This window comes from Flavobacterium sp. SH_e (assembly GCF_025717045.1).
Taxonomy (GTDB): Bacteria; Bacteroidota; Bacteroidia; order Flavobacteriales; family Flavobacteriaceae; genus Flavobacterium.
In genome coordinates this window covers 1-57,671 of record NZ_JAOVZN010000009.1, presented here as the reverse complement: position 1 = coordinate 57,671, position 57,671 = coordinate 1, and the positions used below count along the sequence as shown (strand labels likewise).

The window sequence follows — 57,671 nt, the reverse complement described above, 5'->3', positions numbered from 1 at the left end:
CATCTTCTAAGTTCGTTGTTCCTTTCCAAGATTTTAAAACTTTTAAAACTTCTTTTTCATTATTCGAAAGCGGCTTATTATCTAAACTTTCTACTAAATTTTTAGAAACCTCAACCGCAACATCCGAAGTATTATCGTAAATCATTTTACTGATCGCTTCTTTATCCCAATCTGATTTTGCGTCTAAAATTCCCGAAATTCTTTTCGCACGGTCTTCTGGCAAATAATATCCTGGATATAAATAACCATTATCAATAGCTTCTGGCTGATTATTTGCCGAATAAACATATCCCCATTCTGGATTTTCAGCCGAAGGATTTTGTTCGAAATCTAAAAACTTAGTGATATCCTCTTTTCCGCTTGAACCGTCTAAAATCAAATGGGTATTAACACCTTCATTGTGTCTGTACAATTTCCCGCTCGCCCACCAAGCCACATTTCCTTTTGCATCTCCATACATTACATTTAATCCAGGTGCAGCAATTAAAGAAACAGCCTTTTTAAAATCAGTCGTATTTTTAGCATGTGAAAGTCCATAAGCTGCATCCAAAATCTGAATTGGTTCTCTGGTGTAAGTCCACGACATTGCAATTGGATTTTTCTTTTCCAAACGTTCCATTAAATCGTTCATAATTGGACCGTGGCGTGTTATCTTAAACGTCATCACAACATCTGAAGAGTCTTTTACTTTAATCGTTTTTTTCCTAATTTCATATTTACTGAAACCCGTTGGAGTTTGATATTGAGAAGCATCGTCTGCTTTATTTTTTTCTTGGTAAAAATCGATATCATCATTTTCAAACATCGTCAATCCATAAGCATAATCTCTATTGTGCGCTAAAAGTGGAAACGGAGTACCTGCCAAATAACAGCCGTATAATTCATGTTGTGGAGTTACCAAATGTGCTTCGTACCAGGTTGCTGGTTGCGAAAATCCAATGTGAGGATCATTCGCAAAAATAACTTTCCCGGTTTTCGATTTATGTGGCCCAACAACCCAACTGTTGCTTCCAACAAATGGCGGAATCGGAGACTGATCCAACATTGCAGTTATAGATTTCGAAATCTCGGTATATTCTTGTGATTTCTCTTTTGAAATTTTAATTCTTGTGTTATTGAATTCTCCTTCAATACCTAAATCTTTCAGATATGCAGCTCCATATTTATTTTTAATATCTGTCAATAATGGATCTGTTTTCTGCGCCATTGCAAAACTGAAAGACATATATCCGAAAATATTATAAACATCTTTTATCGTAAATTTTTGTTTTTTGACACCAACCAAAGTAAACTCAATTGGCGTTACTCCTTCTTCTAAATACTGATTAATTCCGTCCAGATAAGCTTGAGTCAATTTATAGCTTTCGCTGTTTTTATCCAATTTGGCAATGGCTTTCGCCGAAGCTTCTTCAATTCCAATTCCAGCAAAAAACTTATCGTTTTTAAGTGCAACCGTACCGAAAATTTCAGACAAACGTCCTGGAGCAATTCGACGTAATAATTCCATTTGCCATAATCTTTCTTGTGCATGTACATAACCAAGTGCAGTCATGGCATCTTTTTCAGAATCTGCATAAATATGGGGAACTCCAAAATCATCAAAATAAACCGTAGTTTCTTTTTCGAGATTTTTCAGTTGAAGCGAACCTTCATATTTTGGTTTCAAATGAAAAATATAAGCGCACAAACCAATCGCAAGCACGGCAATCAAAACCAATAAAACAAGCAGGATTTTTTTAATTATTCTCATATTCTAAAAAAAAGTAAAATGGATGAAAATTCGTAATGATGTAACTTTTCAATAAAATTTTATAAGAAACAACATTTTTTTAAAGCCTAAATTTATGTATTTAAAATTAATACTATAAATGTCAATCTATAAAAAAATAGCGATTGGAGTAATTTCTCTATTTATCATTGTGATTTTGGTCAACGTTGGTTTGAATTACTGGATCAAAAAACAGCTTCCTATTATTATTCACGAGAAAAACAAAACGGCATATAATATTAATTACGAAAAAATTGAAGTCTCACTTTTTTCTCGAAATATCTACGCACAAACTTTATTGGTAAGTCCGAAAAACGAACCAAAGGATAGTAAAAATGGACTTTTTTCAAAAATCGAATCTATTACCATCAAACATTTCAATATTTGGGATTTAGCTTTTCGCGATATTATTCAAGCAGAAAGTATAATCATCAATAAACCTCGAATCATTTTATATAAAAAAGGAGAAAAATTAATTAATAATCATAAAAGCATTGAAAAAGAAATTGTCGATCCGTTTCGGAAAATTGTTGCTGTTTCGAATATTTATTTGAACGAAGGAATGATCGATGTTGTTTCTTTAGATACAGAAAAACCCATTTTCAGCATAAAAAAAATCCTTTTAAAACTGGAAGGAATTTTAATTACTGATGCTACTATAAAAGAAAAAATTCCTCTTCAATATAAAAGTTATGCTTTAGTAATTGACAGCTTGTTTTATAGACCAAATGGTTTTTATTATATCAATATTGGAAAAATAAGCACCGAAAAGAATTTTTTAAAAATCAATAATTTCTCTAATCTGCCTCAATTTGAGCGATATGAATTTGTGAAGCGTCTTGAAAAAGAAAAGGATATATACAATCTAAAGTTCGACTCGGCTCAAGTGGAAAAAATGGATTGGGGTTTTAAAAATGACCGTTTTTATTTCAAAGCAAATTCGCTGGTAATTAATCATTTTGATGCGAATATTTATCGCGGGAAAATGCTGAAAGACGATCCAAGCAAAAAATATCTTTACAATCATTTATTGCGAAATCTAAAATTCCCGCTTCAAATAGATACTTTGCAAGTTTTGAAATCGAAACTGGTTTATGAAGAAGAACTTGATTTTGCTAAAGGGCCTGGAGTGCTAACTTTCGACAAATTCAATTTACAAGCAACCAATCTGCGAAGCGGTTTTGGTTTAAAAAAAATGAATGATGTAAAAATCAAAGTCAAATGTATTTTTATGAAAAATTCTCCTTTAGATGTTGATTGGAATTTTAATGTTCTAGATAAAAGTGATGGATTTCATATTCAAGGCGTGATTTCAAATTTTGATGTTGCTGCAATGACGCGTTTCAGCAAACCTTACATTGGCACAACTTTTACTGGAACTTTTAATAAATACCGCTTCAATTTTTATGGAAATGATAATGGCTCAAAAGGAAATGCTTCTTTAGATTATGATGATCTTAAAGTGAAATTATACAAGAAAAAAAATCCTGAAAAAGAAGCCAAACTTAAAACGGCTGTTGTCAATTTATTCGTAAAAAATGATTCGAAAGACAAAGCCAAAGCCGCAGAAGTAGAAGTAGAACGACTTCAGGATAGATCATTCTACAACCTTTTGTGGAGAAGCATAGCCGAATCTTTGAAGAAGATTTTAATTTAATTTTTTTTTCCACGAATTTAATTTAAAACAATTCGTGAATTCGTGGCGGAAAAACTTTCTCAACAATTTACAAACCTGACAATTATCAGGTTTTAGGATAAAATATTTTTCTTCATTTGTCTCTATTTTAATCCGAATACAAATGACAAAAAAAAATCTGCATACTTTTCATATTCCAGTAATGGGATTGGCTTATACGATAGACAGTCCGATTCGAGTGGCGCAATATGGAATTTCATCTGTTATAGCTTTAGCCGACGATGATTTGATTGAAAAGATGCGTAATTTTTACAGCACAAAATTCAACTTCCCTTACGAAGAAATCAGTCAGAAATTTCACGATTACCGCGCAGAGCGAATTACTTCTTATTTAAATTTAGTCGATAAAATTGTCAAAGAGAAATTTGAAAATTTTAAAACTGAATTAGCCGAGAGCAAAACGGCTCTTGATAACTTTATGTCAATGTTACCAAACACTTCTGACATTAAGAAAGGATTTCAAAACTTATTAGATGACGGAATTTCCTTTAAAGAAAACATTCAAAATTACATTGAAACACATCTATTCCCTGGAGAAATCGATGTTAATATTATGACGAAATTAGATAAAGACAACTTTATCAAAAATGAACAATTGCCAATTGAATTTAACGATGCGCATGCCGCTTTAAGAGGTTTTGCAAATAGTAATTTGGAATCTTCTGTTGTGCTTTCCGCTGGAATGAACCCGAGATTATTTGGTTACTTCGAAAACTTCAAAGATTTTTTTCCAAATGAAAACAATGAACTGAAAAAGAAAATCGTCTTAAAAGTAAGTGATTTTAGATCGGCGATGATTCAAGGAAATTTCTTAGCTAAAAAAGGGCTTTGGGTGTCCGAATACCGAATCGAATCGGGATTAAACTGCGGCGGACACGCTTTTGCAACCGACGGACTCTTATTAGGCGCCATTTTAGAAGAATTTAAGCAGAAAAAAGAACAATTGGTACAATCTGCCCACGATTTAATGATTAAAGCTTTAAAGGCAAAAAATCAGCACTTTCCAGAAAATCCTTTAGAATTAAAAATTACAGTTCAAGGCGGTGTTGGAACTTCTCAAGAACATGAGTTTTTATTAGACGAATATCAAGTAGATTCTATTGGTTGGGGTTCCCCATTTTTATTAGTTCCAGAAGCAACATCTGTAGATCAAGAAACTCGCAATTTATTGATGAATGCCAAAGAAGATGATTTCTATTTAAGTAACATTTCGCCTTTGGGAGTTCCATTCAACACTTTGAAAGGAACAACTAACGAATTCTTAAAACAGAAAAGAATTCAGGAAAATAAAGCTGGAAGTTCTTGTCCAAAGAAATTTTTAGCTTTAAGCAAAGAATATAATCCGCACGGAATTTGTACGGCTTCAAAAAAATATCAAGATATAAAACTGGAAGAATTAGAAGCAAGAAAAGATTCTTTATCTGCTGATGAATTTGAAAAAAGCAAAATCAAGATTACCGAAAAATCTTGTTTATGCGTTGGTTTAGCAAATGCTTCCTATTTAGAAAACGATATTAAAATAAAAGGCCAAGCGCAAGGAGTTGTAATTTGTCCAGGACCAAACTTGGCATATTTTGATCAAGAAGTTTCTTTAAAAGAAATGATCCAGCATATTTATCAAGGAAAATCGGTTATTAGAAGTAAGCGCCCAAACTTGTTTATAAAAGAGCTTAAAATGTATGTTGAATATTTTAGAAATGAAATTCATTCTATTTCTGGAGAACTTACAACGGCTCAGCTTAAAAAATGGAATTCTTTTAAATCTAACCTGTTAGATGGAATTGAGTATTATAAAAATTTATTTGAATCGACGACAGTCTTTAAAGGTGACCTTGATCAACTCGATTCTTGTAAATCAGAATTAGTTGGTATTAAAATTCCCGTTTCAGAGTTGGTTTAAAATTGAAAACCCCAAATTAGAAAATAATTTTGGGGTTTGTTTTTTTAATGAAATGGAAAAAAATCAATTCTTACATATCAGAATTAACAACTTCCGGGTTACAAAGCAATATTTTTTTTAAAACTCGTTTTACTTTTTAAAATTCAATTTATGACAAAGATTTATGCTAAAGAACATATTTTAAAATGTTTTGTTTTGATTTTATTTTCAACTTACTCTTCCTTCTCTAACAATTTGAAACTTTCTGATTTTTGCAAAATCGAAATTGGCATAAAACGTACTGATGCAGAAAAAATCATTGGCGTATCATGCCAAAAAGTAAGATCTAGTTTTGTTTATAAATTAGACTATCAATGCAAAATGAAACTGATTTACAAAAATGACAAACTAATTCAAATGTATTTTATTGATCCTTGTGCAAAAGAATACAAATTAGATTCATCTAATAAAAACTTTAGACCTTTTAGATATCAAACTTCAGAATCAGTTATTGAAAAAATTACTATAAACGATTTTTGCAAAGTTAAATTAGGCATGAAACGTAATAAAGTATTGAATTTAATTGGTAATCAAACTGGAAATCAAGGATCTGGAATTGTTTGGGATGAATATCAATTTCCTGACAAATCTTATTTTAAATTATGGTACAATAACGAAGAAAAACTCGAGTTGCTTAAATATGTTGACTCTTGCGGAAGAGAATACCTATTAGAATCTAAATGAAAAAGCACTTAAATAAAAATGGCAGTCAAGTAAAACGACTGCCATAATTTAATATATAAATTTACTATTCTTTCTTTTTGTTTTTACTGTCAATAACAGCTCCAGTCCCAGTTCCCACTGCGGCTCCAGCTAAACCGCCAATAATTGCGCCTTCTCCTTTTTTCTTACTAACAATTGCGCCAGTTGCCGCTCCGACTCCAGCACCAATTACAGCACCTTTAGCAGTTGCGCTCCAACCTTTCTTTTTAGCTGGTGAAGCTGTTGTTGCATCTTGTTGATGTACTACAACGACTTTCTCTTTCTGAGCTTCGATCTTTTCCTCGTTTAATTTAGCCATTTCTGTCTTCATCGAATCGATAACACGCTGTTTGTTAATCTCAACTTTCATTGAATCAATGCTGGCTTGCTTGGCTTTATTTATATCTTCTTTGCTTTGTTGCTGACAAGAAGTTAAAAATATCACGGTCAATAAAATATATAAGCCTTTCATGATCTTGTAATTTTAAAATTATACACTACAAATTAAGAAATATCTGCCATAATGGTTATTACAGAATTTTTTTGAAAGTTTATAAGATTTGAAGATTAATGTCTGTTTCGCTCTGAATTTTATTCGCCAAGCTGAAAGAAATTAATCTCGCACAGGCGCGAAGACGCAAAGTTTTTTCTCATTTTTTGTCATTTCGAGGAACGAGAAATCGCACTAAAAACTCTACAAAGATTGACGACATATTTTGCGGAATAACTATTGCGATTTCTCGTTCCTCGAAATGACAAATGGTATGCTTAATTATTTCTTTTAAATTAAAAACTTCGCGCCTTTGCGAGATTATTTTTTACTTACCTAAAATTCCTTTTTTAAGAATTTGTCCAAAGTCATACATATCCTCATAAGAACAATATAACGGAACTGGCGCTAAACGAATAACATTTGGTTCACGCCAATCAGTAATGACACCATTTTTCATTAAATAGTCGAATAAAGCTCTTCCTTCTCCGTGTAGAAAAACAGACAATTGCGAAGCTCTTTCAGCAGGATTTGAAGGTGTAATAATTTCAAAAGTACTTTCTACTTCTTTATCAATTTCATGAAGAATAAATTCTAGATAAGAAGTAATATGATCACGTTTTGCGATTAGCGCCTCCATTCCAACCTCAGCAAACATTTCTACAGAAGCTAAATATGGCGCTAAAGATAGAACTGGAAGATTACTAATCTGCCATCCGTCTGCTCCGTGAACTGGATCAAAATTTGGTTCCATTTTAAAACGACGTTCTTTGTTGTGTCCCCACCATCCTGCAAATCTTGGCAAATCTGAATTATGATGCTTTTCGTGAACAAAACAACCCGAAGCATTTCCAGGTCCTGAATTCATATATTTATAACTGCACCAAGCGGCGAAATCTACATTCCAATCATGAAGTTCTAATTTGATATTTCCAGCAGCGTGAGCCAAATCCCAACCTACTTTTGCTCCAGCTTTTTGTCCTGCAGCAGTTATGGTTTTGATGTCAAAAACTTGTCCTGTATAATAATTAACTCCACCAATTAAAACTAAAGCAAGTTCATCTCCAACTTCTTCAATTTTTGCTAAGACATCCTCAAGACGAATATTATGTTCTCCTTCTCGACGTTTAATTTCTACAATCGCATCTTCAGATTTATATCCGTGAAAGTGGACTTGACTTTGAAACATATATTGATCTGATGGGAAAGCTTTTTCTTCGCAGATAATTTTATAACGTTTGCCTTTTGGCTGATAAAAAGAAACCATCAGTAAGTGAAGATTAACAGTCAAAGTATTCATAACCGTAACTTCTGATGGAAGCGCACCGACAATTTTACTTAACGGTTCTGCAAATCTTTCTTGATAATCCCACCAAGGCTTTTCAGCATAAAAATGACCTTCAACTGCCAATTCTGCCCAATCATTCATTACTTCATCAATATATGCTTTAGTACGTTTTGGCTGTAATCCTAATGAGTTTCCGGTAAAATAAATTACTCTTTTGTCGTTTACTTTAGGAAAAATGAATTGGTCTTGGTACTGTTTTAATGCGTCTTTCGAATCTAGCTCTCGTGCAAATTCGCGTGTATTTTGAAAAGTCATTGTGTTTTTTGTTTTGTCTGCTAAAATAACAATTTTTGTTTGTTTTGTTTTGTTTCAGGTTTTAAGTTTCATGTTGATATGCGTTGTGTATTTTTAAACGCAAAGTTCGCAAGGTTTTTTTTGCTCAGTTTGTGTTTGCCAAGTACAAAAGTTCGCAAAGCTTTGCGAACTTTGTGTTTAAATTTCTCAAAGAAAGTCAAACCTGAAACCTGAAACCTGAAACTTGAAACCATTAAAAAATAGAAAACCCGACAGGTCTTAAAAACTTGTCGGGTTATTTTTTATAATATCAAATCTAATTATAGAATTAACATCGCGTCTCCGTAAGAATAGAATTTGTATCCTTCTTTGATCGCTTCTTCGTATGCTTTTTTCATTAAATCATGTCCACAGAAAGCAGAAATCATCATTAATAATGTTGATTTTGGAGTGTGGAAGTTTGTGATCATACAGTTTGCAATACTGAAATCGTGAGGAGGGAAAATAAATTTATTTGTCCATCCTTCGTAAGGATTCAAAGTATTTGCAGAAGAAACAGAACTTTCAATTGCACGCATAGAAGTTGTTCCTACAGCGCAAATACGTTTTTTCTTTGCTTTACCTTCGTTTACGATATCACAAGCTTTTTGATTGATAATTAATTCCTCAGAATCCATTTTGTGTTTAGATAAATCCTCAACCTCAACTGGGTTAAAAGTTCCTAAACCAACGTGTAAAGTTACCTCAGCAAAATTAACTCCTTTGATTTCTAATTTTTTCAAAAGGTGTTTTGAGAAGTGTAAACCAGCAGTTGGTGCCGCTACAGCTCCTTCTTCTTTTGCGTAGATTGTTTGGTATCTTTCAGCATCTTCAGCAGTTACTTCTCTGTTGATGTATTTAGGAATTGGAGTTTCTCCAAGTTCTGTCAATTTGTTTCTGAATTCTTCGTAAGATCCATCGTATAAGAAACGTAAAGTTCTACCACGAGATGTTGTATTGTCGATTACCTCAGCAACTAATGAATCGTCATCACCAAAATAAAGTTTGTTACCAATACGGATTTTTCTAGCTGGATCTACTAAAACGTCCCATAAACGTTGCTCAGAATTTAATTCTCTTAATAAGAAAACCTCAATTCTAGCTCCAGTTTTTTCTTTGTTTCCATACAAACGTGCAGGGAAAACTTTTGTATTGTTAAGAATTAAAACGTCTCCGTCATCAAAATAGTTGATAACGTCTTTAAACATTTTATGCTCGATTGTGTTTTTTTTACGGTCAATTACCATTAAACGAGATTCATCTCTGTTTTCTGCTGGAAATTCAGCCAAAAGTTCTTTCGGTAAATTGAAATTGAAGTGTGATAATTTCATATTTGAAGTTAGATTTTAAAATATCAATCTTAGATTTTTTTATCTAAAATTTTAAATCGCCTGCAAATATACGATTGTGAAATAGGCGTTGTCAAGTGTTTTGGCTATTATTTTCAAAAGTCCTTGATTTTGTGAGGTTTCGGGAAGCATTAAAAATGTTTTTTTTCTAACACAAACCTGTTCAACGTACTATTGTCATTTCGACGGAGGAGAAATCGCGCTCATGAATCTACAAAGAAAATCGCCAATCCTTGTCGAGTTTCTAGTGTGATTTCTCCTCCGTCGAAATGACAAACTTTACGAATACAAACAAAACCACACATAAAAAAACCTCTGGTTGAAACCAGAGGCTATGTTTTACATACTTTGCGTTAAGCTTTTATTTAAATGAACTTATATCACTTATATGGTTCAATTTTTTTTTTACAATTCAGAAACCTGAAAATTTAAAGCTTTTAAATCATTCCAGAAATCTGGGTATGATTTTGAAACAACTTCTGCATCATCAATAATAATTGGTACATTAATCGCTAAAGGAGCAAATGCCATTGCCATACGGTGATCGTTATAAGTTGCAATATGTACATCGTGTTTTATATTGTCTGATTTAACTAAAGTTAAACTGTCGTTAGTCACCGAAATAGTAGCGCCTAATTTTGTCAACTCCGTTTTTAAAGCTTCAAGACGGTCTGTTTCTTTAATTTTTAAAGTATGAAGACCGGTTAAATGACATCCAATTCCCAGACCTAAACAAGTAACTACAATCGTTTGTGCAATATCTGGCGTATTATTCAAATCAAAATTTACATCTTGATAATTAAATCCAGCCACTTTTTCCAAAGTCATTTTATTGTTTTGGAAAGTCGTTTTCACACCCATTTTTTGATAAAGAGAAACTAATTCTGAATCTCCTTGAAGGCTATTTTCTTTATAACTGCTCAAAGTAATTTTTGCAGCATCTGATAAAGCGACAAGGCTGAAGAAATAAGAAGCAGAACTCCAATCTGATTCTACAACCATTTCTTTTGTTTCAACTGATTCTTTAGGAAAAACTTTAATTACATTTCCTTCAAAACTGGTTTTAATATCCAAATCGTTAAGCAAAGCTAAAGTCATTTTGATATATGGAATCGAAGTAATTTCTCCTTCCAAAGTCAATTCTAAACCATTATCTAATTTTGAAGCCACTAATAAAAGTGCTGAAATATACTGGCTGCTCACATTTGCTGCCAGAGTTACTTTTGAAGATGTAACTTTTTTTCCTTTAATTCTAATTGGCGGATATCCTACTTCTTTCTCGTATGAAATCTCAACACCTAATTGTGCCAAAGCTTCAACCAGAATTTTAATCGGACGTTCTTGCATTCTGCTGGATCCTGTCAAAACCACTTCTCTTCCATCGTTAACCGAAAAATAAGCAGTTAAGAAACGCATCGCAGTTCCCGCATGGTGTATATCTACAATTTCATCATTTCCTGCTAAAGCTTTTTGCATTACTTCGCTGTCGTCTGAATTTGAAGTGTTGGCTAAAGTGATATTAGGAAATAACGCTTTTAGTAACAATAAGCGGTTAGTTTCGCTTTTTGATCCTGTAATATTTAATTGCGAATCATCAATGGTGAATGGTGAATTCGTGCTTAGTTTTAAATTCATTTTTTTAATTGTAAGTTGTGAATTATGAATTATGAATGATTAGAAACATAATTCAGCCCCGCAATTTACCACTCCCCATTCATAATTCAAAATTCAAAACTCATAATTCAAAACTTATGAGTGATATTTCACAATTATTTCAATTTATCATTGTTTTTGTGACGGTCTTTATCTCGAACCGATTTCAAATCCATTTTTTTGTCAAAAGCCGCTTGTAAATCAATTCCTGTTTGATTGGCTAAACATAACACAACAAAAACAACATCTGCCAATTCTTCGCCAAGATCTTTATTTTTATCGCTTTCTTTCTCAGATTGTTCTCCATATCTACGAGCAATGATTCTTGCCACTTCTCCAACTTCTTCTGTTAGCTGCGCCATATTGGTTAATTCGTTGAAATAACGAACACCGTGCTCTTTTATCCAAGTATCAACATCTAACTGTGCGTTTTTTAAATCCATTTCTTAAGCTTTTTTTAGAACAATTTTTTCATTTTGGCTTACGATAATCTTTTGAAAAAACTCTTTAAGCATTTCGTAATCCTCAGCTGCAAAAATACTATTGTTAATTTCTTTTATGCTCACAATTTGAATTTTGTTTTCTACAACGGAAAAATTTAAAAGAAATGACATTTGCTTGTCTTCTGAAGTAATTCTCACCGGTTTTGGAACTGATTCTATAGCGTAGCCATCTGGAATTTCAATGCTAAGACTAAACTTTTCTGAATTTTTATAGCCGAAATAAACAGGCATTTGTCTTTTTTCCTGATTAAATGGATTTTTACTTTTCGTAAAAAACAATAATGGATTTACAAAAATTTTGCCTCCAATAATTTCTGTCTGCCCATTTGAAACAAAAGAAAAAGTCTCGACAATTGGCTGTTCAATATTTGATTTCTGGTTTTCAATTCTATAATTTGATATAGTCAGGCCTCCAAGTTCTTCCTCGAATTTCTCTAAATAATTATCCTCCGATTTTGCATTATTCTCTACTCTAAATCGATACGCATCATAATCTGTTCGCTGAATTCTTGCACTGCCATCCATTTTCCCTTCAGGACTAATTTTAACCATCAAATTAAAATTTTCTTTAGATGCCAAGGCTGGATCTAATTCTATTTCTTGCGAAGTTCCATCTTTTCTTACCAATCTTCCCTTCCAATTTAAGGTGTTTAATGGCAAAATATTAGGAGAGGTAAATTTATGCGTTGCATCTAGTAAAGTTAATTTTCCATCAATTTCTGCAGCGGCAACTATGTAGTTAAATCCTGCTCGTGTAGGGTAAACTGGCAATCCGTTTTCAACTGTGCTGACTAAAACTGGATTTGCAGTAATTCCTGCCATTCGAAGCATATTTATTAGAATAAAATTGATTTCGGCAACATTTCCGGTTTGATCTTGATAGGCTTTTTTGACACCCTTGTCTGTGTAACAGCCATAGGTTTCATTCCAATTCATTCGATTCTGAACATAGGTGAAAACAAGTTTTAATCGTTCATTTTGGGATTCTACATTTGCCAATAATTTTTTTAAATCTTCAGCAAAGTAAAGTGTTTCGTTTAATTGTTTCCCAAAGTCATCATCTTTAAAAATTGTTTTTGCAACACCTTCCCAGGTTACACTATAATCTTTAACGGGCTGTTCAGGAAGGCGAACTCTTTCAAGTTCTTGCTGAATACTTCCTCGGTAATTTTCTAAATTATTTACATAAGGCTCATCTTTCAGTGCAGGTACATCTTTTCCTGAATAGTAAGATTCAATCTGTTTATAGCTAAATGAATTAGTTTGGCTAAAATTGTTATCATAACTCTGTGATCCGTTTGTTAATTTTGATTCTGTCTCAAGCGGAATTCCTCCAATTAAAATAGGTTTATAAATATAGAATTCAGGAATTTGAGTTTTATAATAAAAATAATTAACTGGAATTTTAAATTGAATATCAAAATCAGGAAACTTTACCAGATTTTCAGATTTCAAAACATATTTATATTCTATAACAGAACCCACTTTTACATTTGGTAAAGTGATTGTCTTCTCTTTCCAGTATTTATTAATTTTATTTTTAAATTCTCCTTGATTTTCAAGTTTAGTTTTTACAATGTTCCCATTTTCTAAATTGTAGGTAACTGCTTCCGAGAATTCTAAACGGTCATCATTTAGATTTTCATATCCAATATAAAAACGCACTTTTTGATCGGCCCAACTCAAGCCTTCTTTTTTGTAAATTTTGATTTTTACCTCGCAAACATGATTTGCAATAAAACCCGTATTTCGGTCGTATGTAAAATATGTTCTTCCTTTTTTAAACAAGATAGCAGCTGGTGCGCTGCTATCTTTAGGATGAACATTTTCTTTAAGCTCTGCTATAGTTACTTTTCCAAGCTCATAATTTTGAGCTTGTGTGTTTGTAAAGCCCCAAAAGAAAGCTATGCAAATTAGAAATGATCTTAGAAACATATTAAATACGTTTTAAAACTATTTTTTCGGTTTCTTTCGCAACCATTCCTTTGTAGTACTCTTTCAGCATTTCATATTGTTCTGTGTTAACTATTGCCTCATTGATCTGATTGACAACCATTAATTGCAAAACATTATCATTTGCTGCAATATTAAACTTAAAACTTCCTAGATTATTCTCCATACTATAAGCAACAGCAGCAGGCAAGGTTTCGACCGCAAAACCATCTGGAATTTTGATTGTAATATTGTACTTATCCATAAACGGATACCCAAAATCTACTGGATACTCGCGTGATTCTTGTTTAAATGGATTCTTGTCCTCAGTAAAAAACAACATTGGATTAACATAAATCTTACCGCCAATAAGCTCACACAAATCATTTCCGATAAATGAATAAGTCTCAATTGTTGGCGAAAGCAATTCTTTTTCGTTTGTTCTTGAATATTCGCTTACCTCAATTTTTCCATTGTTATTTTCTAATTTTTCAAGATATTCTTCTTCTTTTAATTTTTCGAAATTTTCTCTGCTGATCATTGCATTATAATCCGTGCACTGCCTTCTTGTTTTTCCCGTAACTTTTCCTTCAGCACTAATATCATAATTCATAAAGACAACATCATTTGATGCTTTTTTAGGCATTAAATCTATTTCTTCAGAAGAACCATCTTTTCTTATTAATCTTCCAAACCAATTTAATGTTCTAAAAGGAAGAACGTTTGGAGTCGAATATTTATCAGTTGCATCTAATAAAATATATCCGTTTGGTGTTTCTACTGCGGCAATTACATAATTAAATGCATTTCTATTTGGAAACAATGCAATTCCGTTAGAACGTGTACTTACAAGAACAGGATTTGCTGTTAAACCCGAAGAACGAAGCATTGCTGTAAGCATTAAATTGATATCTGCTATATTTCCTGTTTTTTCTTTATATGCTTTTTTAACTCCGCTATCACAGCTATAACCTGTGTAGCCATTCCATTTTACACTTGCTTTTACATAATTTAAAATTGTCCAGATTCTTTCATCCTGCCCGTTTATTCCAGCCAAAACTTTTTTCAAATCTTCTTCAAAATATCCAGTTTTATTTAATTCTGGACCAAAATCATCATATTCGTAAATCGTTCTTACAACTGAATTCCAATCTGTAGAATATTCCTTTATCGGACTATTTGGAAAATGAGTCAACGATAATTCGTGCTGAATACTTGCTGTATAATTATCAATATTATTCACAAAACTTTCATCTTTTAACGCTGGAAAATCTTCTGCTACATAAGTTACTTCTGTTTCTAAATAATCAAATTTATCTGTCGAAAATTCAGTCTTAGACAAATATGTGCCACTTCTTTCTTTACTGTTTATTGTTACAGATTTCGGATTTTTTAATGTTGTAGTTTTTGGGAATAAATATCCTTTTTGTACTGGTTTAAAAACATAATATTCTGGATACGCAACTTTATATTCAGAATAATTTACAGGGATTGAGGTTTGGAAATCCCAGTCACGAATTATTCCTTCATTTGGACATTTAATGGTGTAGCGAAATTCGATTACAGATCCTTCTTTTACATTTGGCATCGTTATCTTTTTTTGCCCTCTGTATTTAGAAATGACTTCATCAAAAGATCCATCACTTTTTAATTTTGTTTTTTCTATTTTACCATTCACTAAATTATAAGTAACTGCATCTGTAAAAAAAACACGTTCTTTTAAGTTCGTGGTATTGCGATACCAAACTTGTTGATTCGCCCATTCATAGCCTTCTTTTTTATAAATTTTGATACGTGTTTCTACATCAGTCATCATGTAAAAACCATCATTTTGATCGTATTCCATTCGGGAAACTCCTTTTTTGTAAAGAACTGCTGCTACTGCTGAAGTATCTTTTGGATGGACTTTCTGTTCCAATTCTGCAACAGAAACCTTTCCTAATTTGAATTCTTGAGAAATCGCTTTGGGAGCGATTAATAGAATCATAGAGAGGCTAAATAGTTTAATAATTTTCATTGGTAATTCTTGGTTTATATTGGTTATAATTGGTTTAATTTTTTGTCAATATTATTTTGGCATTATCGTTTCTAGAGACCTGCTCCATAAACAAACGGTATTCGTCATATTCTTTATTCGAATATTTACCTTTGTTAAGGAACATCGACCTTTTATACGTTAGTTTGTTATTTTCTTTTTTTATTATTTCGGTTTTATATTCACCAAATTTTCCTTTTAACTCATAATTTGAAGGAAGAAATTCGATACTGTAACCTGCAGGAAGGTTGATCTCGATTTCATCTGTATCCAAATATCCGCGCTGGATTTGAAATGGATTTTTACGATTTCTCATTCGTTTTATATTCCCTGTATATTGATTAAATGCATCAACTACAAAAATCATTTTATTGCCAGAAAGTGTTCCGTAATTTGAAGCACTTACTTGAATATCTTCTGTAAAACGAACATTTTCTTTATCATTCGTAAAAGTTATTTTACCTAATTTTAAGTTATTGATATTATCCCAGTAATCTTTGTAATGCTCTTCTTTTTCATTTGGTTGCATGGTTTCTACTCGAGATTTAGAAGCGTATTGACTTCCTTGTGAAGCTATTTTTAGAACTCCAGAAAAATTCCCAGTTTCATCAATTGTATAAGTTCCTTTTCCGTCTTGAGTATTTCCTTTGTCATCGTAGATTTTAGTGCGGACAATTTCTCCGCCTTCAGGTTTTACAACCAAAACATCGCGATCATCTGTAAAAACACCTTGATATCCAAACGGATCATCTTGACTTGTACATTCTAACCATATATAATTATTCTGGTTTGGAACTGCTAAAATCATGTGGTTTCCTTGCATCGAAACAAAATCAGATTGAATATCTGACTTGTAGCGATCTCCATATAAAATAGTATTGTAAGACGGGACGTCTACAACCTCCAAAAGTGCTTTTGTATAATTTGATAATGCTTTACAGTCACCATAACCTAAGCGATCTACATCGCTGGCGAGCATTGGTTTCCATCCGCCAATTCCAACTGCAATATTTACATATCTGGATTTCTTTTGAACATAATCATAAATAATCTTTGCTTTCTTAACGGGATCTTTTTCATTCCCAACCAAAGCTTTGATTTTTGCTTTTGTCTCTTCTGGTAAAATGGTAGTTCCTGTTAGGATTTTTTCTCCATACCATTTACCAAATGCTTCCCATGTTGTTGCTTTTCCATCAACTCCTTCTAGGTGAAAATTCTCTAATCCCATCATGACTTTAGGAAAAAGGTCTGATGGATTAGGACTAAGATCTTCTTGTTTTTGAGCAATAAGATTGGTAGCTGAATAACTTAGTTTGGTATCTGTTTCTTCTGTCTTTTTAATATTGAAACCATTAAATCGGAACTCTTTCTTTTTAAAGCCCAATTCTTTTGGAAAAGTAACATTTAAAACACATTTTTCTACACTTAAGTAATAACCGCCTAAAAAATACCATTGTGGTATAAATGCGGTATTCGAAGTTTCAACTTCGCATGTATAAACAATAGTAAAAGGATATGAAATTGGAGTATAATCTAAATAAAGCACACGGTTATCTGAAAAAAGAGTACTGCCACTTACAGCGCTTTGATCTCTAAAATCTTTTCGCTTGATTTTTTTAATTTCGTTTCCAAATGCGTCATAAACAATCGCTTCAATATTTTTGATTGAAGTTGTTTTATCATAATGACTATAGGCGTCAATATCATTTAGTCCTTTATCATTTAAAACAGAAACTATTCTTTGCGTTTTGATATTCATGCTTCTTTGCGAAGCGATAACGATATCCATCTGGTCTAATCGAAGGACTGCATTGGCATTTTGCTTAAGACTATCGGGTATTGATAGTATAGAATAATCGCTCTTTTGAGCAGAAGAATTAACAAGAAATAAGAAAAAAAAGAATGCGCAAAAGAGTTTTTTCATTAGTAGGTATTTTCGTCAAATATATATTTTTTTGCGAAATCCTTAACAAATGTTTAATAATATTTTACTCCTTGTTTTTACTATCCATGACAATAGTTACAGGCCCATCATTTAGTAGATTTACTTTCATATCTGCACCAAAAATTCCAGTTTGCACTTTTTTACCAAATTCTTTTTCTATCGATTTTACAAAGTTTTCGTAAGTCGGAATTGCAAAATCTGGTTTTGAAGCTTTTATATAAGAAGGACGATTTCCTTTTTTTGTTGATGCATGAAGTGTAAACTGACTCACAACAATAATATCACCATCAATATCCTGAACCGAACAATTCATAACATCATTTTCATCACCAAAGATTCTCATTTTTATGATTTTTCCAGCAAGCCAATCAATGTCTTCCTGCGTATCAGCATCTTCTATTCCGACTAAAACCAGTAAACCTTTTTTAATATCTGCAACAATATTAGAATCGACAGTTACAGATGCTTCGGAAACTCTTTGAAGAACGATTTTCATTTAATGATTAATTGTAAATTATTATTTATTGATTTTTTATTTAGAAGTTATAATTATTGAACTCTTTAAGTTAATCATAATTAACCATTCACAATTCACAATTCATAATTACTTACGTGTTTCATCACTCGCGGCGCGATCTTCACCATACGTATCTGTACGATAATGTTCTTCATCACCTTCTAAGATTTTAAGATAACTATTGTAACGTGACCAAGCAATTTCGTCTTTTTCCAAAGCAGCTTTTATAGCGCAATGCGGTTCTTCTTTGTGTAAACAATTGTTAAACTTACATTGATCTTTTAATTTGAAGAATTCTGGAAAATAGCCACTAATTTCTGATGGTTCCATATCTACGATTCCGAAACCTTTAATTCCAGGTGTATCTATAATTCGGGCATCAAAAGACAAATCATACATTTCAGCAAAAGTAGTTGTGTGCTGACCTTGCTTGCTTTGTTCTGAAATTACGGAAGTTTTTAAATGAAGACTTGATTCCATTGCATTTACCAAAGTTGATTTCCCAACTCCAGAATGTCCAGAAAACATGCTTACTTTTCCAATCATCATTTCTTTCAGCTTGTCAACGCCTTTGTTTTCTGTTGATGAAATTCGAAGACATTTATATCCAATTTCAGAATAAATATGTTGCAGATAAAGCTGATCATCTAAAGTTTGATCATTTAAAGTATCGATTTTATTAAAAATCAAGATTGCTTCAATTCCATATGCTTCGGCAGTTACCAAAAAACGATCGATAAAACTTGTAGTTGTTGGTGGATTATCAATTGTAATCAACAAGAAAACTTGATCGATATTGGAAGCAATAATATGAATCTGTTTAGAAAGATTAACCGATTTACGAACGATATAGTTTTTTCGTTCATGAATATTATGAATCGTTCCCGTAACGGCATCTGAAGTTTCGTCTAATTCATAATCGACTATATCGCCTACAGCAATAGGATTGGTACTTTTTATACCTTTTATTCTGAATTTCCCTTTCATACGGCATTCCACAAAATCTCCATTTTCAGATTTTACGGTGTACCAGCTTCCTGTAGATTTATATACGGTTCCTGTCATTCAAATTTTAGATTTCTGATTTTAGATTTTAGATTGCTCTTAAAACTAAAAATTTTAAAAGACAAAATTACAGTTTTTCTAATGGAAAGTTATTCAATCTATTATTTAAAAATTTATTTACACTACAATTTAAATAATTAGACTAAAAAACTTATTAAATTTATTTAGTAAGTCAAATAGTATTTTTAAAAATATTTGCATTTAATTAACAAATATTAAACTACTTTTAATATTTTTATAACAGAATTTTCTTAAACAAAACTATCTATTAACAAAAAACGTAAAAATGAAAAAAAACAAATCAAACCCAAATCAAACCAAATTCAATCTTTATGGATTAACAAAGATTCTTTTTTTAGCAATTACTCTACTATTTTTGGCGAGTTGCAGTAATGAAAAAGAGGATGAAGAACTTAATGCCTCATCAAATTCAACAAATAAAGTTTCTAAAGAAACTATTATTTTAATTGCTCAAAATTTCTTTAAGAATACAAGTATTACAGGAAAAAATGTAATACAAAATAGAACTATCAAAAGCACAAAGGAATATGTTACATCAAAAAAAGAAAGTGCTTTTTATGTTGTAAATTACAACGAAGGCGGATTTATTATATTGGCTGCTGACAATCGAGTAAGTCCAATTTTAGCCTATTCTGATTCAGGAAATTTTGCGACTACAGATCAGCAAATTATTCCTCCTGTAGCTTATTGGATGGAAGGACAAAAAAAAGAAATTCAAGCCCAAATTGGCAGCAATCAAGTTCAAACAAAAGAAATAAAAAATGAGTGGAACGCTATTACAAATAAAGCTGCTCAAATAAAAACAACTAGTAAAACGTCTTATGTTGAGCCGGAAGACCCAACAAGCTGCCCAGATTATTCTACTTATGTTAAAGGTCCACTTTTAACAACAAATTGGGGGCAGGGAGATGGATACAATAATCTTTTAGCTTTAAACTGTTCTTATAATTATTACTTAGGATACAAAGCTCCTACCGGTTGTGTTGCAACATCAATGGCGCAAATTATGCGTTATTTTCAAAGACCTACAATTTATAATTGGAATAATATGCCAAACAACGGTCAATATTCAAATGGTACATATGATACGCAACTTTTAATGAAAGATGCTGGTACATCTGTTAATATGTCATATGGATGTAGTTCTTCAGGTGCAGTAACATCAAATGCTGCAACTGCTTTAAAAAACACATTTGGATATAAAAGTGCAACTTATGGCAATTTCAACTTAAATACTGTCGTTCAAAACCTTAATAATAATCTTCCAGTCATTTTAACGGGAGGAACTAATTCCGGAGGAAGTTATATAAATGGACACGCATGGGTTTGTGATGGCTATAGTCAAACAACAATTTATCAGAAAGATGATTATGGTGTTTGCTTAGGAGCAAGTACATATCAAGCCATATTGCACATGAACTGGGGTTGGGATGGTCAATATAACGGTTATTATAGTGTCGGGAGTTTTAATCCTGGATCAAATACCTTTAATTATCAAAATGGCATGTTATACAATATTGGTATTTAATTTGTTTCATTTGAAAGTTCTACTTTTTATTTTATTAATCGTAATGGGAATATCAGAAAATAACTTACGCTCCAAAGATCAATCTGCTGTCTTGGGAACAAGTTTATCTATTGAAATTAAAAACAAAATAGGTGAAAACTTATTGGGAACTGACAAATTTCCAATTGCTGAAATTTTTGTAAAGTATAATCGTGATGATTTACAAACTACACAAACAACTAAGAATACTGTGTTGTTAGATAATCCTAATAATATTTTATTCGTAGATGAAAAGCAATCTAAATATGTTAAGATCTTTTTAAATCATTCAAAATCTGAAAATTTCCCTATGACTTATATTCACTGGAATAAAACTGATATAGATACTATTAAGGCAAAATATAAGAAAAATGAAAATTCTATAGTACTTGAGAAGTTGTGGATTTTCAAAAACAATTCGTGGGAAGAGATAAAATCAAAACCGCTGGTTCTAATTAAGTAAATCTTAAAGGCTAAATTCTATTACTTTTTACAGAATTTAGCCTTTTTAATTTTAATCATTTTTTTGCAAAAGAAAAAAATCCCCAAATCTTTTTTCAAAGTGTTGAGGATTCTTAAAAAACAATCTATTTTTAATTAATGCTATAAGAAAATTTAGAGATTCGTTTTACTCCAATTTAAATTAACTTATATCACTTATGTCTTTTGAAAAAATTATGCGTTGAAAATTTTCTCTTGGTGACCAATACTTTCTTGATGAATTGCTTTGAACATTCTCAAAACGAACTCTTCTGTAAGACCTTTTTTCTCACCTTCAAGAATCATTTTTCCTAAAATTTCGTTCCAACGATTGTTTTGAAGAATTGCAACGTTTGCATCTTTTTTCACTTGACCAATTTCGTCAGCCACTTTCATACGTTTCCCTAAAAGCTCTAATAAGTTAGCATCCAAAACGTCGATGTTAGCTCTTAGTTTAGTCATTTTTTGGCTGTACTCGTCTGTAGTATCATCCGTTTTTCTGATAGTCAAATCTTTAATGATTTGTTTCAAAGCGTCTGGAGTTACTTGTTGAGCTGCATCAGACCAAGCGTTATCTGGGTCAAAGTGTGTTTCGATGATCATACCATCGTAGTTCAAGTCTAAAGCTTCTTGAGTTACTTCGAAAATCATTTTACGATCTCCAGTAATGTGAGATGGATCAATAATTAATGGTAAATCAGGGAATTTATTTTGCAATTCGATAGCAATTTGCCATTCTGGAATGTTTCTGTATTTTGTTTTTTCGTAAGTAGAGAAACCTCTATGGATAACTCCTAATTTCTCGATACCTGCCATGTGTAAACGTTCAACACCACCTAACCATAAAGCTAAATCTGGGTTTACAGGGTTTTTTACCAAAACAATTTTATCAGTTCCTTTTAAAGTATCAGCAATTTCTTGAACTGCAAAAGGGTTTGCAGTTGTACGTGCACCAACCCATAATACGTCGATATCGTGTTCTAAAGCTAGTTTACAGTGCGCTGCAGTTGCCACTTCAGTACCCATTAATAAACCAGTTTCAGCTTTAGCTTTTTGTAACCATTTTAATCCAATTTCACCAACACCTTCAAATCCTCCTGGACGAGTTCTTGGTTTCCAGATTCCTGCTCTGAAAACGCTTACTTTTGAATCTTTTAATTCGTGAGCGATTTTCAAAACTTGATCTTCAGTTTCTGCACTACAAGGTCCAGCTATCACAAGTGGGTGATTTAAATTGAAATCTTCTAACCACTTTCTCATTTCTTTCTTATTTTCCATCTTAATCTAATTTTACTTTTTAGTTGTTGTTAATCCGTTTAGTATTTCTTTTATTTTATTTGTGCTTTCCATTTCATGAAAAATGGCATTATAATCTTCTTCTTTCAACAAATCTCTAAACCGACTTAGGTTTGAAATATATGCTTCTAATGTTTCCAGAACGTGTTCTTTATTTTGTTTAAAAATCGGTGTCCACATTGCTGGCGAACTTTTTGCTAGACGAACGGTGCTTTCAAATCCACTTCCCGCCATATCGAAAATATCCTGTTCGTCCTTTTCTTTATTCATTACCGTTTTCCCAAGCATAAACGAACTAATGTGCGATAAATGCGAAACGTAAGCAATGTGTTTATCGTGTGAAACGGGATCCATATATCGAATTCTCATTCCAATTTCTGCAAAAAGATTTAATGCCTTTTCTTGCAGTTTAAAAGTGGTTTTTTCCACTTCACAAATAATGTTTGTTTTTCCTTTAAACAAACCTTTTATTGCCGCTGAAGGTCCAGAAAACTCTGTTCCTGCAATTGGATGCGTTGCGATAAAATTTCTTCTTTTCGGATGATTCGCTACTGCATCACAGATTGGCTTTTTGGTCGATCCTACTTCAAAGACAATTGTCTTGTCTCCAACAACATCCAGAACTTTCGGCAAAACTGTCAGCGCAACATCTACTGGAACCGAAACGATTACAAAATCGGCTTCAGCTAAATCTTCAAAACTTCCCGCTTCGTCGATAACTCCTAAATCAATGGCCTCCTGCAAATGCTTTTCGTTACTATCAATTCCAAAAATTGTCGAATCTGGATGTTGGTCTTTGATGTCCAGCACCATCGAACCGCCTATTAATCCTATTCCTATTACGTATACTTTCATACTATTTCTTTAATTACCAATTTTAAAATTCCAAATTCCAACCTTATTTAACCGCAAAGTCCGCAAAGGATTTACGCAAGATTCGCAAAGTCTGAAATCTACATTCTAAAATCTAAAATCGATCAATCGCTTCTTGTACTTTTTCTTCTTTTACACACAATGAGAATCTAATATAACCTTCGCCGTTGCTACCAAAAATGGTTCCCGGTGTAATAAAAATATGTTTCTCATATAATATTTCGTCAATGAACTTCTCTGCTGATTCGATTCCTTCTGGAAGTTTCGCCCAAACGAACAAACCAACTCCTTCTTTATATACTTTACAGTTTAACTTTTCAGCTAATTTTTCAGTTAATTCTCTGCGGCGTCTGTAAATTTTGTTTTGGTCTTCGAACCAAGATTTATCACATTTTAAAGCTGCGATAGCTCCTTTTTGGATTCCGTAATACATTCCGCTGTCCATGTTGCTTTTAACTTTTAGAACCGCATCGATAATTTCAGGATTTCCTAAAACCATTCCGACTCTCCAGCCTGCCATGTTGAATGTTTTACTTAACGAATTCAATTCTAAAGCCACATCTTTTGCTCCTTCAACCTGCAATAAACTCATCGGATTATCATTCAAAACAAAACTATACGGATTGTCGTTGATCAATAATATATTGTGTTTTTTAGCAAAAGCTACCAATTTTTCAAATAACGCTAAACTTCCTCTCGCTCCTGTTGGCATGTGCGGATATCCCAGCCACATAATTTTTACTTTCGAAAGATCTAATTTTTCTAAAGCTTCAAAATCTGGTTCCCATCCGTTTTCTTCTTTTAAATCATAATAAACCGGAACTGCCTGAACCAAATTGGTTACCGAAGTATAAGTTGGATAACCTGGATTCGGAATTAAAACGTTATCGCCTTCATTTAAAAATGCCAACGAAATGTGCATAATTCCTTCTTTTGAGCCCATCAATGGTAAAATCTCATTATTAGGATTCACTTCAACACCAAACTGATCTTTATAAAAATCTGCCATCGCCTGCCTCATTTCTGGTAATCCCTGATAGCTTTGATAACCATGCCCGTTTTCGTCTTGAATTGCTGCAGCGACTGCTTCAATTACTGCTTTTGACGGACTCAAATCAGGGCTTCCAATTCCCATGTTGATGATCGATTTTCCTTCAGACATCAACTGACGAACTTCTCTTAGTTTTGATGAGAAGTAGTATTCTTCAACTGTGTCTAATCGTTTTGCTGTTGTAATCATTTTTTTATTGCTTTAGGCCTTAGGCTATAAGCTTTAGGCTTTCTTTTTTAACTTCTAACTTTTAACTAATAACCCTTAACTTCCTTATGGTTTTGTATTTTTATATTCTCCCAACACTTTAAAATATTCTGCCATAATATTTAATAACGTTTTGGCTTTTGCAAAATCTTCGTATTTCTCAAATGTTACGTCTACGAAGAATGAATATTTCCAAGGTGTTTCAATCTTAGGAAGCGATTGGATTTTTGTCAAATTCAATTTGCAGTCACTCATTACATTCAAAACCGCAGCTAAACTTCCTCTTTTATGATCTAATTCAAATTTTACAGATGCTCTATTAATTTCGCTTTCTGGCAAAAATGAATTCTGCTTTTTAATGATTACGAAACGAGTCATATTATTTTTGATCGTTTGAATCGACGGTGCAATAATATCCAAATCGTACATTTCAGCTGCCGTTACACTTGCAATTGCTGCAATTCCGGTTAACTGCTTTTCCTGAATTCTTCTTGCCGTTTCCGCTGTATCTTTATCCTCAACCAATTTGATATTTGGATATTGTTTCAAGAAATCCATACACTGCAAAAGTGCCATTGGGTGAGAATGAACTTCTCTTATATCTTCAATTTTCTGACCTTTTAAAGCCATTAAATTTTGCTGAATATTTAAATAATGCTCTCCAATTATGTGTAAATTATTCTTATCAATCAAAGCATAATTCGGAATAATCGGCCCTGCAATTGAATTTTCGATCGCCATTACGGCCTGATCAGATTTTCCGGCAATAAGGCTGTCGATCAATTCTTCAAAAGATAAACACTCATCAATATCCACATTTTCAGAGAAATATTCTTTCACAACTTGATGATGAAATGATCCTTTAATACCTTGTATTGCAATTTTCGTTGTCATATAGTCAAAAAAAAATCCTGATTTGCATCAGGATTGTATATTAGTTTTATTTGTCTTAAAATTTGATCTCAAATAACCATAGCACAATCCTGACTTCTACTAAAGAAGAAATAAAAATTGTTGCTAAAATAAAAACGGTTACTTGCCATTTTGTTTGTGTTATTTTGTAAATTCTCTGCGAATGTATAAATTATTTTTAGTGCACCAAAAAAAAGATTGCATTTTATGAAACAAAAAAGGATTTCTTAACAAATTTAGCAGGTTTTGTATGATAATATAAAAATTTGGCCTTAAAATGAGAATATTAAAATTAGGTTCTAAGCTACTAGGATGCTAAGTTTTTTTCGCCACGAATTCATGAATTAGTGCAAATCTTTGTGTTTATAAAATTCAATTTCACAGATTTTAAAAAATAAAATTCGTGAATTCGTGGCTATCTGCCAATCAAAACAATCCAGAAACTGGTTTCTTTGCAATCCTTATTTTAGAATAGTCGAGATTCATCTTTCTTTTAATAAGGAAGCAAACAAATTCTAAAATTAAACAACAATCAACATAGCCCATGATTTCAACCACGGGAGGAATTGAAATAAAATATTAAAAATAGGGGCTTATGTTTGAAGCATATTGTATAAAACAAAAAAGCAGTTATCAAAATGACAACTGCTTTCTATAATAATTAAGAACAAATCTTTCTTCTTTGTTCTATTCTCTTTCTTCTAGTAAAAATTAAGATCCACACATTTCACAATCCTCTGGATCTGCGGCTTGTGCTTTTAAAAGCATCGCTTTGTAATCCTCAACGCTGATTGCTTCAGTTTCTTGAACTAAAGACGGAGCTGTCTCTTCTTTTTTATCGTTGTTTAATGTGAATTTAATCGCATCTACAGCCGCTTTTGTTCTTAGGTAATACATTCCTGTTTTTAAACCTGACTGCCAAGCGTAGAAATGCATTGACGTTAGTTTAGAATAGTTAGCATCTTGCATGAACAAGTTCAACGATTGAGACTGGTCAATGAAATATCCTCTTTGGCGAGACATATCGATAATATCTTTCATCGACATTTCCCAAACTGTTTTATAAAGATCTTTCAAGTCTTGTGGAATCTTATCGATGTTTTGAACAGATCCGTTATGACGCATGATTTCTTGTTTCAAGTCTTCATTCCATAAACCTAGTTTTACTAAGTCTTCTAGTAAATGTTTGTTTACTACGATAAACTCTCCAGACAATACACGACGTGTGTAAATGTTTGAAGTATATGGCTCGAAAGCTTCGTTGTTTCCTAAAATCTGAGAAGTCGATGCAGTTGGCATTGGCGCAACTAACAATGAGTTACGAACTCCATGTTCCACTACTTCTTTTCTTAATGAAGCCCAGTCCCAACGGCCTGATAATTCCTCATCTTTCATTCCCCACATATTGTGTTGGAATTCTCCTTGTGACATTGGCGAACCTTCGAAAGTTGAATATGGCCCTTCTTCTTTTGCCATTTCCATAGAAGCAGTTACGGCAGCGAAGTATAATGTTTCGAAAATCTCTTGGTTTAATTTTTTAGCTTCATCGCTTGTAAACGGCATACGCAACATAATGAAAGCATCTGCTAAACCTTGCACACCTAAACCAACTGGACGGTGACGCATATTAGAGTTTTCAGCTTCTTTTACTGGGTAATAGTTTCTGTCGATTACTTTGTTCAAGTTACGAGTTACACGTTTTGTAACATTGTAAAGTGCTTGGTGATCAAATTGTCCGTTTTCGATGAACATTGGCAACGAAATAGAAGCCAAGTTACAAACTGCAATTTCATCTTTAGATGTAAACTCCATAATCTCTGTACACAAGTTAGAAGAACGAATTGTTCCTAAATTCTTGTGATTCGATTTGCGGTTTGCAGCATCTTTGTACAACATATATGGTGTTCCAGTCTCGATTTGAGATTCTAGGATTTTCTCCCATAATTCACGAGCACGGATCGTTTTTCTTCCTTTTCCTCTAAATTCGTAATCAGTATATAATGCTTCGAATTCATCTCCGTAAACGTCATATAATCCTGGACATTCGTTAGGACACATTAAAGTCCATGTTGAATCTTCCTGAACACGTTTCATGAATAAATCTGAAGTCCACATTGCGAAGAATAAATCTCTCGCACGCATTTCTTCTTTTCCAGTATTTTTCTTTAAATCCAAGAATTCAAAAATATCAGCATGCCAAGTTTCGATATAAATCGCAAAACTTCCTTTACGTTTTCCTCCACCTTGATCTACGTAACGAGCAGTATCATTGAACACTCTCAACATCGGAACAATTCCGTTTGAAGTTCCGTTTGTACCACGAATATAAGATCCCGTTGCACGAACGTTATGAATAGAAAGTCCGATTCCTCCCGCTGATTGCGAGATTTTTGCTGTTTGTTTTAATGTATCGTAAATTCCATCAATACTATCATCCTGCATTGCCAAAAGGAAACAAGAAGACATTTGAGGTTTTGGAGTTCCTGCGTTGAACAACGTTGGCGTTGCGTGCGTAAAGAACTTTTTAGACATTAAATCGTAAGTTTCAATAACCGATTTTAAATCATCTAAGTGAATACCCACAGAAACACGCATTAACATGTGCTGCGGACGCTCTACGATTTTTCCGTTTATTTTAAGAAGATAAGAACGCTCTAAAGTTTTAAAACCAAAGTAGTCGTAATTAAAATCTCTCGTATAAATGATATGAGAATCTAAAAAAGCAGCATTTTCCTGAATTACTTTGTACACGTCATCAGCAATTAACGGCGCATCTTGTCCGTTTCTTGGATTTACGTAATTGTACATATCTTTCATCGTTTCAGAGAAAGATTTTTTAGTGTTTGAATGCAGGTTAGAAATTGCTACACGAGCTGCCAATTGAGCATAATCTGGATGCGCAATTGTCATAGAAGCCGCTGTTTCTGCCGCAAGATTATCAAGTTCAGAAGTCGAAACCCCATCATACAATCCTTCGATAACTCTCATCGCTACCTTTACTGGATCTACGAGCTCATTCAAGCCGTAACACAATTTTTTGATTCTTTCTGTAATCTTATCAAACATTACGGGCTCTCTGTGGCCATCTCTTTTTACTACATACATAAGCTTACCTTTTATAGTTATTGAAAAAATGAAAGTACCTAGAGAACGAACTCCAGCACTTAAACATTGCGTGTTTTTAAATTATTTTTTGAGAATTACCGAATTCTCAATAGTTACTCGTTTCAAATTCGAATTTCGAATTTAAATGCGTCAAAAATTGCTATTGAATCTATGACTTGGGGAAAGAGATTCAACCTTAAAATATTTTTTTGTAATCTTTTTTTAGCATCTCTAGAAGATAGACACTAAAAGTATTTTTGTTGTCTAAAAATCTGCATCAAATGAAATTTTTTGAGCGTCACTATCTGTGTTCATCACACCAGATTTTTGATACTCTGCAACACGTTTTTCAAAGAAATTAGTTTTTCCTTGAAGCGAAATCATGTCCATGAAATCGAATGGATTCGCTGATCCGTATACACGCTCGCAACCCAACTCTACTAATAATCTATCGGCAACGAACTCTAAGTACTGTGTCATTAAAGTAGCGTTCATACCAATTAAACTTACCGGAAGAGATTCAGTTACAAACTGTCTTTCGATATCTAAAGCATCGACAATAATTTCTTTAATTCTGTCTTTTGGAACTTTGTTTACCAAATGGTGATTGTGCAAGTGAACCGCAAAATCACAATGTACGCCTTCGTCACGAGAAATCAACTCATTAGAGAATGTTAAACCTGGCATTAAACCACGTTTTTTCAACCAATAAATTGAGCAGAAAGCTCCTGAGAAAAAGATTCCTTCAACAGCAGCAAAAGCGATTAGCCTTTCAGCAAATGAATCAGACTCGATCCATTTTAAAGCCCACTCTCCTTTTTTAGCAATTGCAGGAAATACTTCTAAAGCATTAAACAATTCTGTTTTTTCTGCTTCGTCTTTAACGTAAGTGTCAATTAACAACGAATAAGTTTCACTATGGATATTCTCCATCATGATTTGAAATCCGTAGAAAAATTTCGCTTCAGCGTATTGTACTTCATTTACAAAGTTTTCAGCAAGATTTTCGTTTACGATTCCATCAGAAGCCGCAAAGAATGCTAAAATATGTTTAATGAAATATCTTTCGTCGTCATTCAACTTATTATTCCAGTCTGTCAAATCTTGGTGCAAGTCGATTTCTTCTGCAGTCCAAAAACTAGCTTCCATCTTCTTATACCATTCCCAAATATCATGATGTTTAATCGGAAAAATAACGAAGCGATTTTTATTTTCTTGTAATATTGGTTCGATTTGTGACATGACAGATTCTGTTAATTTTTTTTATTGAATTTTTACTCATTCAGTAGACTACAAAGATTGTCAATTAACGTCAAAAATAAAAGCCAAACTTATTCACAATCGGACGTAGTTTTTAACAAAGGCCTAAATTTGAGAATTTTTTCAGACAATAATTAATTTACTGCTAATGAGTCGATTAAAAACACTTTCTATTCCTTAAAGCCCGTAAAATATAGACTTTTTCGAATAAAAAGCAAGAAATTTTAAATAGTTTTAAAAAGTTTTTTTTGAGTCAAAACTTTATTTTTTTGAGTCAAAAGATGTAGTCAAAAAGACTATATTTTTCAGTGTTGATTTTAGGAATTTTTATGCTCTTCAGCAACCTTTTCAAGTTCTAAATACCAGTCTTCTCCAAAACGTCTAATTAACGCTTCTTTTACAAATTTGTAAACTGGAACTTCCAATTCTTTACCTAACGAACAAGCATCATCGCAAATATCCCATTTGTCATAATTGACCGCCGCAAATTCTGTGAAGTCTTTTACGCGAATTGGATACAAATGACAAGAAACTGGTTTTTTCCAATCAACGACTCCTTGGTTGTACGCTTGTTCGATTCCGCAAAGTGCAGTTTTTCCATCGAAAATTACATAAGCACAATCTTTATTATCAATAAGCGGAGTTTCTAAATCGCCATCAGTTCCCTTTACCCAAGTTCCCTGCGCCTCGATTGCTTCTATTCCTTCTTTTCTTAAAAAAGGTTTTACTTTAGGATAGATTTCTTCTAAGATTTTAGTTTCAGCCTCATTTAAAGGCGCGCCCGCATCTCCATCAACGCAACAAGCTCCTTTACAAGCAGACAAGTTGCACACAAATTCTTTTTCCAGAATGTCTTCTGAAATAATAGTTTTACCTAACTGAAACATGATATTTAATACTGTAATTTATAAAGTGCAAAGATAGTCAAAGAAAGGAGATAAAATAGGATGAAATTTAACCGCAAAGTTCGCAAGGATTTACGCAAAGTTTCGCAAAGTTTATACATAAAGATTTCCAATACCTATTCTAACTTTGCGAACCTTGCGAATTTAACTTTGCGTGCTTTGCGGTTAAACCTATTATAAGTTTTACTAAATGCAAAAGAAAACAATAATTGTTACAAATATCACTTTTTTAATCAATAAAACATGTTTTTATAACAAAAATACAATCTATCGAAAAATCACCTAACTTTATTAACTACTTTTGCAGCAGTTTTTTAATCCCTAAAAATCAAAGCGATATGTTAGAAATCGATTTTAAAGAAATCATTACCGTTAGTATGGTACTTTTTGCCGTAATTGATATTGTTGGATCAATTCCTATTATTGTGAATTTAAGAGCAAAAGTCGGTCACATAGAATCTGAAAAAGCTTCTATCGTTGCAGGAGCGATTATGATTGTTTTTCTTTTTGTTGGAGAAGGTTTATTAAACTTAATTGGCATTGATGTCCATTCATTTGCCGTTGCAGGGTCGTTTGTATTATTTTTTCTTGCTTTAGAAATGATTTTAGGAATCAGAATTTATCGTGATGAAGAACCTGGCTCTGCCTCTATCGTACCATTGGCTTTTCCTCTAATCGCCGGAGCAGGAACAATGACCACTTTATTATCGCTTCGATCTCAATTTCATACCATTAATATTATTATCGCAATTTTGCTAAATATTATCTTGGTTTATATCGTTTTAAAATCTTCTAAAAAAATCGAAAATTTACTAGGAGAAAACGGACTTGGCGTGGTTCGTAAGACATTTGGAGTGATCCTTTTAGCAATTGCTGTTAAATTATTCGCTGCTAATGTTAAAGGTTTGTTCGTCTAAAATTAATTTTTATACATTTACCCCGTAAATTATTCTAAATATAAAACTCTTAGTCATTTTTCTAGAGTTCTACTTTATTATTTTAGACAAACAAAAACAATCTTATGAAAATTTTCACTTCAATCTTAGTGCTTTTGGCATTAGCTTTAATCGTTTTTAATATTACGCTATTAGACTTTAAAAACCCTTTTCAAGGAGATAGTATGGTAGCTTTTATTGGAATCGCCGCTTCATTTTGCGCTGTTTTGATTCTTTTGATTTTTAGAATTTCAAAAAGAATTGAAGAAAAAATGAATGACAACAGATAATATGTTTGATGTTTTAATTATTGGCGGAGGAGTATCTGGAATGTCTTGTGCTCTTGTCTTAGGATCCGCAAAGAACAAAACTTTTGTTACTGACAAAAAAATAGGAATTTTTACTCATCAGAAAAATTCTTCTTTACAAGAGGCAATATTTTATAATGCTTACGGAATTACTCCAGGAAAATTAGGTTCTGAACTTTTAACTGAAAGTATACAGGATTTAGCAACAACATATCCACACATTACTCAGGTTCCAAATGAGAAAGTAATGAAAATTGAGGGCAGTTATCCTGAATTTACCGTAGTGACCAACAAGAATTCATACAAAACAAAAAATATCGTAGTCGGAATTGGTTCTGCCAATACTTTCGATATTGAAGGTTTAATGCAATTTGTTGAACCTCATAAAAAAGCACTTCCAGAAAAACAACGTATTCAGCTTAAAAACGAAGATCATAAAGTTTCTGACGGAATTTATGTAATCGGAACTTTAGCGGGGTGGAGAAGTCAATTGGCAATTGCAGCCGGAAGTGGCGCTGCTGTAGCAACAGATATTTTAACTTTATGGAATAACGGCATACAGACTCACGCTCACGATAGTATTCGATAATACGCTATAAAAATTATTAAACCATATAAGTTATACAAGTTCACGTATGCTTTGCGCATAGTTTAAATGAACTTATATAACTTATATGGTTTATTTTTTTAAGTTTTTTCGCCTTTTTATTTAACCGAAACGATTTCCGTTACTTTAATATGGTTTTCATCTTCAGATTTCCATTTTTCTCCTTTAACAGATACTACATCTCCAATTTTTAATTGTTTGTAATTCTGAGGCCCGCCAACGTTTACAATACTGATTGTTGCAAAGTATACTTCTTTTGAGTCTGTTGTAATTTTGGCTGTGTAACCATCTTTACCCGCTTCTATACCGTCTACTTTTCCTGAAACTATAGCATTGGTATCATTTTTCATAGTTGTACAAGAGATTACAAAAGTCATTAAGAGCACTAGAAAACTGATTCTTTTTAGATTTTTCATATATTTTAGTTTAACCGCGAAGTTCGCGAGGATTTACGCAAGGTGCGCAATGTTTTATTTTAAGTTAATATTATTTTATTGCATCAAACTTTACGCCAACTGAACACAGCTCCCTGCAATAACTTTTAGATTCTTACCCGATTTTTTCCAAACTCTTATATATTTGAAAACTCCGCTGATCGAATTATTATCGTAAGTTGCCTTTAAAGCAACTGTAACAGCAACAACAGCCGAATCATCAATTATATTCACAATTTGATCTGACGCTTCCAAAGAATTAATTTTTAGCTTTCCTGAACGATATGATTCCAAATCAAACTCTTTAGTTATGGTTTGTCCGTCGGGCATATTAAACAATAAATCATCATGAAGGATTGTTTCCAAAGCCATAACATCCGATTTTTTAATTGCAGTCAAGAGTTCGATTTCTGCATCAACAACGGCTTCTATTTTCATGATATAAAGATTGAAGTTATTTCTTTGGAGCTAGAATTGTTTTTATCATGGCATCATCTTTCAAGATTACATCATAATAATACAATTCTCCAAACAGCTGTCGTGCAAATTCAGCTGTAATATGACGGTTTACGAGCGCTTTCGTTTTATCCAATTTCAAGTCCAGACCTGTCATTAAAATATAGTTTTTAAATCTTTTGAAATAAAAATCTGAACTTTTCATTTTAGTCAAAAACTCATTGAAATTATCTCCCGCAAAAGCATTTCTATTTTTATCTAATTCTTCAAAGACAAAATGGCCAACAATTCCTGTTTGCAATAAATAAGCAACATTTTCATTTCCATGCTCTGCTTCCATTGGGACAAAAACATCTGGAACAATTCCGCCGCCGCCATAAACGATTTTTCCTTTCGGAGTTTTAAATTTTAAAGAATCGGCTACTTTTATACTATCTTTTGCGTATAATTCTCCCGTTGCAATTCTAGATTCTGATTCTTTAAAATATTCTTCGTTCCCTTTTTTATAAGGTTTCTGAATCGATCTTCCGGTTGGGGTATAATAACGCGCCACAGTTAATCTTACTGCAGATCCGTCATTAAAATCCATTTCTCTTTGAACCAGACCTTTTCCGAAAGAACGTCTTCCAACAATAGTTCCGCGGTCATTATCTTGAATTGCTCCTGCTAAAATTTCGCTCGCAGAAGCGCTATTTTCATTAATTAAAACATATACTTTTCCAGTTTCAAAACTTCCTGCTTTTGTCGCATATGTTTTTTCGGTTGAGCCGTTTTTGCTTTTCGTGAAAACGATTAATTGTTTGTCTTTTAAAAACTCATCGGCAATGGCGATCGCTTCTTCCATATAACCGCCACCATTATCGCGAAGGTCAATTACAAGCGACTGAATTCCTTTTTGTTTTAATCTCGCTAAGCCAGTTTTAAATTCATTGAAAGTGGTTTCTGCAAAACGATTTATTTTGATGTAGCCAATATTATTCCCAATCATTAAAGAAGCATCAACGCTCTTAATTGGAATAATATCCCTTTTTACTTTAAACTTCAATTTCTTTTGTTCTGATTTTCTAAAAACAGTCAGTTCGATTTCAGAACCTTGCAATCCTTTTAATTTCGAAAACAAACTATCAGAAGGCAGTCTTCTACCGTATAATTTGGTTTTTCCTGCAAATAAAATTCGGTCTCCAGATTTTAATCCTGCTTTCGCCGAAGGGCCATTTTCTACTGGTTTTATAATCGCAACCGAATCTTTATACATATAAAAATTGATGCCGATTCCAACGAAATCACCTTTCATACTTTCGGCAACCTCAGCCTGTTCGCTTGGCGGAATATAAACTGAATGCGGATCTAATTTAGAAAGAATATTATCGACTGTAAGATTTACAATCGAATCGGTATTGACGCTATCAACATATTCGGTATTGATAAAATCAATGAGTTTGTTAAGTTTGGTTTTGGAGTAATTTTTAGCCAAAAGCTGGTCACTTGCAGGAGCATTCATCAAGCTTCCGGCAATTGTTCCAAGAGCAAAAGTTGCTCCTATGACTATTGGTAAATATTTCGAATTAAATTTCATTACTCTTCTAAAACAGGAATATGTTCTACTTCGACACCCGCTTTTATTAAAAATTGAATTCCGGAATCATCTCGATATCCATCTTGATACACCACTCTTTTTATTCCCGACTGATGAATTAATTTACTGCATTCTTTACAAGGCGAAAGTGTAATATATAATGTTGCACCTTCGCAAGACTGCGTTGATCTTGCTACTTTCAGGATTGCATTTGCTTCGGCATGCAGAACATCCCAGCGCGTTAATCCGTCTTCATCTTCGCAGCAATTTTCAAATCCAGATGGTGTTCCGTTGTAACCATCCGAAATGATCATTCTGTCTTTTACGATAATTGCGCCGACTTGTTTACGTTTACAGTAAGAAAGCTGGCTCCACTCTTTTGCAATTCGCAGATATGCTTTATCGTATTTATTCAGTTTTTTTATTTCCATTTAATTTATCTGTTCCAAATTGGGCTTTCAATAATCATCGGAATTACAACTCCAATAACGAAAGCCGACATTACAAGTGCCCAGTCTCGTTTTGAAAAACGAAAAACTGTCTGCACTATATATGAAATTACCAGAACAACAAAGACTACTATTAACTGAGCAGCTTCTATTCCTAAGGCAAACTCTCCCAAAGGTAACAATTTTGAGGTTGCTGAACCTCCTAAAATTGTTTTGAAATAATTAGAAAAACCTAAACCATGAATAATTCCAAAGAATAAAGTTATGAAAAATACCAGATTTATACTATCATTTTTAGAAGTCTTACCTGCCGTAAATAAATGATAAAGAGCGGTTATCAAAATTGTAATTGGAATCAGGAATTCTACAGTATTCACTTTTATTGCAATAATTCCGTAAACCGAAAGAATTAAAGCCAAAGTGTGACCAACTGTAAAAATAGAAACCAAAAGAAAAATTCTTTTCCAGTCTTTAAACAAATATGGAACAGTTAAGGCGATTAAAAAAAGAACGTGATCGTAAGCATTGATATCCAAAACGTGTTTTAATCCTATTTGAAAATAAATCCAAAATTGTGACATAGGTATATTGTAATTAAATAATTAGGGGTTGTAAACTTACGATTAATTTTCAGAATTAAAGATTCAAGCCTCCAATTCCTTCAATAAAAATAAGTTAAATTTTATGAGAAATTTAAAATTGTTAATGTAAAATAAAATTTATATTTGTGTTTTAAAAACTTAAATAATTATGTCATTTTCAGAATTATTCGATAGCGAATTTAAACAAAGAAACAAAGGACACTTTTCTGCTATTGTTCGCGTAGCATTGGCTGACGGTGTTGTATATCCAGAAGAAAAAGAGTTCTTAGACAAATTGGCTTCTCGTTTAGAAATTACAGAGTCAGAATACGAAGAAATTCTTAGTGATCCTTTAAAATATCCTATCAATCCGCCATACTCTTATGTACAGCGTTTGGAGCGTTTGTATGACCTAACCCGTATGGTACATGTTGACCATCATCTAGAAGACAAACAAGAAGTGCTTCTAAAAAAGATAAGTGTAGCTCTTGGATTTACTCCAAGTAATGTAGATTATATTATTGCAAAAGCATTGTCATTAGTAGACAAAAAAGTTGACGCAGACACTTTTATTTACGAAATGCAACACATGCATAAATAATAGTTTTTGGTTTTCGGTCTAAGTTTATAGTATATACTGATATTGGAAATTTGAAACTTCTAAAAAATAAAACCCGACAGATTTTTAAAAACCTGTCGGGTTTTATTTTTAATTGATTCTGAATTTTATTGAGGTTATTCCATCACGATTTTTCCGCTCAGCGTACCTTTAAAATTTACTTTTTTATTGTTTATATCATAAACTTCTGGAGAAACAAATTCAAAATTAAAATTAGAATCACCATTATCTGTTATTTTCAGAGAATATCCACTAATATAATATCTTTTATCTGGAGCATAAAACTCAGCCATTGCCAATAATTCATCAGCCGTTCCAATTCCAAATGAGTATTCGCCAGTCAAACTTTTCTGAGTTGCAGGAAACGAAATATCAATATATAAGAATTCTTCCATTCCTTCATTGCTTATTACAAACCGAACTCTTTTCTGAGATTCAAAACTTGCCGGCTGATAGGAGTAAACTGCTTTATTGGGTTTAAAGGTTATTCCATCAATAACAATTGAAGAATTCACTCCCGATTTATTGTCTTCATCAGATGAACATCCAACTGCAAAACCTAACACTAGAAAAAGAATTAAAGTAATATTTTTCATATAATAATTTTAATCAAATATATGTAAAAGACTCAAATGCAACTTATTTTTATCTTATTTTTTTAATTGATTAAAAAACAAAACCCGACAGATTTTTAAAAATCTGTCGGGTTTGCTATTTATAGTCCAGACTGAAAACTGAGACTGAGACTAAAAACTTATTCAGCTGCCATAAATTCCTCTGCTTTTTCTACCATATCAAGGCTTCCGCAGAAAAAAGGAACCCTTTGATGCAGTTCGGTTGGCTGAATTTCCATGATTCTATTGAACCCGTCTGTAGCTTTTCCTCCCGCCTGTTCTGCAATAAAGGCCATCGGGTTACATTCGTACAGCAAACGTAATTTCCCTTTTGGCGCTTTTGAACTTGTTGGATAAATATAAATTCCGCCTTTAATCATATTTCGATGAAAATCGGCTACCAGACTTCCAATATATCGAGAAGTATATGGCCTGTCTTCTTCTTCCTTCTGGCAGTATTTAATGTAATTTTTTACGCCCTGCGGAAAATGAACATAATTCCCTTCGTTTACCGAATAAATATTTCCGTTTTTTGGAAATTTCATATTCGGGTGTGAAAGGTAAAATGTACCAATCGCCGGATTCAGTGTAAAACCATTTACACCATATCCAGTGGTATAAACAAGCATTGTCGAAGTTCCATAAATTACATAGCCTGCTGCAACTTGATTGATTCCCGGTTGTAAAAAATCCTCGCTAGTTACCGGAGTTCCTATTGGTGTAATTCTTCTGAAAACAGAAAAAATAGTTCCAACAGAAACATTAACATCAATGTTTGAAGATCCGTCAAGCGGATCCATTAAGATAACGTACTTATTATTATGACAGTTGTCGCTCCCCTGAACTGTAATAAAATCGTCGTTTTCTTCAGAAGCAATACCACAGACAATCTCACGGTTTATTAACGTCTGGATAAATACTTCGTTTGCATAGACATCTAATTTTTGCTGATCTTCTCCTTGAATATTCTGCTCGCCAGCGGCGCCAATAATATCCACTAAACCCGCTTGATTAACTTTATGATTGACAACCTTGGCTGCCAAACGAATAGAGTTGATAATTCGCGAGAGTTCTCCCGACGAATACTGAAATGCTTTTTGGTTCTCAATAATAAACTCTCCCAGTGTTTTATTGCGTTCTTCCATTGCTAAATCGTTATAGTTTTATTTTTAAGTCACAAATATCGTCTATTTTGTGAGAATGATTTAAAAATTATTTTGTTAGTTTGCTACTATTGTATATTTGCTAATAATCTGCAAAAAGCAACCTTTAAAACGTTGCTTTTTTAGATAATAAATACTTAAAAATACGAATACATGAATATTAGAAAAGGAAATCCTGAAGACATGAAATCGGTGCTGGGACTTATTCAGGAGCTAGCTATATTCGAAAAAGAACCCGAAGCAGTCGTTATTACGGAAGAAGATTTAGTGCGTGACGGTTTTGGCGAAAAACCATTATTTCACGTTTTTGTGGCAGAGATTGAAAACGAAGAAAAACAAAAAGAAATTGTTGGAATTGCTCTGTACTATTACCGCTATTCTACTTGGAAAGGAAAAACAATTCATCTTGAAGATTTAATTGTAAAAGAAAAAATGCGTGGCACAGGTTTAGGATCTGCTCTTTATGCCGAAATCATGAAACAAGGTAAAAGAGACGGCGTGCGAAGAGTAGAATGGAATGTTTTAGCGTGGAATACACCAGCTGTAAACTTTTACAAGAATTCTGGCGCAAAAATTCTTGATGATTGGCAAGTTGTACAAATGGATGAAGCGGGAGTTAATTCATTCTTAGAAAAATTATAAAAAACAAAAAATTAGGATTTCGCCTCAAATCTGAAATCTAAAATCTAAAATCTATAAAATTAATAATGAGAGTATTTAAATTTGGTGGTGCGTCGGTGAAAGATGCAGATGGAATTAAAAACGTATACGACGTTTTACAAAAAGTAGGTTACGAAGACGTAATTCTTGTAGTTTCGGCTATGGGAAAAACAACAAATGCTCTTGAAGTTGTAATCAAGAATTACTTTGAAAAATCGACAGAATTGAATTCTTCTGTTCAGGAAATTAAAAAATATCACAATCAAATCTTATTGGATTTGTTTGAAGACGAAAATCATGACGTTTTTGCAGCTGTAAATGCACAATTTACTGAATTGGAATACTTTTTAGCTCATAATAAATCTCCAAATTACAATTTCGTTTACGATCAAGTTGTGAGTTTTGGAGAATTAATTTCGACTAATATTTTAAGTCATTTTATGAATTTCATGGGAATTCAGACGCAATGGCTTGATGTTCGTAATTTCATTAAAACGAATGCAAACTACAGAGATGCAGAAGTAGATTGGGAAACAACTCAGCAAAACATCAGCAAAAATGTTCCAAGAAAACAATTAAATATTACCCAAGGTTTCTTAGGTGCTGATGAAAATAACTTTACAACAACTTTAGGCCGTGAAGGATCTGATTATACTGCGGGAATTTTTGCTTATTGCTTAAATGCTGAAAGTGTAACAATATGGAAAGACGTTCCTGGAGTTATGAATGCTGACCCTCGTTATTTTGAAAATGCAAGTTTATTGAATCAGATTTCGTATCGTGAAGCAATCGAATTGGCATTTTATGGAGCAACGGTTATTCACCCAAAAACATTACAGCCGCTACAGAAAAAAGAAATTCCGCTATACGTAAAATCATTCGTGAATCCTTTATTGAAAGGGACTTGCGTTTCTAAAGGCGTTGATTTAGAACCGCAATATCCATGTTTTATTGTAAAAAGAGAACAGCTTTTAATTTCACTTTCTTCTATTGATTTCTCTTTCATTATGGAAGAAAACATCAGTGAGATTTTTGGATTATTCCACGAATTTAAAATCAAAGTAAACTTAATTCAGAATTCTGCAATTAGTTTCTCTGTTTGTGTGGAAGATAAATTTGGAAATTTCCCAGAATTGAATGCCATTCTTTCTAAAAAATTCAAAGTAGAATACAGCGAAAATGTAACCTTGTATACAATCCGTCACTTTACAGAAGAAGCGGCTCAGACAGTTGAAGCTAACAAAGAAGTTTTATTGAAACAAGTTAGCCGTGAAACGATGCAGATTGTGACTAAGGAATTAAATTAATATCACTCAAAAAAGGTAATTATTCAATTCAAATTATAAAGAAAGGGCTTCATTTAATTATGAAGCCCTTTTTAATTACCTCGCCCTATTATTCTCCGACTGCTCAACTTCTGATTTTTTATAAGTGGTCTTTTTTGAATTTCCAAAATTGTAGGTCGCGATCAATTTAAAATAATTACTTGTGTAAGTTCGATGATAATAAATTTGGGTTTGCCCGACATTGTAATCGCCCGAAACCATAAACTTGTGAAAGATATCATTGGCAGAAAAATTGAGTTTTAAAGTGTCTTTGAAAAAGTTTCTTTCGATTCCTAAAGTTACTGTCGAACGACTGTTGTTGCTTCCTAAACCGTAGCTTCCATCACTTAAATACCAAGCTAAAAGCTGTAATTTAAAAAGGTTTGGAATCGTAAATGTATTATTCGAATACAAATAAAATTGAGGTTTTACGGGACTAAACTCAAATGCATAAAAATTATCGACAGATTTCTGCCAAGTCACACTAATTATATTAGTAGAATTCCACCATTTGAGATTGAAAGATCTTGAAAGCGAAGTAAAAAATGTATGCCCTTTTTCGAGGTTTAAAGCTCTTAAAATATAGCTGTTTGGTGTGTCGCCGCGCAAAGCCGCCGCAGAAATTGGATCGATTCTAAAAGTGTATCCAATCTTAAAATCAAACTTTTTATATATCGTACCAATTTCAAAAGCATGTGTTTTTTCTGGAAGCAAATTCGGATTTCCTTCTATTGTAGTAAATGGGTCTTGGTAAATCACATACGGATTTAAAGCCTGATATCTTGGCCTTGATATTCTTGAAACATACGAAAAATGCCCTTTCCAATCTTCAGAAAGATTAAAATTTAAAAGTATGTTTGGAAAAAAATTGCCGTATGATTTTTCAAATTTCTGAATTCCATTGGCATCTGTAAATAGATTATAGCTAGTTTTTTCGGCTCTTGCTCCAACCGAAAAATTGACTTTTTCGCTCAATTCTCCGATATGATTAAAATAAGCCGCAGCAATTTTTTCGTTGTATTCAAAATCGCTCGAAAGTTCATCGTCCAATTCAAAATCCATATCTTCGGGATCAGCAATCAGGAAATCTGTTCCTGATTTTATGGTGGCGTGACTGAACTTTGCTCCTATTTCAAGCTTTGTTTTTTCATTTAATTTCTTTGAATAATCAGTTTGAACAGCAATAATATTAATTCGGCTTCCCACATTATTCTTCAAATATCTTTTGTCATCGATTTCGTCGACCAAACTGTTTTCTTCAATAAAATCTCCAATAGCCTGATTATAATTGGAATATTGTGAACCAATAAATAATGTCGAACCTTTATCATCAGTCTTCATATTATAATTTAAATTGACAAACTGATTTAGCAAAACATCATTTCGATCCACTTCTGTTGCATAAAAACTACTTCCAGAATTATTCGTTATAGTATTCCTGCTTTCTGTAATTCCTCCCAAATCATTAACATTTCCGCTGTAAGCAAGAGAAATATAATTATCAGGAGAAAAACTGTACTGAAGTCCAATTCCAAAATTAGAATAATTATTAAATCTTCTTTTCCAATCGGTTGTCAATTCAGATTTCATATATTCGTTAGGATTTGGCCGTGTTCTCGTAGTGTATAACAATTCTCGATTTCTTCCTAACTGCAAACCATAATTGGTTATAAAAGAAAATTTTCCTTTAGAATAACTAAAATCAAGCAGTGTATTATAGCTCGTTCCACCAAATTTGGAAACCGACACATGCTGATTGGCCGTTCCCATCATACCGCTTTCGATATTTTGTTTTGTAATAATATTAATGACTGCTTTTCCTTCAGCATCATATTTTGAAGAGGGATTAGAAATAACTTCAATTTTCTGAATTTGAGAAACTGGAATTGCCGCAAATCGTTCGAAATTGATTAAAATTCCGTTGAGATAAATTATTGCTTCGCCTTTTCCGAGAACGCTGATTTCTCCATCAGTAACCACAACATTTGGAACTCTTGACAATAATTCGTTTACCGAACTGCTTGCAGCCAAAACGGTTCCGTTTACATTCACATCTATATTTCCGTTTGTGCCATATTTTACTAGTGAAGTCTGGCTTTTTACAACGACTTCGTTTAACTGATTATGATCTAGCTTCTTGATTATAGAATCTAAATCAGATGATGGTGGTATTGTTTTTTCTATTAGTTTATCTTCTTCAACATAAGATTTATCTTGATTTTTTTTTCCAGATTGAGCTTTTACTTCGATGGATGAAAAAATCAAACAATAAATAGAAACGAAAATTAGAATTAAAAACCTCATAAATTTTTAGTGATTAAGTTTGACTTTGATGAAACAAAAGTCAGTTCTTAATCCTATTATAAGGTCGTCAAAAACGAAATCAGGAGTACGGATTTATAAATTCGAACTGTATTTTAGGGCTGCAAAACCTGAATTTGGTAATTAAGAGGTGTTGTCCCTTTGTGTTTTTTGAATGCGGCAAAAAAAGTTGATTTAGAATTAAAACCAACATCGTAACCAACAGATTCTAAAGTCAATTTATCTGATGAAGCAATAATTTTACAAGCTTCATTGATTCTAAATTCATTTACAAAACTGGTAAAATTCTTTCCTAGATTATTATTTAAAAACTGAGACAGTTGATGGCTCGAAATATTTATTTCCTGAGATAAATCTTGAAGCGTCAAATTCGGATTTTTATACAATACTTTGTCAAACATTGCATTTTCTAATTTTTCAAACCACATTGCAGCTTCTGCCGAATCTATTTTTTTATTCGAAATCTTTCTGTTCAATAAAAATAAATCGTCTGTTTTTTTTCGGTATAAAAGAATCGAAATTCCTAAATATAAAATGAATGAAAAAACAACCGCTCCACTTATATAGGTTGCTGCGGAAGCTCCCATAATTGCCAAGAAATAAAATAGAAATAAAAGAAAATTTCCAAAATAAAGCATTGAGAACCACATTTCGGCTGGAGTTATTTTTTCTTTTCTGCTAACGATTTTTTTCAAAACATTACGAAGTTCAAAACCTGCAAATACGATATAAACAAACCATTGAAAATAAATGATTCTTATAAAATAGCCTCCCCAAAGTTTTGGATACACTTCGTACGGATATAAAACACCAACTGCCACGATTAGAGTTCCCCAAAAGGCCAATATAAATTTCCACGATTTAGGCATTATCTGAACTTCATCAACAGCAGATTTTACGAAATAATACAAACAAGGCCCAATGAAAAAACAAGCTGTAAGTCCAAATTGGAGATACATTTTTGGCAGTTCTGGATGGAAATAAACAAATACCGATTTTGCGATTCGAATACTTAACGCGAACAAAAGCGCTCCCAGAAAATAATTCGTCAGATGTTTTTTCTTGGTAAAAAAGAAGAAATAAACGCCGAGAATAATTCCGTTGAAAGCTCCTAAAGCACTAAAAAAGAATAAAAGTTCTTTGCTAGTATCCATAATGTTAGTTCGTTATATCCAAAACAAAGCTAAAAAAAAGATTTTCTAATTATGAGAATTCTGCTTCAATTATTTTTTATTTTACAATTTAAAAAGCAGATAATCATCATTAAAAAACTTCATTTTTCAATAAATAAAAGCGTCGTAATTTCTTGATTATAAATACTACTTTTGACATTTTAGAGTTAAAGTATTTATGTTGAAAAAATTGCTGTTTTTGACGGTTTTCTTCTGTTTTTCTGTGCTTCAGGCTCAGGACACAGAAACGCTGTATAAAACCAAAAAAGTAATCGCTTCAAAAGATACCATCCGATTAGAAAAAGTCGCTATTAACTCTGGATTTTTTCAGATTTTAAATACCAAAAATGAGCCAATCGATTCGACTTTCTATAAAGTAGATTTTCAAAAAGGCTTTCTGCTTTTAAATGAAAAATTCCAATCGGTTTCTGATACTTTAATTGTCAATTATCTTCAATATCCCGATTTCTTAACCAAAGAATATAGCCTTTACAAAGCAGATCAAATGGTAAGCAGCGATGTTGGAACCGAAAAACTCTATCGAATAGATAATAATGCCAACGCTAAAAAAGCAGCTCCTTTTGACGGTTTAAATACTTCAGGAAGTATTACTCGCGGAATTACAGTCGGGAATAATCAAAGTACGGTTTTAAACTCCAATTTAGATCTTCAAATTACGGGGAAAATTTCAGACAAAGTTAGTTTGAGAGCCTCACTTCAGGATAGCAATATTCCGCTTCAGGATGGTGGTTATTCCCAAAAATTGGATCAGTTTGATAATATTTTCATGGAGCTTTTCAGCGATGATTGGAACATTCGCGCCGGCGATGTCTTTTTAGAAAATAGAAAAACACAATTTTTAAGTTTCAATAAAAAGGTTCAGGGACTTTCTGCAAGTTTTGATTTTGATAATGAAAAAAGTAAAACCAATGTTTTTGCTTCGGTGGCTTTTGTAAAAGGCCAATATGCCAAGAGTACTTTTACTGGACAAGAAGGAAATCAAGGTCCGTATAAATTAAAAGGCCAAAATGGCGAATTGTATGTGCTCGTTATTTCGGGTTCTGAACGTGTTTATGTAAATGGAGTTTTGCTAAAACGCGGTGAAAACAATGATTATGTTATTGATTATAATGCAGGAGAAATTGTTTTTACTTCACTTTTTACAATTACTTCTGAAATGCGTATCAATGTTGAATATCAATATTCTGAACGAAATTATAACCGATTGGTTACCTACGCTGGCGCAACACACGAGAGTAAAAAATGGAGTTTTGGCGGATATATTTATTCTGAAAATGATATGAAAAACCAGCCTTTACAGCAAAATCTTTCTACAGAACAAGTTGAGATTTTAAGTCAGGCCGGAGATGATACAAATTTAATGAAAGCGCCTTCTGCTTACGAAGATACTTATGCCGACAATAAAATTTTGTACAAAAAGATACTTGTCAATTCGGTAGAAGTTTATGAATATTCCAATAATTCGGCTGATGTTTTATATAATGTAAAATTTAGTCTGGTTGGTGCAAATGCTGGAAATTATATTATTCAAAATAATAATTCTGTTGAGCGTATCTACCAATATGTTGAGCCTATAAATGGCGTTTTGCAAGGAAATTACGAACCAATTGTACAACTTGTCCCACCAATTAAACTTCAGGTTGCGACATTTTTAGGAAAATATAATCCTGACGAAAAAACTTTAGCAGATTTTGAATTGGCAGTAAGCAATAATGATCAAAACTTATTTTCGGGAATTGATGATGCGAATAATACAGGAATCGCTTTTAAAACCAATCTTAAAAAAAGGCTCTTTTCTAGAAGCTGGAATTTGGACGCTTTTGCGAATTATCAATTTGTACAAGAGAATTTTCAATCGGTTGAACGTTTGTATAATATTGAATTTAATCGTGATTGGAATTTAACTGGTACACTTTTAGGAAATCAAAGTCTCTTGGTAACGGGTTTAAATTTTGATTTATTTGCTCAGAAAAAAAATGCTAATATTGGTTTATTGACTTATCAATTCGAGAAATTAGATTATAGCGAAAGTTATTCTGGTTCTAGACATACCACAAATGCTTTGTTTAAAATTAAAAATTGGACGATCGAAAACAACGGAAGTTTCTTGAATTCTGATGCCACAGCTTCAACTTCAAAATTCATTAGAAACCAAGTCAGAACAAAATATCATTTTGGCAAAAATTGGATTGGCGGAACCTTTCAATTAGAAGACAATCAGGAAAAAGATAAAGTTACCAATCAGTTTTCGGCTTTAAGCCAAAGATTCTCAGAATATGGTGTATTTACTGGACGAGGCGATAGCACGAAAGTTTTTGTCGAAGTTGGTTTTCTGAAAAGAAGAAATGATAGCTTGCAAAACGGATTATTGCAACATGTAAATAATTCGCAAACCTATTATTTAAAATCCAAATTAATTCAAAACAAAAAGACCGATTTAGCTGTTTACGCGAGCTATCGAAATCTTGATTTTACTGACACTTCAAGACAAAATGAACCTTCGTTAAACTCAAGAGTTTTATATAATGATCGATTTTTTAACCAATTAATGCAAATTGGAACAACTTACGAAACTAGTTCAGGAACTATTGCGCAACAAGAATTTACCTATGTTGAAGTGCCAACTGGACAAGGAGTTTACACTTGGAACGATTATAACGGAAACGGTATTCAGGAATTGGAAGAGTTTGAAATTGCTGTTTATCAAGATCAAGCAAGATATGTAAGGGTCTTTTTGCCGAATCAGGTTTACATCAAAACGAACCAAAATAAGTTTTCGCAATCTTTAACTTTGAATCCATTGCAATGGCAAAATGAAAAAGGTTTCAAAAAACTGTTGTCATATTTTTATAATCAAACCTCTTTTCTAATGGATCGAAAGGTAAAAAGTGAAGGCGAAAAACTAGAATTGAATCCATTTGACTCATCCGAAGAGAATATTTTGGGATTAAATTCGAGTTTCAGAAACAGCTTATTTTTCAATCGAGGCAAGCAAATACATTCTGTTACATATTCATATTTAGTAAATAAAGGAAAAAGTCTGCTTTCTGTTGGTTCGCAACACGTAAAGAATTATTCGCATCAAATTCAATATACCCATTTGTATCAAAAAAGCTGGCTGTTTAATTTCTTTACCAAAACCATAAAAACGGATTTGGTTTCAGAAGATTTTGTAGAGAAAAATTATGATATAAAAGGATGGCAAATTGCACCTAAAGTCAGTTATTTATTTTCAAAAAACACTAAATTGGATTTCTTTTACGAGCTTCAAAACAAGAAAAACAAAATAGGGAATCTTGAAACTTTAGATCAGAACAGAATCGGGGTTTCTTTTTCTTATGCGGGAGAAAAGAAAGTAACGATAAATGGAGAGTTTTCTTTTTATGAAAATAAATTCAATGGAAACGAATTTTCATCAGTAGGTTTTCAAATGCTAGAAGGCCTTCAGGCTGGATCAAATTTGGTTTGGAAACTGCTTCTGCAAAAGAATATTACGTCTTTCTTGGATGTTAATTTAAATTACCAAGGCCGTAAAAGCGAAACAGGATCAACTATTCATACAGGAAATATTCAGCTTCGTGCATATTTTTGATGCGCTCCGAAAAAGATGACAATAAAATGTTTAATTTTAATTGAAATTTAAACATATGACCCTATGAAAAAATTAGTATTGTTCTGTTTAATGGTTGCTTTCTCTTCTAATTTTTACGCTCAGGAAACAACTGCAAAAACTGCGAAAAGCAAAACAGAAACTTCGGCGAAAAAAGCTAAAGCAAGTGCAGACAAAGCTTCGGCAGATGCGAAAAAAGAAGCAACGAAATCTAAAAAAGCAGCAGATGACGCAAAAACGGCTTCGTCAAAAGCGAAAAAAGAATCTGCGGATGCAGCAAAAAAGACTGCTGACAAAGAAGCTACAAAGGCAAAAAGCGAAGCAAAAAAAGCAACAGCAGAATCTGACAAAGCTAAAAAAACAGCAGACAAAGCAAAAGCTGATGCAAAGAAAACTACCGCAAAAGCTGATGCTACCAAGAAAGATGCAACTGCTGCGAAAAAATCGGCTACAAAGACTTTAAAAGAAACGAACGAAAAAGCACCAACTGTACCGGATAAAGTTACTGGAGAATACAATGGCAAAAAAGTATATACTGGACCAAGAGGCGGTAAATATTACATTAATAAAAATGGTAATAAAACGTATATTCAGGATTAAACTAAGGTGCTAAGATATTTACTTTGAATACTTCACTTAAAAACCGGACTTTCGTTCGGTTTTTTTATTATTCAAATTAAACTTACAAAATTTTTAGATTAAGTTAGTTTCTAAAGATCAAAAATCACTTAACATAGAGATAATCTTATTTACTAAAACAAAAATATTTTTGAAAGACCTCCTGAAATTCCTAGAGTTTTTCAATATATAGAGTTAATAATTTAGTAATGCCCTCGAAATAACATAAAAAACATATTTCTTTATCTTCGTTTTTAAAACGTGTTAAAAAATGAGCATAGATTATTCTGCGAATAAAACTATTTTAGTAGCTCCATTAAATTGGGGACTTGGACATGCTACTCGATGTATTCCTATTATTAAAGCGCTTCAGGAGAATAATTACATTCCGATTATTGCTTCTGATGGAGTTGCATTAGCTTTATTGCGAAAAGAATTTCCTTATATACAGACTTTAGAATTGCCTTCTTATCATATTGAATATGCAAAGAATGGTAAAAATTTTAAATGGAAGCTGATTAAAAATCTTCCTAAAATGATTGCGGCCATTTTGGATGAGAAAAAAATGATCAATAATTGGATCAAAAAACATGGAATTGATGGTATCATTTCAGATAACAGATTAGGGGTTTTTAGCAAAAAAGTGCCTTCTGTTTTCATGACGCATCAATTGAATGTCATGACGGGAAACACTACTTGGTTTACAAGTAAATGCCATCAGTATTTCATTAAAAAATACAATGAATGCTGGGTTCCTGATACTGACGAAACAGTAAATCTTACAGGAGATTTAGGCCATTTAAAATCCAATGAACTAAATTTAAAATACATTGGTCCGTTGAGTCGTATGAAGAAAAAAGATACTCCAAAAATATATGATCTCATGATTATATTGTCTGGACCTGAACCTCAGCGTACTTTTTTAGATGAAAAATTACAAAAAGAAACAGCAAATTATCCTGGAAAAGTTGTTTTTGTTCAAGGTGTTGTAGAAAAAACGCAAACCAAAAAAGAGGTTGGAAATGTAACCTATTATAATTTCATGAATTCCAAACAGCTGGAACAGACTTTTAACGAAAGTGAATTTGTTCTTTGCCGTTCAGGTTATACTACAGTAATGGACTTGGCAAAATTGGGAAAGAAAGCTTTCTTTATTCCCACGCCAGGTCAATACGAACAAGAATATTTAGCGATAAAACTTCAGGAAGAAAATCTTGTTCCTTATGCAATGCAAGACGACTTTACTATTGAAGATTTATCAAAAGTAAAATCGTTTAAAGGATTATCCCAATTTGAAAATAATATTGACTGGGATTCGCTATTTACTGTTTTTGAAGACAAAACTGTGTAATTGAACGCGTATGAAACGGATTTGCTATCACAAAGACGCGGATTAGGCGGATTTTATCGGCTGTTTTCCACTACAATAAAAAAACCTCCAGCTTTAGCTGGAGGCAATTCAAATTTTATATAAAAATCCGTTTAATCTGTGTCCTTTTAGAAGTTAAATTGTGCTTGTAATCTTAGTACATTTCCTTGTTGTCTGTTTATTGGAAGTGCACTATCTTCAAAAGTTCTGTCTGCTACTACGTATTCTGCAGTAAGTTCAAATGCTTTAATTGGCTGCCATTCGATACCAAATTCGTAATCTCTAACAACGTAGCTTCTAGCATCTTTTTCGTATTTTTTACCTCCATCATAATATTGAAATTTGGCGAAAGGATAAATACGTTGTTTTTTAATATCCCATTTATAATTTAACAAAACATAACCACCGTTCAAATCGGTTTTGTCGATTGTATTCGTTAGCGTATTGTATCGAGGTCCAGTTCCGATATTGTATTCAGTCTGGATTCCGAATGGTCTTGGGTATAATACAAAAGTTGCCCCAACTCTTTGATCTTTTACATATTGAGGATCATTAACAATTACTCCTGAAGAAACTTCTCCTGTAAAAGCCCATTTTCCTGTATAAGCCTGAAGTCCTGGTTCGATAATTTGGCTCCCAATAACAAACGGATAAGTTACTCTCGCTACAACATTTAAATCTCTATTTCCATCTAACTTATTTGCAATCTGACCGTTGTAAACCCCTAAAGCGAAAACTCCAAAATCTCCTGACCCTTTGAAACCATCTTTAACTAACATTTCAAAACGCTGTCTAATTTCTGCTGGAGCCCAGTAAAAGAATATTCCTAAATCACGTTCATTTAAGATTGAAGAGTTGATTGCATCGGCGCGGTCTAAAGTTAAACGCTGCGAACTTGACTGCATATTTTCAAATCCATATGGGATTTTACTTTGTCCAACACGAACGCGATATTCTTTTTTCTTATCAAAAGAAAGATCAAAATACAAGTCACGAATCTGCACGAAATTATTAATTCCGCTTGCTGGTGAACTTGCAAAATCGGGTTGAAAATAGAAGAATACATTTGGATGTACTTGTCCAGAAAACACTAGACGTGCACGGCGAATAAAAAGTCCGTTGTTTGCTTGTGCATCTGGAGCTGTAGAAGTTGTTCCCCAAGATCTATCACATTGTTCACAAGAAACTTTATCATTTGTAGAAAACAAACCATTATATCTAATTTGTGCATAACCTCTAAGAGAGATTCTATCGTACCAATGTTCTTCAACTCCTCCTCCAGATTTTGTCTCTGGAAGTTTAGCTTTGTTTATAGAATCTAAAATACGCATTACTTCGTTTTTTACATCCTGTTTATTCAGTTCTTGCTTATTTGTTTCCTGTGCATTGGCAGCACAAGCTAGCAGTATTAAAACAGCTAAAAGTTTTCTTTTTATCATTAGTTCTGTAATTCCCTTAATTTCAGGATGCAAAGATGGAGCACCTATGTTAAGAAATCATTAACCAGATGTTACTATAATAAAAATTTAATGTTACGCCCTAAATCGAAATGTTTATTTATTGTTAAACGCCTTTGTTTTAGGGCTTTCAGCAAAACTGACGTTACGATTTTTTAACGTCAGTTTTTGTTGTTTTATTTGCTTTTTCGAGTGTAAAAGAGAATTCAGAGCCAATTCCGAACTCACTTTCTACATAAACTTTCTCTTTATGAGCTTCAATAATATGCTTTACAATCGCTAATCCTAAACCAGAACCTCCTTCAGAACGAGTTCCGCTTTTGTCCACTCGGTAAAAACGTTCAAAAAGTCTTGGAATATTTTGTTTTTCAACACCTTCACCGTTATCACTGATACGTATTAAGACTTTTTTCTTGGTTAAGTTCACTACTCCAACTTCAGTTAGACCGCCCTCTTTTCCGTACTTAATAGAATTCACAATCAGGTTTTCTAAAACTTGCTGTATTCTGTCTTGATCTCCTCTAATCATTACAGACTGTACATTTTTACTTTCAAAAGCTAGTTTAATCTTCTTTTTGTCGGCTTTCATTTCAAGCAGTTCGAATACATTCTGAATTAATTCGACAATATCAAAATCAGTCATATTCAAATCTAAATCGCCCGATTCTAATTTGGTAATCATGTCCAAATCTTCCACTATATAAATAAGACGCTCTACTCCTTTTTCGGCACGTTTTAAATATTTTTTTCTGATATTTTTATCGTCCATTGCTCCGTCTAGCAAAGTTGAAACGTAGCCTTGAACGGTAAATAAAGGCGTTTTCAATTCGTGCGAAACGTTTCCTAAAAACTCTCTTCTATATTGTTCGCGAATTTCGAGCATTTCGATTTCGAGTTTTTTATCGGTCGCAAACTTTTTCACTTCGCGCGAAAGCGTCTCCATATCAGTATTAATTGGCTGATTGATTAATGTTGTTGATTCTAACAGCGAAACCTCATCGTAAATTTTCTTTACTCTTCGGTAAATAAAGCGCTCTACACGATATTGTAAAACCAGAAAAGAGAATATATAAATTACGATTATGAAAATTATTCCAAACGCAATTTGATGTTTTAATTGATTTTTATAAAATAATGACATTAACATCAGTACAAATGCCGTTGAAAAGAGACTGATATACAATGCCGATTTTATGGCAAATTTGTATGTTTTTTTAAAATTAATTTTCATTGAAATAATTAACCATTAAGAGATTATTTTTCACCATATAAGTGATATAAGTTCATTTTACTTTTGACTATAAATGACTTAGCACATGTAAACGCTATGTTTACATGTGCTAAATATACTATTTTTTAAAAAATACGAACAACAAATTAAATGAACTTATATCACCTATATGGTTCGAATTTTTATAGAATGTTAAACCTCAAATTTATAACCAACACCTTTTATGGTCTTAAAAAGATCTTCGCCTATTTTCTCACGCAGTTTTCTGATGTGAACATCGATTGTTCTTCCTCCAACCACAACTTCGTTACCCCAAACTTTATCCAAGATTTCGTCTCTTTTAAAAACTTTCCCAGGTTTTGAAGCCAACAGATAAAATAATTCGAATTCTTTTCTTGGCAAAGCAATTTCTACATTGCCTTTTATGATTTTGTATTCCTCACGGTTAATCTCGATTCCGCCTACATTTAGAGTATCTGTAACAACTTCTTGTTCTTTTAACCTTCTTAACAACGCCTTTACTTTAGAGACCAATAATTTTGGTTTAATTGGCTTAGTAATATAGTCATCAGCACCGGCGTCAAAACCAGCTACTTGAGAATAATCTTCACTTCTTGCTGTAAGGAATGTTATTATAACATTATTTAATTCTGGAATTTTTCTAATATGCTCGCAAGCCTCCATTCCGTCCATTTCTGCCATCATCACGTCCATAATGATTAATTCTGGCAGCTCTTTCTGTGCTTTTGCTATAGCATCTTTTCCGTTAGAAGCTGTAACAATCTGATAGCCTTCCTGAGCGAGGTTATAGCCAACGATTTCTAAGATATCTGGTTCGTCGTCAACTAATAAAATCTTAGTTTGTGTTTTTTTCATAAATAGCAAAAATTGAGATTTTTATATCGAAACTTCTTCATTAAACATTCGATATTTCTTATTTCACAGGGTAAATATACTAACAAAAGAACCTTTAAAAAATGGTGTTAACCGTAATTTAATCTCGTAACAATTTGATAATCTTAACAACACAAAAACATAACAAGTCCGTAACATGGACTTCACAGAGCGGTTCTTTCTTTGCACCAAAATATTAAGACACAAACACAACACTGAAAAAAAATGAAATTTAATTTAAGATTTCTCTTTATTGCATTATTTATCTGTACGATTTCGATCGCGCAAAACAAAGGTACGATTTCTGGAGTTCTGACTGATAAGGAAATGAACAACGACGCTCTGCCATTTGCTAATGTATTAGTTAAAGGTACAAATATTAGCGTAAATACCGACGTTGACGGAAAATATTCGTTAAGCGTAAATCCTGGAAGTTATACTTTAATTTTTAGTTTCCTTGGATATGAATCTGTAGAAGCTCCAGTTTCTGTAAAAGCAAACGAAACTGTAGTGGTTAATCAAGCTCTTTCTTCTGGAAGTTATACTCTTAAAGATGTAGTTGTAAAATCAGCGGCAGTAAACAAACAAAAAGAATCTGCATTATTATTAGATCAAAAAAATGCAGTTCAATTTAAAGCTGCTATTGGTGCTGAAGAAATTGCAAGAAAAGGAGTTAACGACGTTGCAAACGCTGTTGCTAAAGTAAGCGGTGTTTCTAAGCAAGATGATTCTGGAAATGTATTTGTAAGAGGATTAGGTGACCGTTATAACGTAACTACATTAAATGGTCTTCCGTTACCATCAAACAATCCTGCAAACAAAAATATTCTTTTAGAAATTTTCTCTACAAACATTGTAGACAACATTGGAATCAGTAAGACTTTTGAATCTCAAAACTATGCAGATTTCGGAGGAGCTAATATCGATATTAGTGCTAAAAAATTCAGCGGAAAACCTTTTGTTACTTTTTCAATTGGTACTGGTGCAAATACAAATGTTTTAGGACAAGATCATTTCTATCTTCAAGACGGACCAAGTTACACAGGATTTAAAAAAGTTGGCGTTCCTGATTCTCCATTGTTGCCATATAGCTATGGAACAAGCTGGGATAGACAAGAAAATAAAAATGTATTAAATGCTTTCTATACATTATCTGGAGGAAAGAGATTTACTATAAACGATGAAAGTTCGATCGGTACTTTTGTTACAGGATCTTTCAGCGCAAAAAACAAATACACTCAAGGTTACAGCAGAGGAGGAATTACTTCTGACGGAGATATCTTTTCTGACTTCGTAAGAACAGCTTACAAACATAGCACAACAACAACTGTTATGGGTACAGCTGATTACAAAATCAATAACAAAAACTCAATCTTCTTTACTTCTTTATTCTTAAATTCAAGTGATCAAGATTATAGTGAGTACGAAGGAACAAACCAGAATTTTGACGGTGGTGGAGACGCTCAACAACAAATTAGCGGTTTTATCAAACGTGGAACTTTTGAAAGAACTCAATTAATTGTAAACCAATTAACAGGAAAAAACAAATTCAACGATCAGTGGAATTTAAATTGGGGAGTAGGATACAGTATGTCTAACAGTGCTGTTCCAGATCGTATGCAAAACTCTTTTGTATATGCGCCAAATGCTATCGACTATACATTTTTCACTAATTCAAACATCAATAATCACAGATTCTTTCAGGACTTAAAAGAAAATGAAATTGCAGCAAATGTTGCTCTTTCTTATAACTTCAAAAAAGGAAGTGATGATACTTATAAAGGAAAATTAACTGTTGGTTATTCAGGAAAATTCAAAGATGTAGATTATGATATGGAACAATATTCATTCTTCCCAGACAGAACTACAGTTTCTTTCCCTAAAGAAGACATACACCATGTAGACAATTACTTAGATCCTGCACATTGGGGTTCATCTTATTCAAATAGAATTCACCAAATGTACACTGGAAATTTAGATATTAATGCTGGATTTGTTAACGTACAATATTCTTTGACTGAAAGATTGAGCGTAATATTAGGTGCTAGACTAGAACAATTGACTCAGAATGTTTTCTTTGTAACAACAACAGTTCCTGGTGGAGGAAATTCAAATGATTCGAAGTTTAACATTTTACCAAGTTTAATTTCGAAGTATACATTGAATGAGAAACAGAATTTAAAATTCTCTGCAAGTAAAACTTATACACTTCCTCAGTTTAAAGAAAAAGTGCCAATTATTTACGAAGATGTTGCACAAGCATACGAAGGAAATCCGAACTTATATGCTTCGACAAATTATAACTTCGATTTAGGATGGGAATTTTTCCCGAAAGCAAGTGAGTTAATTTCGGTAACTGCATTTGGTAAAATCATCCAAAATCCAATTAACGAAATGTTCTTGAACTCTTCATCAAATGATATTTCTTATGCAAATACAGGAGACAAAGGAACTGTAGCTGGAGTTGAAGTTGAGTATAGAAAAGATCTTTTTGAAATTGAAAAAAGTGACAATCTAAAAACAAAACTTTCTTTTGACGCAAACGGATCATACTTATACACAAACCAAGATCTAAGCAACGAGAAAGTAAACAATGAAAATGATTTTGGAGCTAACTTTACTTTTACATCAAGCAAATTAACTGGAGCTTCTAATTTCCTTGCCAATGCGAACTTATCATTCTTAAACGAGTTTTCAGAAAGCAAAGATATTTCAGCAACAGTATCTTACTCTTACTTCTCAGATAAATTAGCCGTAATTGGAACTTCAAGAGTTGGAAACATGGTGGATAAAGCAGTAAACAAACTAGACTTTATTGTAAACTCTAGCTTGACTAAAAACTTAAAAATTGGTCTTATTTACAACAATATTTTAAACCCAACTTTTAAACGTGTTCAAGAACAAGGAGAAGTACCAGGAAAAGAGTCTGTAGGTGATATCACTGTAACTTCATACAAAGCAGGTTCAGATCTTAGACTTACTTTGAACTATACATTCTAAAAAAGATTTTCTACAAGCATAAAAAGGTGATTAGCAAGCTGCTAGTCACCTTTTTTATTTATCAAAAGTCCAATGTAAATTTTATATTAACACATGCCATTTTTACCCCAATATACTTAATGCATTGTTAATATCGTCTTAACTCAGCAAAAACATACGTTCGTTTACTTTGCCTTGAATAAATAAAACAATAAAACACAACAAAAATGAAAAAAAGTTTATTTGCAATGGCTGCAATATTAGGACTTGCTTTAACAAGCTGTAGTTCTGATGACAATAACAACACGAACAATAGTTCTTTTGTTTTAAAAGTTGACGATTTAAAAGGAGAAATTAAAGACGGTACAGTAACTTTAGATCCTACTCAAACTTATACTTTAACAGGAGGTCTTATTGTTAAAGGTGGAGCTACTTTAGTTATTCCTGCTGGAACAGTTATTAAAAGTTCTGCTACTGCAGAATCAACTTCTTTATATATCGCTGTAGAGAGAAATGCTAAAATCAATATCAACGGTACTGCTGCTAAACCAGTTGTTATGACATCTGGAAAAGCATCTCCAGCTCAAAGTGACTGGGGTGGATTAATCATCGCTGGTAACGCTAAAGTAAACACTGGAGATAATGGTACTTCTGAAGTAGGTTCATTAAGCTACGGAGGTAATGATAATGCAGATTCTTCTGGAAATATCAACTTCTTGAAAATTTCTTACACAGGTTCTAAATATACTTCTGAAAAAGAATACAATGGAGTTTCTTTCTTCGGAGTAGGTTCTGGAACAATTGTATCTGACATCTACACTTTCGAAAGTGGTGATGACGGTATCGAATTCTTCGGAGGAGCAGTAAACGCTACTAACTTAGTAATCGTAAACTCTTATGATGATTCATTAGACTTTGCTGACGGATGGCAAGGTACTGCTACAAACGTATACATTAAAGGTGTTACTAAAGCTGGTGTTGAAGGATCTACTAACGCAAAAGATCCAAGTGGAGCTACTCCAATGACAAATGCTAAAATCAACAACATCTCTATCGTTAAAGGTGATGCTACTTTCTTAGCTGACGAAAAAGCAATCAACTACAAAGAAGGTGGTGGAAAACAAGCTTACACAAACTTATATGTTGCTGACGGAATGCCTGCTGCTTTAGCTAAAATATCTACAGATGCTGGTGCAACTGCAAATATCGCTGCTGGTAACTTCACTATCACAAACTATACTTTTGGAGCTTCTATCACTGATTTTACAGGTCCTAAATTATCAGGAACAACTACTGGTGCAACTGGTGCTGGTGCTGGTGCTGATTTACCAACTTGGGCTAACTGGACTAAATAATAAAAGTTAGATTCTAAAAAATAGAAAAGCTGTCTGAAATATTTC

At 32.8% G+C, this 57,671-nt stretch carries 46 protein-coding genes (1 of these 46 running past the window's edge); 16 read left to right on the top strand and 30 right to left on the bottom strand.

All coding sequences use genetic code 11. The features are described from left to right. Positions 1 to 1,750: the 5' portion of a penicillin acylase family protein gene (locus OD917_RS21235; RefSeq protein WP_263525385.1), read on the bottom strand. Its footprint begins 641 nt before the window's first position; the window shows 1,750 of its 2,391 coding nt (coding positions 1-1,750); its start codon is at positions 1,748 to 1,750; its stop codon lies beyond the left edge, outside the window. Positions 1,751 to 1,868: 118 nt separating this feature from the next. On the opposite strand from OD917_RS21235, the gene OD917_RS21230 reads away from it, so the two are divergent. From OD917_RS21230 to OD917_RS21220, 3 genes are all read left to right on the top strand, one after another. After that, on the top strand, positions 1,869 to 3,425 hold the full coding sequence (locus tag OD917_RS21230) for a hypothetical protein (protein ID WP_263525384.1): 1,557 nt from the start codon (positions 1,869 to 1,871) through the stop codon (positions 3,423 to 3,425). 142 nt (positions 3,426 to 3,567) lie between these two features. After that, complete coding sequence (locus OD917_RS21225; RefSeq protein ID WP_263525383.1) at positions 3,568 to 5,364, top strand: hypothetical protein; 1,797 nt, start codon at positions 3,568 to 3,570, stop codon at positions 5,362 to 5,364. A gap of 150 nt (positions 5,365 to 5,514) precedes the next feature. Further along, positions 5,515 to 6,087 (top strand): hypothetical protein, encoded by a 573-nt coding sequence (locus tag OD917_RS21220; protein ID WP_263525382.1) that lies wholly within the window; start codon positions 5,515 to 5,517, stop codon positions 6,085 to 6,087. A 64-nt stretch (positions 6,088 to 6,151) separates the two neighbouring features. On the opposite strand, the gene OD917_RS21215 is transcribed toward OD917_RS21220, so the two are convergent. The 10 genes from OD917_RS21215 to rsgA form a co-directional block, all read right to left on the bottom strand. Continuing rightward, positions 6,152 to 6,577: a YMGG-like glycine zipper-containing protein gene (locus OD917_RS21215; protein WP_263525381.1), complete on the bottom strand. Its 426-nt coding sequence runs from the start codon at positions 6,575 to 6,577 to the stop codon at positions 6,152 to 6,154. Between the two features lie 346 nt (positions 6,578 to 6,923). Continuing rightward, positions 6,924 to 8,198, bottom strand: coding sequence for a kynureninase (gene kynU / locus OD917_RS21210; RefSeq protein WP_263525380.1), 1,275 nt, complete (start codon positions 8,196 to 8,198; stop codon positions 6,924 to 6,926). A gap of 299 nt (positions 8,199 to 8,497) precedes the next feature. Continuing rightward, positions 8,498 to 9,547 carry a tRNA preQ1(34) S-adenosylmethionine ribosyltransferase-isomerase QueA gene (gene queA / locus OD917_RS21205; protein ID WP_111286949.1) on the bottom strand — a complete coding sequence of 350 codons (1,050 nt, stop codon included), beginning with the start codon at positions 9,545 to 9,547 and terminating at the stop codon, positions 8,498 to 8,500. Positions 9,548 to 9,970: 423 nt separating this feature from the next. Then, positions 9,971 to 11,200: a 3-phosphoshikimate 1-carboxyvinyltransferase gene (gene aroA / locus OD917_RS21200; RefSeq protein WP_263525379.1), complete on the bottom strand. Its 1,230-nt coding sequence runs from the start codon at positions 11,198 to 11,200 to the stop codon at positions 9,971 to 9,973. Between the two features lie 134 nt (positions 11,201 to 11,334). Next, positions 11,335 to 11,661, bottom strand: coding sequence for a nucleotide pyrophosphohydrolase (locus tag OD917_RS21195; protein ID WP_012022600.1), 327 nt, complete (start codon positions 11,659 to 11,661; stop codon positions 11,335 to 11,337). 3 nt (positions 11,662 to 11,664) lie between these two features. After that, positions 11,665 to 13,656 (bottom strand): DUF3857 domain-containing protein, encoded by a 1,992-nt coding sequence (locus OD917_RS21190; protein ID WP_263525378.1) that lies wholly within the window; start codon positions 13,654 to 13,656, stop codon positions 11,665 to 11,667. A 1-nt stretch (position 13,657) separates the two neighbouring features. Further along, positions 13,658 to 15,670 carry a DUF3857 domain-containing protein gene (locus OD917_RS21185; RefSeq protein ID WP_411970406.1) on the bottom strand — a complete coding sequence of 671 codons (2,013 nt, stop codon included), beginning with the start codon at positions 15,668 to 15,670 and terminating at the stop codon, positions 13,658 to 13,660. A gap of 34 nt (positions 15,671 to 15,704) precedes the next feature. Then, positions 15,705 to 17,612 carry a DUF3857 domain-containing protein gene (locus OD917_RS21180; RefSeq protein WP_263525376.1) on the bottom strand — a complete coding sequence of 636 codons (1,908 nt, stop codon included), beginning with the start codon at positions 17,610 to 17,612 and terminating at the stop codon, positions 15,705 to 15,707. Between the two features lie 64 nt (positions 17,613 to 17,676). Next, positions 17,677 to 18,129, bottom strand: coding sequence for a D-aminoacyl-tRNA deacylase (gene dtd / locus OD917_RS21175; protein WP_129746513.1), 453 nt, complete (start codon positions 18,127 to 18,129; stop codon positions 17,677 to 17,679). 108 nt (positions 18,130 to 18,237) lie between these two features. Next, complete coding sequence (gene rsgA, locus OD917_RS21170; RefSeq protein WP_263525375.1) at positions 18,238 to 19,215, bottom strand: ribosome small subunit-dependent GTPase A; 978 nt, start codon at positions 19,213 to 19,215, stop codon at positions 18,238 to 18,240. 286 nt (positions 19,216 to 19,501) lie between these two features. On the opposite strand from rsgA, the gene OD917_RS21165 reads away from it, so the two are divergent. Together OD917_RS21165 and OD917_RS21160 are read left to right on the top strand one after the other, a co-directional pair. Further along, positions 19,502 to 20,764 (top strand): C10 family peptidase, encoded by a 1,263-nt coding sequence (locus tag OD917_RS21165; protein WP_263525374.1) that lies wholly within the window; start codon positions 19,502 to 19,504, stop codon positions 20,762 to 20,764. 43 nt (positions 20,765 to 20,807) lie between these two features. Then, on the top strand, positions 20,808 to 21,245 hold the full coding sequence (locus tag OD917_RS21160; protein ID WP_263525373.1) for a hypothetical protein: 438 nt from the start codon (positions 20,808 to 20,810) through the stop codon (positions 21,243 to 21,245). Positions 21,246 to 21,457: 212 nt separating this feature from the next. Here the strand turns inward: OD917_RS21160 and OD917_RS21155 are convergent, their stop codons facing one another. The 7 genes from OD917_RS21155 to OD917_RS21125 form a co-directional block, all read right to left on the bottom strand. After that, positions 21,458 to 22,540, bottom strand: coding sequence for a bifunctional 3-deoxy-7-phosphoheptulonate synthase/chorismate mutase type II (locus OD917_RS21155; protein WP_053472520.1), 1,083 nt, complete (start codon positions 22,538 to 22,540; stop codon positions 21,458 to 21,460). 12 nt (positions 22,541 to 22,552) lie between these two features. Next, on the bottom strand, positions 22,553 to 23,413 hold the full coding sequence (locus OD917_RS21150; RefSeq protein WP_263525372.1) for a prephenate dehydrogenase: 861 nt from the start codon (positions 23,411 to 23,413) through the stop codon (positions 22,553 to 22,555). A 112-nt stretch (positions 23,414 to 23,525) separates the two neighbouring features. Further along, complete coding sequence (locus OD917_RS21145; RefSeq protein WP_263525371.1) at positions 23,526 to 24,671, bottom strand: pyridoxal phosphate-dependent aminotransferase; 1,146 nt, start codon at positions 24,669 to 24,671, stop codon at positions 23,526 to 23,528. 84 nt (positions 24,672 to 24,755) lie between these two features. Next, the gene (locus tag OD917_RS21140) at positions 24,756 to 25,583 is read right to left on the bottom strand and encodes a prephenate dehydratase (RefSeq protein WP_263525370.1); all 828 of its coding nucleotides are present in this window, start codon (positions 25,581 to 25,583) and stop codon (positions 24,756 to 24,758) included. 729 nt (positions 25,584 to 26,312) lie between these two features. Further along, a complete protein-coding gene (locus OD917_RS21135) occupies positions 26,313 to 28,706 on the bottom strand; it encodes a ribonucleoside-diphosphate reductase subunit alpha (RefSeq protein WP_263525369.1) in 2,394 nt (797 codons plus the stop codon). A 264-nt stretch (positions 28,707 to 28,970) separates the two neighbouring features. Further along, a complete protein-coding gene (locus tag OD917_RS21130; RefSeq protein WP_026728414.1) occupies positions 28,971 to 29,948 on the bottom strand; it encodes a ribonucleotide-diphosphate reductase subunit beta in 978 nt (325 codons plus the stop codon). A 335-nt stretch (positions 29,949 to 30,283) separates the two neighbouring features. Further along, positions 30,284 to 30,853 (bottom strand): DUF3109 family protein, encoded by a 570-nt coding sequence (locus tag OD917_RS21125; protein WP_198855470.1) that lies wholly within the window; start codon positions 30,851 to 30,853, stop codon positions 30,284 to 30,286. A 356-nt stretch (positions 30,854 to 31,209) separates the two neighbouring features. On the opposite strand from OD917_RS21125, the gene OD917_RS21120 reads away from it, so the two are divergent. The 3 genes from OD917_RS21120 (at position 31,210) to OD917_RS21110 (ending at position 32,703) form a co-directional block, all read left to right on the top strand. Next, positions 31,210 to 31,788 carry a MarC family protein gene (locus tag OD917_RS21120; RefSeq protein WP_091494800.1) on the top strand — a complete coding sequence of 193 codons (579 nt, stop codon included), beginning with the start codon at positions 31,210 to 31,212 and terminating at the stop codon, positions 31,786 to 31,788. A 104-nt stretch (positions 31,789 to 31,892) separates the two neighbouring features. Continuing rightward, positions 31,893 to 32,096: a hypothetical protein gene (locus tag OD917_RS21115; protein ID WP_008465053.1), complete on the top strand. Its 204-nt coding sequence runs from the start codon at positions 31,893 to 31,895 to the stop codon at positions 32,094 to 32,096. A gap of 1 nt (position 32,097) precedes the next feature. Further along, positions 32,098 to 32,703 carry an NAD(P)/FAD-dependent oxidoreductase gene (locus tag OD917_RS21110; RefSeq protein WP_263525400.1) on the top strand — a complete coding sequence of 202 codons (606 nt, stop codon included), beginning with the start codon at positions 32,098 to 32,100 and terminating at the stop codon, positions 32,701 to 32,703. 116 nt (positions 32,704 to 32,819) lie between these two features. On the opposite strand, the gene OD917_RS21105 is transcribed toward OD917_RS21110, so the two are convergent. The 5 genes from OD917_RS21105 to OD917_RS21085 form a co-directional block, all read right to left on the bottom strand. Next, on the bottom strand, positions 32,820 to 33,137 hold the full coding sequence (locus tag OD917_RS21105; protein WP_263525368.1) for a hypothetical protein: 318 nt from the start codon (positions 33,135 to 33,137) through the stop codon (positions 32,820 to 32,822). A gap of 90 nt (positions 33,138 to 33,227) precedes the next feature. After that, positions 33,228 to 33,593 (bottom strand): nuclear transport factor 2 family protein, encoded by a 366-nt coding sequence (locus OD917_RS21100; protein WP_263525367.1) that lies wholly within the window; start codon positions 33,591 to 33,593, stop codon positions 33,228 to 33,230. Between the two features lie 16 nt (positions 33,594 to 33,609). Beyond that, positions 33,610 to 35,187 carry a S41 family peptidase gene (locus OD917_RS21095; protein WP_263525366.1) on the bottom strand — a complete coding sequence of 526 codons (1,578 nt, stop codon included), beginning with the start codon at positions 35,185 to 35,187 and terminating at the stop codon, positions 33,610 to 33,612. Beyond that, positions 35,187 to 35,618 carry a deoxycytidylate deaminase gene (locus OD917_RS21090; RefSeq protein WP_263525365.1) on the bottom strand — a complete coding sequence of 144 codons (432 nt, stop codon included), beginning with the start codon at positions 35,616 to 35,618 and terminating at the stop codon, positions 35,187 to 35,189. The genes OD917_RS21095 and OD917_RS21090 overlap by 1 nt, the downstream gene beginning before the upstream one ends. A gap of 5 nt (positions 35,619 to 35,623) precedes the next feature. After that, positions 35,624 to 36,217, bottom strand: coding sequence for a HupE/UreJ family protein (locus tag OD917_RS21085; protein WP_111286982.1), 594 nt, complete (start codon positions 36,215 to 36,217; stop codon positions 35,624 to 35,626). Between the two features lie 169 nt (positions 36,218 to 36,386). Here OD917_RS21085 and OD917_RS21080 point away from each other — a divergent pair, with 169 nt between their 5' ends. After that, positions 36,387 to 36,818, top strand: a complete 432-nt coding sequence (locus tag OD917_RS21080) for a TerB family tellurite resistance protein (protein ID WP_263525364.1) — start codon at positions 36,387 to 36,389, stop codon at positions 36,816 to 36,818. 134 nt (positions 36,819 to 36,952) lie between these two features. Here the strand turns inward: OD917_RS21080 and OD917_RS21075 are convergent, their stop codons facing one another. Beyond that, positions 36,953 to 37,432 carry a hypothetical protein gene (locus OD917_RS21075; protein ID WP_263525363.1) on the bottom strand — a complete coding sequence of 160 codons (480 nt, stop codon included), beginning with the start codon at positions 37,430 to 37,432 and terminating at the stop codon, positions 36,953 to 36,955. 158 nt (positions 37,433 to 37,590) lie between these two features. Next, positions 37,591 to 38,595 carry a class 1 fructose-bisphosphatase gene (gene fbp, locus OD917_RS21070; protein WP_263525362.1) on the bottom strand — a complete coding sequence of 335 codons (1,005 nt, stop codon included), beginning with the start codon at positions 38,593 to 38,595 and terminating at the stop codon, positions 37,591 to 37,593. Between the two features lie 171 nt (positions 38,596 to 38,766). Here fbp and OD917_RS21065 point away from each other — a divergent pair, with 171 nt between their 5' ends. Continuing rightward, positions 38,767 to 39,255 (top strand): GNAT family N-acetyltransferase, encoded by a 489-nt coding sequence (locus tag OD917_RS21065; protein WP_263525361.1) that lies wholly within the window; start codon positions 38,767 to 38,769, stop codon positions 39,253 to 39,255. Positions 39,256 to 39,320: 65 nt separating this feature from the next. Continuing rightward, positions 39,321 to 40,580 carry an aspartate kinase gene (locus OD917_RS21060; RefSeq protein WP_263525360.1) on the top strand — a complete coding sequence of 420 codons (1,260 nt, stop codon included), beginning with the start codon at positions 39,321 to 39,323 and terminating at the stop codon, positions 40,578 to 40,580. 75 nt (positions 40,581 to 40,655) lie between these two features. Here the strand turns inward: OD917_RS21060 and OD917_RS21055 are convergent, their stop codons facing one another. After that, positions 40,656 to 42,902 (bottom strand): TonB-dependent receptor domain-containing protein, encoded by a 2,247-nt coding sequence (locus OD917_RS21055; protein WP_263525359.1) that lies wholly within the window; start codon positions 42,900 to 42,902, stop codon positions 40,656 to 40,658. 113 nt (positions 42,903 to 43,015) lie between these two features. Continuing rightward, entirely contained in the window at positions 43,016 to 44,074 is a 1,059-nt protein-coding gene (locus OD917_RS21050; RefSeq protein WP_263525358.1) for a helix-turn-helix domain-containing protein, read from the bottom strand. 196 nt (positions 44,075 to 44,270) lie between these two features. On the opposite strand from OD917_RS21050, the gene OD917_RS21045 reads away from it, so the two are divergent. The 3 genes from OD917_RS21045 (at position 44,271) to OD917_RS21035 (ending at position 49,692) form a co-directional block, all read left to right on the top strand. Continuing rightward, positions 44,271 to 47,705, top strand: a complete 3,435-nt coding sequence (locus OD917_RS21045) for a hypothetical protein (protein WP_263525357.1) — start codon at positions 44,271 to 44,273, stop codon at positions 47,703 to 47,705. Between the two features lie 63 nt (positions 47,706 to 47,768). Continuing rightward, positions 47,769 to 48,323 carry a hypothetical protein gene (locus OD917_RS21040; protein WP_263525356.1) on the top strand — a complete coding sequence of 185 codons (555 nt, stop codon included), beginning with the start codon at positions 47,769 to 47,771 and terminating at the stop codon, positions 48,321 to 48,323. Between the two features lie 289 nt (positions 48,324 to 48,612). After that, positions 48,613 to 49,692: a glycosyltransferase gene (locus OD917_RS21035; RefSeq protein ID WP_263525355.1), complete on the top strand. Its 1,080-nt coding sequence runs from the start codon at positions 48,613 to 48,615 to the stop codon at positions 49,690 to 49,692. 146 nt (positions 49,693 to 49,838) lie between these two features. Here OD917_RS21035 and OD917_RS21030 read toward each other — a convergent pair whose 3' ends face one another. The 3 genes from OD917_RS21030 to OD917_RS21020 form a co-directional block, all read right to left on the bottom strand. Beyond that, positions 49,839 to 51,149 carry an OprO/OprP family phosphate-selective porin gene (locus tag OD917_RS21030; protein WP_263525354.1) on the bottom strand — a complete coding sequence of 437 codons (1,311 nt, stop codon included), beginning with the start codon at positions 51,147 to 51,149 and terminating at the stop codon, positions 49,839 to 49,841. 163 nt (positions 51,150 to 51,312) lie between these two features. Further along, the gene (locus OD917_RS21025) at positions 51,313 to 52,398 is read right to left on the bottom strand and encodes a sensor histidine kinase (RefSeq protein WP_263525353.1); all 1,086 of its coding nucleotides are present in this window, start codon (positions 52,396 to 52,398) and stop codon (positions 51,313 to 51,315) included. A 192-nt stretch (positions 52,399 to 52,590) separates the two neighbouring features. Further along, positions 52,591 to 53,274 carry a response regulator transcription factor gene (locus OD917_RS21020; RefSeq protein WP_008465097.1) on the bottom strand — a complete coding sequence of 228 codons (684 nt, stop codon included), beginning with the start codon at positions 53,272 to 53,274 and terminating at the stop codon, positions 52,591 to 52,593. A 243-nt stretch (positions 53,275 to 53,517) separates the two neighbouring features. On the opposite strand from OD917_RS21020, the gene OD917_RS21015 reads away from it, so the two are divergent. Next, positions 53,518 to 56,292 carry a TonB-dependent receptor gene (locus OD917_RS21015; RefSeq protein ID WP_263525352.1) on the top strand — a complete coding sequence of 925 codons (2,775 nt, stop codon included), beginning with the start codon at positions 53,518 to 53,520 and terminating at the stop codon, positions 56,290 to 56,292. Between the two features lie 206 nt (positions 56,293 to 56,498). Next, positions 56,499 to 57,626 carry a hypothetical protein gene (locus tag OD917_RS21010; RefSeq protein WP_263525351.1) on the top strand — a complete coding sequence of 376 codons (1,128 nt, stop codon included), beginning with the start codon at positions 56,499 to 56,501 and terminating at the stop codon, positions 57,624 to 57,626. The last annotated feature ends 45 nt before the right edge of the window (positions 57,627 to 57,671 follow it).

Bases quoted from the DNA above. Each gene is read 5' to 3' on its own strand.
- OD917_RS21155 (WP_053472520.1), bottom strand. From the start codon at position 22,540: ATGGAAAATAAGAAAGAAATGAGAAAGTGGTTAGAAGATTTCAATTTA.
- dtd (WP_129746513.1), bottom strand. From the start codon at position 18,129: ATGAAAATCGTTCTTCAAAGAGTTTCCGAAGCATCTGTAACTGTCGAT.
- OD917_RS21015 (WP_263525352.1), top strand. From the start codon at position 53,518: ATGAAATTTAATTTAAGATTTCTCTTTATTGCATTATTTATCTGTACG.
- OD917_RS21115 (WP_008465053.1), top strand. From the start codon at position 31,893: ATGAAAATTTTCACTTCAATCTTAGTGCTTTTGGCATTAGCTTTAATC.
- OD917_RS21030 (WP_263525354.1), bottom strand. From the start codon at position 51,149: ATGATAAAAAGAAAACTTTTAGCTGTTTTAATACTGCTAGCTTGTGCT.
- OD917_RS21060 (WP_263525360.1), top strand. From the start codon at position 39,321: ATGAGAGTATTTAAATTTGGTGGTGCGTCGGTGAAAGATGCAGATGGA.
- OD917_RS21150 (WP_263525372.1), bottom strand. From the start codon at position 23,413: ATGAAAGTATACGTAATAGGAATAGGATTAATAGGCGGTTCGATGGTG.
- OD917_RS21185 (WP_411970406.1), bottom strand. From the start codon at position 15,670: ATGAAAATTATTAAACTATTTAGCCTCTCTATGATTCTATTAATCGCT.
- OD917_RS21065 (WP_263525361.1), top strand. From the start codon at position 38,767: ATGAATATTAGAAAAGGAAATCCTGAAGACATGAAATCGGTGCTGGGA.
- OD917_RS21180 (WP_263525376.1), bottom strand. From the start codon at position 17,612: ATGAAAAAACTCTTTTGCGCATTCTTTTTTTTCTTATTTCTTGTTAAT.
- OD917_RS21025 (WP_263525353.1), bottom strand. From the start codon at position 52,398: ATGAAAATTAATTTTAAAAAAACATACAAATTTGCCATAAAATCGGCA.
- queA (WP_111286949.1), bottom strand. From the start codon at position 9,547: ATGAAATTATCACACTTCAATTTCAATTTACCGAAAGAACTTTTGGCT.
- OD917_RS21105 (WP_263525368.1), bottom strand. From the start codon at position 33,137: ATGAAAAATCTAAAAAGAATCAGTTTTCTAGTGCTCTTAATGACTTTT.
- OD917_RS21075 (WP_263525363.1), bottom strand. From the start codon at position 37,432: ATGAAAAATATTACTTTAATTCTTTTTCTAGTGTTAGGTTTTGCAGTT.
- OD917_RS21160 (WP_263525373.1), top strand. From the start codon at position 20,808: ATGGGAATATCAGAAAATAACTTACGCTCCAAAGATCAATCTGCTGTC.
- rsgA (WP_263525375.1), bottom strand. From the start codon at position 19,215: ATGACAGGAACCGTATATAAATCTACAGGAAGCTGGTACACCGTAAAA.
- OD917_RS21145 (WP_263525371.1), bottom strand. From the start codon at position 24,671: ATGATTACAACAGCAAAACGATTAGACACAGTTGAAGAATACTACTTC.
- OD917_RS21120 (WP_091494800.1), top strand. From the start codon at position 31,210: ATGTTAGAAATCGATTTTAAAGAAATCATTACCGTTAGTATGGTACTT.
- OD917_RS21045 (WP_263525357.1), top strand. From the start codon at position 44,271: ATGTTGAAAAAATTGCTGTTTTTGACGGTTTTCTTCTGTTTTTCTGTG.
- OD917_RS21080 (WP_263525364.1), top strand. From the start codon at position 36,387: ATGTCATTTTCAGAATTATTCGATAGCGAATTTAAACAAAGAAACAAA.
- OD917_RS21010 (WP_263525351.1), top strand. From the start codon at position 56,499: ATGAAAAAAAGTTTATTTGCAATGGCTGCAATATTAGGACTTGCTTTA.
- OD917_RS21050 (WP_263525358.1), bottom strand. From the start codon at position 44,074: ATGGATACTAGCAAAGAACTTTTATTCTTTTTTAGTGCTTTAGGAGCT.
- OD917_RS21230 (WP_263525384.1), top strand. From the start codon at position 1,869: ATGTCAATCTATAAAAAAATAGCGATTGGAGTAATTTCTCTATTTATC.
- OD917_RS21130 (WP_026728414.1), bottom strand. From the start codon at position 29,948: ATGTCACAAATCGAACCAATATTACAAGAAAATAAAAATCGCTTCGTT.
- kynU (WP_263525380.1), bottom strand. From the start codon at position 8,198: ATGACTTTTCAAAATACACGCGAATTTGCACGAGAGCTAGATTCGAAA.
- OD917_RS21085 (WP_111286982.1), bottom strand. From the start codon at position 36,217: ATGTCACAATTTTGGATTTATTTTCAAATAGGATTAAAACACGTTTTG.
- OD917_RS21035 (WP_263525355.1), top strand. From the start codon at position 48,613: ATGAGCATAGATTATTCTGCGAATAAAACTATTTTAGTAGCTCCATTA.
- OD917_RS21040 (WP_263525356.1), top strand. From the start codon at position 47,769: ATGAAAAAATTAGTATTGTTCTGTTTAATGGTTGCTTTCTCTTCTAAT.
- OD917_RS21110 (WP_263525400.1), top strand. From the start codon at position 32,098: ATGTTTGATGTTTTAATTATTGGCGGAGGAGTATCTGGAATGTCTTGT.
- aroA (WP_263525379.1), bottom strand. From the start codon at position 11,200: ATGAATTTAAAACTAAGCACGAATTCACCATTCACCATTGATGATTCG.
- OD917_RS21125 (WP_198855470.1), bottom strand. From the start codon at position 30,853: ATGTTTCAGTTAGGTAAAACTATTATTTCAGAAGACATTCTGGAAAAA.
- OD917_RS21190 (WP_263525378.1), bottom strand. From the start codon at position 13,656: ATGTTTCTAAGATCATTTCTAATTTGCATAGCTTTCTTTTGGGGCTTT.
- OD917_RS21140 (WP_263525370.1), bottom strand. From the start codon at position 25,583: ATGACAACGAAAATTGCAATACAAGGTATTAAAGGATCATTTCATCAT.
- OD917_RS21020 (WP_008465097.1), bottom strand. From the start codon at position 53,274: ATGAAAAAAACACAAACTAAGATTTTATTAGTTGACGACGAACCAGAT.
- OD917_RS21220 (WP_263525382.1), top strand. From the start codon at position 5,515: ATGACAAAGATTTATGCTAAAGAACATATTTTAAAATGTTTTGTTTTG.
- OD917_RS21090 (WP_263525365.1), bottom strand. From the start codon at position 35,618: ATGGAAATAAAAAAACTGAATAAATACGATAAAGCATATCTGCGAATT.
- OD917_RS21135 (WP_263525369.1), bottom strand. From the start codon at position 28,706: ATGTATGTAGTAAAAAGAGATGGCCACAGAGAGCCCGTAATGTTTGAT.
- OD917_RS21165 (WP_263525374.1), top strand. From the start codon at position 19,502: ATGAAAAAAAACAAATCAAACCCAAATCAAACCAAATTCAATCTTTAT.
- OD917_RS21095 (WP_263525366.1), bottom strand. From the start codon at position 35,187: ATGAAATTTAATTCGAAATATTTACCAATAGTCATAGGAGCAACTTTT.
- OD917_RS21055 (WP_263525359.1), bottom strand. From the start codon at position 42,902: ATGAGGTTTTTAATTCTAATTTTCGTTTCTATTTATTGTTTGATTTTT.
- fbp (WP_263525362.1), bottom strand. From the start codon at position 38,595: ATGGAAGAACGCAATAAAACACTGGGAGAGTTTATTATTGAGAACCAA.
- OD917_RS21225 (WP_263525383.1), top strand. From the start codon at position 3,568: ATGACAAAAAAAAATCTGCATACTTTTCATATTCCAGTAATGGGATTG.
- OD917_RS21195 (WP_012022600.1), bottom strand. From the start codon at position 11,661: ATGGATTTAAAAAACGCACAGTTAGATGTTGATACTTGGATAAAAGAG.
- OD917_RS21100 (WP_263525367.1), bottom strand. From the start codon at position 33,593: ATGAAAATAGAAGCCGTTGTTGATGCAGAAATCGAACTCTTGACTGCA.
- OD917_RS21215 (WP_263525381.1), bottom strand. From the start codon at position 6,577: ATGAAAGGCTTATATATTTTATTGACCGTGATATTTTTAACTTCTTGT.